The 57,671-nt window shown below is 53.2% G+C and carries 48 protein-coding genes, 1 pseudogene and 1 riboswitch (2 of these 50 cut by a window edge); of the genes and pseudogenes, 16 read left to right on the top strand and 33 right to left on the bottom strand.

The annotated features are described in order from the left end of the window. From LX87_RS16465 to LX87_RS16455, 3 genes are all read left to right on the top strand, one after another. Nucleotides 1-35, top strand: the 3' portion of a protein-coding gene (locus LX87_RS16465) for a S9 family peptidase (protein WP_111629368.1). Its footprint begins 2,182 nt before the window's first position; only the last 35 of its 2,217 coding nucleotides appear in the window; its start codon lies off the left edge, out of view; its stop codon occupies nt 33-35. A 152-nt stretch (nt 36-187) separates the two neighbouring features. Continuing rightward, entirely contained in the window at nt 188-1,504 is a 1,317-nt protein-coding gene (locus tag LX87_RS16460) for an NCS2 family permease (protein ID WP_111629367.1), read from the top strand. 64 nt (nt 1,505-1,568) lie between these two features. After that, entirely contained in the window at nt 1,569-2,387 is an 819-nt protein-coding gene (locus LX87_RS16455; protein ID WP_111629366.1) for a 5'-methylthioadenosine/adenosylhomocysteine nucleosidase, read from the top strand. Between the two features lie 213 nt (nt 2,388-2,600). Here the strand turns inward: LX87_RS16455 and tnpA are convergent. Beyond that, nucleotides 2,601-3,070, bottom strand: a pseudogene (gene tnpA, locus LX87_RS16450) (IS200/IS605 family transposase). 116 nt (nt 3,071-3,186) lie between these two features. Here tnpA and LX87_RS16445 point away from each other — a divergent pair. From LX87_RS16445 to LX87_RS16420, 6 genes are all read left to right on the top strand, one after another. Then, on the top strand, nt 3,187-4,740 hold the full coding sequence (locus LX87_RS16445; RefSeq protein ID WP_111629365.1) for a neutral/alkaline non-lysosomal ceramidase N-terminal domain-containing protein: 1,554 nt from the start codon (nt 3,187-3,189) through the stop codon (nt 4,738-4,740). A gap of 17 nt (nt 4,741-4,757) precedes the next feature. Beyond that, entirely contained in the window at nt 4,758-5,438 is a 681-nt protein-coding gene (locus tag LX87_RS16440) for a response regulator transcription factor (RefSeq protein ID WP_111629364.1), read from the top strand. Nucleotides 5,439-5,441: 3 nt separating this feature from the next. After that, the gene (locus LX87_RS16435; protein WP_111629363.1) at nt 5,442-6,818 is read left to right on the top strand and encodes a sensor histidine kinase; all 1,377 of its coding nucleotides are present in this window, start codon (nt 5,442-5,444) and stop codon (nt 6,816-6,818) included. A 114-nt stretch (nt 6,819-6,932) separates the two neighbouring features. After that, nucleotides 6,933-7,247, top strand: a complete 315-nt coding sequence (locus tag LX87_RS16430) for a hypothetical protein (protein ID WP_111629362.1) — start codon at nt 6,933-6,935, stop codon at nt 7,245-7,247. 182 nt (nt 7,248-7,429) lie between these two features. Next, a complete protein-coding gene (locus tag LX87_RS16425) occupies nt 7,430-9,070 on the top strand; it encodes a SulP family inorganic anion transporter (protein ID WP_111629361.1) in 1,641 nt (546 codons plus the stop codon). A 178-nt stretch (nt 9,071-9,248) separates the two neighbouring features. Further along, the gene (locus LX87_RS16420; protein ID WP_111629360.1) at nt 9,249-10,310 is read left to right on the top strand and encodes a DNA topoisomerase IB; all 1,062 of its coding nucleotides are present in this window, start codon (nt 9,249-9,251) and stop codon (nt 10,308-10,310) included. 13 nt (nt 10,311-10,323) lie between these two features. Here the strand turns inward: LX87_RS16420 and LX87_RS16415 are convergent, their stop codons facing one another. From LX87_RS16415 to LX87_RS16405, 3 genes are all read right to left on the bottom strand, one after another. Next, nucleotides 10,324-11,019: a DUF421 domain-containing protein gene (locus tag LX87_RS16415; RefSeq protein WP_111629359.1), complete on the bottom strand. Its 696-nt coding sequence runs from the start codon at nt 11,017-11,019 to the stop codon at nt 10,324-10,326. Nucleotides 11,020-11,036: 17 nt separating this feature from the next. Further along, entirely contained in the window at nt 11,037-11,234 is a 198-nt protein-coding gene (locus tag LX87_RS16410) for a DUF2188 domain-containing protein (protein WP_111629358.1), read from the bottom strand. A gap of 79 nt (nt 11,235-11,313) precedes the next feature. Continuing rightward, nucleotides 11,314-12,687: a TolC family protein gene (locus LX87_RS16405; RefSeq protein ID WP_111629357.1), complete on the bottom strand. Its 1,374-nt coding sequence runs from the start codon at nt 12,685-12,687 to the stop codon at nt 11,314-11,316. A 142-nt stretch (nt 12,688-12,829) separates the two neighbouring features. On the opposite strand from LX87_RS16405, the gene LX87_RS16400 reads away from it, so the two are divergent. After that, nucleotides 12,830-14,467 (top strand): amidohydrolase, encoded by a 1,638-nt coding sequence (locus tag LX87_RS16400; RefSeq protein ID WP_111629356.1) that lies wholly within the window; start codon nt 12,830-12,832, stop codon nt 14,465-14,467. A gap of 3 nt (nt 14,468-14,470) precedes the next feature. Here LX87_RS16400 and LX87_RS16395 read toward each other — a convergent pair whose 3' ends face one another. The 8 genes from LX87_RS16395 to LX87_RS16360 all read right to left on the bottom strand — a co-directional run bounded on the left by LX87_RS16395 (nt 14,471) and on the right by LX87_RS16360 (nt 25,539). Next, nucleotides 14,471-15,256: a M48 family metallopeptidase gene (locus LX87_RS16395; RefSeq protein WP_111629355.1), complete on the bottom strand. Its 786-nt coding sequence runs from the start codon at nt 15,254-15,256 to the stop codon at nt 14,471-14,473. 185 nt (nt 15,257-15,441) lie between these two features. Next, nucleotides 15,442-16,338, bottom strand: coding sequence for an SAM hydrolase/SAM-dependent halogenase family protein (locus LX87_RS16390; RefSeq protein WP_111629354.1), 897 nt, complete (start codon nt 16,336-16,338; stop codon nt 15,442-15,444). Nucleotides 16,339-16,421: 83 nt separating this feature from the next. Next, nucleotides 16,422-17,720, bottom strand: a complete 1,299-nt coding sequence (locus LX87_RS16385; protein ID WP_111629353.1) for an acetylxylan esterase — start codon at nt 17,718-17,720, stop codon at nt 16,422-16,424. Nucleotides 17,721-17,936: 216 nt separating this feature from the next. Beyond that, nucleotides 17,937-19,601, bottom strand: coding sequence for a beta-N-acetylhexosaminidase (locus tag LX87_RS16380; protein ID WP_111629352.1), 1,665 nt, complete (start codon nt 19,599-19,601; stop codon nt 17,937-17,939). A 17-nt stretch (nt 19,602-19,618) separates the two neighbouring features. Continuing rightward, a complete protein-coding gene (locus LX87_RS16375) occupies nt 19,619-20,758 on the bottom strand; it encodes an ROK family protein (RefSeq protein WP_229310696.1) in 1,140 nt (379 codons plus the stop codon). 285 nt (nt 20,759-21,043) lie between these two features. After that, nucleotides 21,044-22,090 (bottom strand): homoserine O-acetyltransferase MetX, encoded by a 1,047-nt coding sequence (gene metX, locus LX87_RS16370; protein ID WP_111629350.1) that lies wholly within the window; start codon nt 22,088-22,090, stop codon nt 21,044-21,046. A 64-nt stretch (nt 22,091-22,154) separates the two neighbouring features. Next, nucleotides 22,155-23,459, bottom strand: a complete 1,305-nt coding sequence (locus LX87_RS16365) for an O-acetylhomoserine aminocarboxypropyltransferase/cysteine synthase family protein (protein ID WP_111629349.1) — start codon at nt 23,457-23,459, stop codon at nt 22,155-22,157. A gap of 234 nt (nt 23,460-23,693) precedes the next feature. Then, a riboswitch (SAM riboswitch) is annotated at nt 23,694-23,812 on the bottom strand. A 248-nt stretch (nt 23,813-24,060) separates the two neighbouring features. Beyond that, nucleotides 24,061-25,539 (bottom strand): Gfo/Idh/MocA family protein, encoded by a 1,479-nt coding sequence (locus LX87_RS16360; protein WP_111629348.1) that lies wholly within the window; start codon nt 25,537-25,539, stop codon nt 24,061-24,063. Between the two features lie 328 nt (nt 25,540-25,867). Here LX87_RS16360 and LX87_RS16355 point away from each other — a divergent pair, with 328 nt between their 5' ends. Together LX87_RS16355 and LX87_RS16350 are read left to right on the top strand one after the other, a co-directional pair. Beyond that, nucleotides 25,868-26,194, top strand: a complete 327-nt coding sequence (locus LX87_RS16355) for a DciA family protein (protein WP_111629347.1) — start codon at nt 25,868-25,870, stop codon at nt 26,192-26,194. A 6-nt stretch (nt 26,195-26,200) separates the two neighbouring features. Then, nucleotides 26,201-27,106, top strand: coding sequence for a S66 peptidase family protein (locus LX87_RS16350; RefSeq protein ID WP_111629346.1), 906 nt, complete (start codon nt 26,201-26,203; stop codon nt 27,104-27,106). 5 nt (nt 27,107-27,111) lie between these two features. Here LX87_RS16350 and LX87_RS16345 read toward each other — a convergent pair whose 3' ends face one another. The 15 genes from LX87_RS16345 to LX87_RS16280 all read right to left on the bottom strand — a co-directional run bounded on the left by LX87_RS16345 (nt 27,112) and on the right by LX87_RS16280 (nt 42,413). Beyond that, nucleotides 27,112-28,491, bottom strand: a complete 1,380-nt coding sequence (locus LX87_RS16345; RefSeq protein ID WP_229310695.1) for a DUF4932 domain-containing protein — start codon at nt 28,489-28,491, stop codon at nt 27,112-27,114. A 97-nt stretch (nt 28,492-28,588) separates the two neighbouring features. Further along, a complete protein-coding gene (locus tag LX87_RS16340; protein WP_111629345.1) occupies nt 28,589-29,317 on the bottom strand; it encodes an esterase family protein in 729 nt (242 codons plus the stop codon). 70 nt (nt 29,318-29,387) lie between these two features. After that, on the bottom strand, nt 29,388-29,981 hold the full coding sequence (locus tag LX87_RS16335) for an SGNH/GDSL hydrolase family protein (protein WP_111629344.1): 594 nt from the start codon (nt 29,979-29,981) through the stop codon (nt 29,388-29,390). 116 nt (nt 29,982-30,097) lie between these two features. After that, nucleotides 30,098-31,837 carry a sensor histidine kinase gene (locus LX87_RS16330; RefSeq protein WP_111629343.1) on the bottom strand — a complete coding sequence of 580 codons (1,740 nt, stop codon included), beginning with the start codon at nt 31,835-31,837 and terminating at the stop codon, nt 30,098-30,100. Continuing rightward, nucleotides 31,834-32,961 carry a sensor protein KdpD gene (locus tag LX87_RS16325; protein WP_111629342.1) on the bottom strand — a complete coding sequence of 376 codons (1,128 nt, stop codon included), beginning with the start codon at nt 32,959-32,961 and terminating at the stop codon, nt 31,834-31,836. The genes LX87_RS16330 and LX87_RS16325 overlap by 4 nt, the downstream gene beginning before the upstream one ends. Before the next feature lie 93 nt (nt 32,962-33,054). Continuing rightward, nucleotides 33,055-34,224: a porin gene (locus tag LX87_RS16320; protein WP_111629341.1), complete on the bottom strand. Its 1,170-nt coding sequence runs from the start codon at nt 34,222-34,224 to the stop codon at nt 33,055-33,057. Between the two features lie 105 nt (nt 34,225-34,329). Further along, nucleotides 34,330-34,893: a K(+)-transporting ATPase subunit C gene (locus LX87_RS16315; protein WP_111629340.1), complete on the bottom strand. Its 564-nt coding sequence runs from the start codon at nt 34,891-34,893 to the stop codon at nt 34,330-34,332. A 12-nt stretch (nt 34,894-34,905) separates the two neighbouring features. Next, nucleotides 34,906-36,990, bottom strand: coding sequence for a potassium-transporting ATPase subunit KdpB (kdpB, locus tag LX87_RS16310; RefSeq protein ID WP_111629339.1), 2,085 nt, complete (start codon nt 36,988-36,990; stop codon nt 34,906-34,908). A gap of 18 nt (nt 36,991-37,008) precedes the next feature. Beyond that, on the bottom strand, nt 37,009-38,751 hold the full coding sequence (kdpA, locus tag LX87_RS16305) for a potassium-transporting ATPase subunit KdpA (RefSeq protein ID WP_111629338.1): 1,743 nt from the start codon (nt 38,749-38,751) through the stop codon (nt 37,009-37,011). Between the two features lie 11 nt (nt 38,752-38,762). After that, nucleotides 38,763-38,843 (bottom strand): potassium-transporting ATPase subunit F, encoded by an 81-nt coding sequence (locus LX87_RS29275; protein ID WP_111629337.1) that lies wholly within the window; start codon nt 38,841-38,843, stop codon nt 38,763-38,765. Nucleotides 38,844-38,854: 11 nt separating this feature from the next. Further along, complete coding sequence (locus tag LX87_RS29270; protein WP_262511082.1) at nt 38,855-38,977, bottom strand: hypothetical protein; 123 nt, start codon at nt 38,975-38,977, stop codon at nt 38,855-38,857. 247 nt (nt 38,978-39,224) lie between these two features. Beyond that, nucleotides 39,225-39,566 carry an L-rhamnose mutarotase gene (locus LX87_RS16295; protein WP_111629336.1) on the bottom strand — a complete coding sequence of 114 codons (342 nt, stop codon included), beginning with the start codon at nt 39,564-39,566 and terminating at the stop codon, nt 39,225-39,227. A 47-nt stretch (nt 39,567-39,613) separates the two neighbouring features. Then, nucleotides 39,614-40,426 (bottom strand): sugar phosphate isomerase/epimerase family protein, encoded by an 813-nt coding sequence (locus tag LX87_RS16290; RefSeq protein WP_111629335.1) that lies wholly within the window; start codon nt 40,424-40,426, stop codon nt 39,614-39,616. Continuing rightward, a complete protein-coding gene (locus tag LX87_RS16285; RefSeq protein WP_111629334.1) occupies nt 40,423-41,463 on the bottom strand; it encodes a zinc-binding alcohol dehydrogenase family protein in 1,041 nt (346 codons plus the stop codon). Before LX87_RS16285 ends, LX87_RS16290 begins: the two co-directional genes overlap by 4 nt. After that, on the bottom strand, nt 41,460-42,413 hold the full coding sequence (locus LX87_RS16280) for an aldo/keto reductase (RefSeq protein WP_111629333.1): 954 nt from the start codon (nt 42,411-42,413) through the stop codon (nt 41,460-41,462). The genes LX87_RS16285 and LX87_RS16280 overlap by 4 nt, the downstream gene beginning before the upstream one ends. 243 nt (nt 42,414-42,656) lie before the next feature. Here LX87_RS16280 and LX87_RS16275 point away from each other — a divergent pair, with 243 nt between their 5' ends. Next, nucleotides 42,657-42,905 carry a hypothetical protein gene (locus tag LX87_RS16275; protein ID WP_111629332.1) on the top strand — a complete coding sequence of 83 codons (249 nt, stop codon included), beginning with the start codon at nt 42,657-42,659 and terminating at the stop codon, nt 42,903-42,905. 14 nt (nt 42,906-42,919) lie between these two features. Here the strand turns inward: LX87_RS16275 and LX87_RS16270 are convergent, their stop codons facing one another. Beyond that, nucleotides 42,920-44,002: an NAD(P)H-dependent flavin oxidoreductase gene (locus tag LX87_RS16270; RefSeq protein ID WP_111629331.1), complete on the bottom strand. Its 1,083-nt coding sequence runs from the start codon at nt 44,000-44,002 to the stop codon at nt 42,920-42,922. A gap of 118 nt (nt 44,003-44,120) precedes the next feature. Continuing rightward, complete coding sequence (locus LX87_RS16265; protein ID WP_111629330.1) at nt 44,121-44,825, bottom strand: TetR/AcrR family transcriptional regulator; 705 nt, start codon at nt 44,823-44,825, stop codon at nt 44,121-44,123. Between the two features lie 117 nt (nt 44,826-44,942). Here LX87_RS16265 and LX87_RS16260 point away from each other — a divergent pair, with 117 nt between their 5' ends. Genes LX87_RS16260 through LX87_RS16250 form a run of 3 tightly spaced genes read left to right on the top strand, consistent with a single transcriptional unit; the run spans nt 44,943 to nt 48,770 of the window. Further along, the gene (locus tag LX87_RS16260) at nt 44,943-45,944 is read left to right on the top strand and encodes an ABC transporter transmembrane domain-containing protein (RefSeq protein ID WP_111629329.1); all 1,002 of its coding nucleotides are present in this window, start codon (nt 44,943-44,945) and stop codon (nt 45,942-45,944) included. Beyond that, nucleotides 45,937-47,292: an HlyD family secretion protein gene (locus tag LX87_RS16255; protein ID WP_111629328.1), complete on the top strand. Its 1,356-nt coding sequence runs from the start codon at nt 45,937-45,939 to the stop codon at nt 47,290-47,292. The genes LX87_RS16260 and LX87_RS16255 overlap by 8 nt, the downstream gene beginning before the upstream one ends. Continuing rightward, nucleotides 47,289-48,770: a TolC family protein gene (locus tag LX87_RS16250; RefSeq protein ID WP_111629327.1), complete on the top strand. Its 1,482-nt coding sequence runs from the start codon at nt 47,289-47,291 to the stop codon at nt 48,768-48,770. Before LX87_RS16255 ends, LX87_RS16250 begins: the two co-directional genes overlap by 4 nt. A 46-nt stretch (nt 48,771-48,816) precedes the next feature. Here the strand turns inward: LX87_RS16250 and LX87_RS16245 are convergent, their stop codons facing one another. From LX87_RS16245 to LX87_RS16230, 4 genes are all read right to left on the bottom strand, one after another. Beyond that, nucleotides 48,817-52,308, bottom strand: a complete 3,492-nt coding sequence (locus LX87_RS16245; RefSeq protein WP_111629326.1) for a VCBS repeat-containing protein — start codon at nt 52,306-52,308, stop codon at nt 48,817-48,819. A 113-nt stretch (nt 52,309-52,421) separates the two neighbouring features. Further along, entirely contained in the window at nt 52,422-53,954 is a 1,533-nt protein-coding gene (locus LX87_RS16240) for a RagB/SusD family nutrient uptake outer membrane protein (RefSeq protein ID WP_111629325.1), read from the bottom strand. A 44-nt stretch (nt 53,955-53,998) separates the two neighbouring features. After that, complete coding sequence (locus LX87_RS16235; RefSeq protein WP_229310694.1) at nt 53,999-57,520, bottom strand: SusC/RagA family TonB-linked outer membrane protein; 3,522 nt, start codon at nt 57,518-57,520, stop codon at nt 53,999-54,001. A gap of 11 nt (nt 57,521-57,531) precedes the next feature. Continuing rightward, on the bottom strand, nt 57,532-57,671 hold the final stretch of the coding sequence (locus LX87_RS16230; protein ID WP_111629324.1) for a FecR domain-containing protein. 841 nt of this gene lie beyond the right edge of the window; only the last 140 of its 981 coding nucleotides appear in the window; the start codon falls outside the window, past its right edge; its stop codon occupies nt 57,532-57,534.

The raw sequence follows: 57,671 nt of genomic DNA, 5'->3' as shown, positions 1-57,671 counted from the left end.
AAAAGCATTTGAAGAATACTACCACAGCGAATTAGCGGTTCTGATTTTCAGGCAGCGATTACTGGCTCAGGCCCCCGGTCCGGTCTTTCCGGTTCGGGGGCTTTTTGGGGAAATAATTGAACGAATGCAAGTTAGCGGTTGTGTAGCCGTCGGGAATCCGTATTTTCGGATTTAGATCCGAATCCCGATGCAAACCAGCCTGCCCACTTCTTCTACCCGCACGGAAATCCTGGCGGGAATTTCCTCATTTCTGGCAACGATGTACATCATCGTGGTGAATCCATCAATTCTAAGTCAGGCCGGGCTACCATTCAGCGGGGTTCTGACGGCTACGGTTTTGCTGTCGTTCGGATGTAGTGTGCTCATGGGTCTGTATGCCCGGAACCCGCTGGTTGTTGCGCCCGGCATGGGTCTGAATGCTTTTTTTACGTTTACCGCCGTCAAAGGCATGGGGATTCGGCCTGAAGTCGCCCTGGGGGCGGTTTTCTGGGCGGGCATTCTGTTTCTAATTTTATCGGTTTTCAACGTTCGCTCGGCCATTGTCAAAATTATCCCCAAACCGCTGCGGTACGCCATTTCGGCAGGAATCGGCCTTTTTATTACCCTGATCGGTTTCGAAAATGCACGGTTTATCGTCGGCAATCCGGCTACGCTCGTCAGCATTGCCAGCCTGAAAGATCCGGTTATCCTGACCTTTATTTTTGGACTGCTTATAACGTGCATTCTTGTCACGCGCAACTTCCCGGGTGCCATCATCATCGGTATTGCCCTAACAACATTGGCGGCTTTGCCCATTGGCCGGTGGTGGGGCGATGCCTCAGCCGTAAATTTCGGAGCAAAAACGCTGGTTAGCTTTCAGGGTATTCTGGCGACACCGGACTTTAGTCTGATCGGCAAACTCGACTTCGTCAATTCGCTGCAATGGGCACTCTGGCCGGTTATTTTTGCCTTCGTATTCACGGATTTGTTCGATAGCCTGTCCACCTTCGTAGGCGTAGCTGAAGCGGCTAATCTTTACGACGAAGACGGTAATCCGCGCAACCTGAACCGCTCGCTGACGGTCGATGCCGTGGCAACCGCCGTAGCGGGGCTCCTCGGCACCAGTCCGGGCACGTCCTACGTCGAATCGGCGGTGGGCGTTGCGCAGGGTGGACGCACCGGTCTGACGGCCATTGTTGCCGGGGCTCTGTTTCTGCCGTTCCTGTTTCTATCGCCCCTGCTGTCGGTGGTTCCGGCCATTGCCACCGCCCCGGCGTTGGTGCTGGTCGGGTCCTTCATGATGAAACCCGTCACCCGCATCAACTGGGACCAACTGGACGATGCCTTACCGGCTTTTCTGGCCCTGGTTCTGATTCCGTTCAGCTATTCCATCACGCAGGGCATCATCTGGGGCTTTCTGACCTGGACGGTGGTAAAATTGGCGCTTGGTAAATCCCACGAAGTTCCCATTGGCCTGCTCATCGTTGATGCCTTCTGCATTCTGGCCCTGTTTTCCGGTCATTAAATATGCCCCGGTTGACGGCTCTATTTTATCGTAAAATTCATTTCCAATGCAACCTGACAACTTGATGTTAAAACGCTTACTAATCTCCTTCGTTCTTTTTCTCAGTACAGTTTCAGCTTACGCCCAGCACTATAAGCCCCAGCCTATTACGGCGCTGCTCGGCGCGTTTGACGAAGAGGTAAAACTGGTCCAGCAATCACTGAAAAATCCGAAAACGCATACCCTCAACGGCATCCGGTTTATGACCGGCCAAATCAACGGACATGAAGTGGTGGTAGCCGAAACCGGCATTGGTAAAGTTAATGCGGCTATGACAACGGCTTTTGTGCTGGCCCATTTCAAACCGCAACGGGTTTTGTTTACGGGCATCGCGGGCGGTGTCAATGCCGACCTCCAGCCCGGCGACATCGTTATTGCCCGGCAAACGGCGCACCACGATTATCGTTCGATTACCTTTGAACAACAGCCAACGAATCAGACCCGCAACGCGATCACGAAACAAATGAATCCGACGTACTTTCCCGCCGATTCGGCCATGATGCTGACGGCGCAGGAAGCGATCAAAACCGTTTCTTTTGAACGTATTCCGGTGACATCGCGCCCGCCCACCGTTGTTGTCGGCACCGTCGTAACGGGCGATCAGTTTATTTCTTCGGAGGAGAAAGTAGCCAGTCTCTGGTCAGAATTCCGGGCCGATGCTACCGAGATGGAGGGAGCCGCCGTCGCACAGGTTTGCTACCAGCAGCAAGTACCCTGTCTGGTCATCCGGAGCCTGAGCGACAAAGCCAATTCAAACGCCCGGCAGGATATGCTGACGTTTTTCCGGATTGCCGCCCGGAATTCAGCCAATCTGGTGATGGCCATTGTGGGGCGGTTGAAATGAATTTGATTCAGGACGCCCCTCCGGAGCTTGATTGAATTGGCGGCCATGACTTCTATGAACAGAAAATCCCTCCGGGATTATAAACAGACACCAAAACCGGTTACGTTGTGATAAAACCTGATTTTTATCGTTTGACTTACCCCGGAGGGGTTTTCTGCTAATAGAAAAATACAAACATAAACCACTAAGCCCCGGCGGGGCGTCCTAGCAATCCTATCCTTCTTCCTCCACCCATTTAAATAGATACTTCGTTTCAAACGGTATTTCAAACTTTTCTAAAAGTGCGCGGTATTCGTCGCGAAAGGTTCGCTTATGGTGGTGTTCTTCCTGATTCAGGATATATCGAACGACGGCATCGACTTGTGATTGAGAGTAGGAAAAGCACCGTATCCCTCCTGCCAATAAAATGGTACACGAGTCCAGCGTTTATCTTTGATAAAGGTTGAGGTTGCAGTTTTTACCTCCTTCACTAAATCTGCAATTGCCAATGCAGGAGAATAGCTAACAAACAAATGTGTATGATCCGGCATACAGTGAACAGCCAGGAACTTAGCACCTCGTCTCTGTACAATACCGGTTATGTAGCGATGCAATTCTTCTTTATGCCGATGTGGAATCAGACTTTGACGGTCCTTCACTGCAAATACAACCTGTACATAAAGTTGTGTGTATGTATTAGCCATACCGAAATGATTTGATGACTTCTGTTGGACGCTTTTTTTATTATTGAAGTCACATCGCTAACTTGACCTGATCATGCAATCCACGCTTCATAGCTGGCTTTCTAACCTCCTTTCACGTGCGTAAAGTCTTTCTCGGCTTCCTGTCGGTTATCGGCCTTTTGCTCCTGCTCCTGGCGGGCTACGGTTATTACAACAGCCGCGACCGGCATCCCGGTTACGCGCTCAATCTGAACATTCAGACGCCGGCCCAGCCTCAGCCGATTAAAGCCGGGTTTGCCGCCCTGAAAATTACGCCCCACCTTCCCGACCGCTGGACGGATCAAAACCGGAATGCCGCTTATCAACCCGACGAGGGCGACACCTACACCGACGGCAACCACAACGGCCAGTTTGATGCCTACTGGATGGCGGGGTTTGGGCAAAAGCGGGCGGCTAACGGTGTGCATGACGACCTTTGGGCGAGGGCAATGGTAATCGACGATGGCAGAACGCGGCTGGCCCTTGTGGCGGTGGACCTGATCGGCTTTATGCACAAAAACGTCATCAACGTCCGTAAAGCCCTCCCCGCCAGCCTGGGTGTTACGTACACCATCGTTTGCAGCACGCACACGCACGAAGCGCCCGACTTTCTGGGGATGTGGGGTGGTAGCGTGTTGAAAAGCGGGGTCAACAAACAGTACGAACTCTTTGTCGAACAGCAGGTTACGCGAGCTATCATACGCGCCGTAGCGAACCTCCAACCGGCGCGGCTGCGGTTTGCCCAGGACCTGACAGGTGCCGATTCGCTGCTCATGGACACCCGCCAGCCAATCGTGAAAGATCCCGGCCTATATATGATGCAGGCACTGGATGCCCAAAAAGACAGCACGTTAGGAACGCTGGTGGTTTGGGGCAATCACCCCGAGACACTATGGAGCAAAAACACGCTCCTGACCTCCGATTTTCCGCATTACGTCCGGCATTATCTGGAAAAAGGCATTACAAAGGGCGACTCGGTCGTTCAGAAAGGGCTGGGCGGTACGGTAGTCTACGCTTCCGGTTGTATCGGTGGACTCATGACCACGTCCCCCAAAGTTACCATTCAGGACCCGTTGACGGGAGAACGGTTGCAGGAGCCCACATTTGAAAAAGCGGATGCGCAGGGCAAACAGCTGGCGATGCTGATTCACAAAGCATTACAGCAGGATACGGTTACGGTTCGGCGGGGCGGAATCAGTTTGCGGGCGCAAACGCTGGAGATTCCGCTGGACAATAAACTATTTCAGTTGGCGGTTGGTCTGGGCGTTTTGGATGCAGGTTATAGCCGCTGGGGGAACTTACGGACCGAAATTGCGGCTTTCCGATTAGGAGAGGCTACGTTTCTGTGTGTGCCGGGCGAATTGTATCCCGAAATTGCCAATGGCGGAATCGAAAATCCGCCAGGTGCCGATTACCGGATGAAACCGTATGAAACCCCACCCCTCCGGAGCTTGATGCGGGGTAAGTACAAATTCATTCTGGGTCTGGCAAACGACGAATTAGGATATATTATTCCAAAAAGCGAATGGGATACGGAAGCGCCTTATAACTATAACTCGAAAGACAAACCGTACGGCGAAATTAATTCTACTGGTCCGGAAACGGCCCCTCGGTTATACCGGGCGATGACAGAATTATTACGTAGGTTATAAACCATATTGTTGGTTTTATGCAGATATTAATTGTAGAAGATGAGCATGAAGTTGCCTCCTTTATTAAGAGCGGACTGGAAGATTACGGATTCAGTGCAGACATTGCCAATGATGCCTTACAAGCCCAGGTACTGCTGTCGAATAAGGAATATACAACTATTATTCTGGATGTTAACCTTCCGGTAATTAACGGGTTTGAGTTGTGCAAAATCATCCGGAGCCGGTACGAAAATGTATCCATTCTGATGCTGACGGCCCTAAGCAGTACCGACAGCAAATTAAGCGGTTTTGATGCCGGCGCCGACGATTACCTGATTAAGCCTTTCGAATTCAGGGAATTAATTGCCAGACTGCGGGCGCTCAACCGCCGACGCTCGCTGCCATCGTCTGACCCCGTACTTAAAATTGCCGATCTGGAATTCAATCTGGAGAGCAAAACCGTTAAACGGGGCAATCAGAAAATTCTGCTGACAGCCCGTGAACTGGCCCTGCTGGAGTTTTTCATGAAAAACCAGAACAAAGCCCTGTCCCGCAACGAAATTACCGAGAAAGTCTGGGATGTCAACTTTGATACGGGGACGAACGTGGTGGATGTTTACGTCAATTACCTTCGCAAAAAAATCGATAAAGACTTTTCACCTAAACTGATTCATACCATTAGTGGAATTGGTTATATCATGCAGGAATCTGACGAATAACAAATGAAGATACGAGCCCGGATTTCACTTACATTTCTGATTACGGTTGCCGCTAACCTGGTGCTTTTCTCGCTTGTCATTTATTTTATCTCGGAATATTTCCGGCAGCGCGACTTCTATAACCGGCTGGTCGATAAAGCCAAGACGACGGCTTCGCTGCTCATTGAAGAGAATGAAATCAACTCGGCACTCCTCCAATTAATTGAGCGAAAAAACCTTACCTCGCTACCCGAAGAGCACATCATTATTTATAACCAGCAAAATAAAATCATGTACGCCAGCGCCAACACATCCAGCGAAATGGCGGACCGTAATAACCTGCTGACCCGGATTCGGGAGCGGAAACAACTCTATCTGCGCCGGAACAGACGGGAAATTGTCGGGATTGCCTACACGTATCAAAATCAGGAATACATCATCATTGCGTCGGCTTACGATGAATACGGCTTGATTGAAATGGCTCATCTGCGCAAGATTCTCGGTTTTGGGCTGGCGTTTAGCCTGGCGCTGGTCGGGTTGTCGGGCTGGATTTTTGCCGGGCGGTTTCTGCGTCCGATTTCCAATGTCATCCGGCAGGTGGATCAGATTAAAGTGTCGAACCTGAACCAGCGGGTCGACGCCGGTGATAACAGCGACGAGATTGCCCAGCTGGCCCATACGTTTAATTCCATGCTCGACCGCGTGCAGGAAGCCTTTGAGGTACAACGCAATTTTGTCGCCAATGCATCCCACGAGCTGCGGACGCCCCTCACGATCATCACCGGCCAGATTGAAGTCACGCTGATCAAACAACGGACGGTGGAAGAACATGAAGCCAAGTGGAAGTCGGTGCTGGAGGTAATCAAACGGCTGAATCTGCTGGCCAATAACCTGCTCGAACTGGCACAGGTCAGCCTGGATGATGCGACGATGAAATTCAACGAAGTGTCGCTGGACGATGCCATTTACCAGGCTACCCGAATGCTGACCACCCGGCGGCCGGATTACCATGTCATTTTTTCATTTGAAAAAGAAACCGAAGCCATGCAGTCGTCGCTGACCGTTCAGGGAAGCCTTTCCCTGTTGATTTCGGCGTTTGTCAACCTGATGGAAAACGGCTGTAAATTTTCCGCCAACAACCGGGTTGAGGTGATTATGGGCGCTAACGAACAGTGGGTTACTATCCAGTTTAAAGATGAAGGAATCGGTATTGACGAAGCCGACATCAAGCATATTTATGAGCCATTTTTCCGGGCTGAGAACGCCAAGCGAATTCATGGTTACGGCATTGGTCTGCCCCTGACCTACCGAATCATCCAGCTTCACCGCGGCCAGATCAATGTTTCTTCCCGCATCAATGAAGGAACCAATTTTTTATTGAAATTTCCCAAAAAACTCTAATCGGTTTCTAATCGGATTATAACCATCCTCTCATGAACTTCTAATAGACTCTTAATTAAGCCCTTGCAAGTAAGCCATACTTTTGTAATCGTCGCACCAATCAATTACAGAACTATGGCAACGAGCACTAATTTCACCAAAAGAGGCAATGAACTCCGCAACTGGGGCATCGTATGGGGCTTGATTTTTTTCGCTATCGGGCTAGATTTCTACATTAATTATAACGAGAATAAGCTTGATAAGGAGACGTACCGCTCCCAATATGAGGCCAAAGCTTTTGAAGCAGACTCCCTGCGGGCTGTAAAAAGCCAACTTGAACGCGAGCTGTTCCAAATAAAGGCTACGCGCACGACCGAAGCTAGCAACGCAGTATCCGGACCTGCACAAACGGATAAAACGGTTCTGGTTGCGTCTGAATCTTCTAATTAACCCTCACCCAATTTCCTGATTCGGCAAAAACCGTTCTCAGCCGGACCGTTTTATGGGCAGAACCGTTTCGGTGTTTTAGCTGATCCGGTTTCATCTGCCAACGCAACGTGAACAATTGCCCTATTTTCTACGCCGGTTACTCCGGTGCTAAAACGGGGAAAATCTGGAATACAACCATGCCAATGAATCACGTAAAAACAACACATACAAGCGCCCGGACTCTTGATTTCAGCAATGTCGTAGGCGACATTCGTGGCGGGGTAGTTTCCTTTCTGGTCGCGGTGCCTTTATGCCTGGGCATTGCCTTAGCCTCCGGAGCCCCGCTTTTCTCGGGGATTATCGCCGGAATTGTCGGTGGGTTAGTCGTAGGACTATTCAGCCGGTCGGCGCTCAGTATTTCCGGGCCGGAAGCCGGTCTGATTGTGGTTACGCTGGCCGCCATCGAATCCCTCGGGTCCTTTCCGGCGTTTCTGCTGGCCACCTGCCTCGCCGGTCTGATCCAGGTCGGCCTGGGCTACCTGCGAGCGGGCAGCATCAGTAACTTCTTTCCGTCTTCGGTTATCAAAGGAATGCTGGCTGGTATTGGTGTTATCCTGATTATAAAACAGATACCGCACCTGGTAGGCTACGACGCCGACTCAGCGGAAGAAATTTCGCTGTTTCAGCCCGAAGGGTTCAATATCCTCAATCAGTTCCGGATGGCGCTGGAGCAACTGAATGGCGTAGCGGTGCTGATTGCGGCCCTTTCGCTCATCATTCTGCTGTTGTGGGAACGGCCGGTTTTCAAGCAACATGCCCTCCTGAAAAACATTCCCGGGGCTTTGGTCGTCGTTGTCCTTGGTATTGGCATCAACGGCCTGGTGAGTGCCATCGCCCCTGCGTTCGCCCTGAAGGGCAATCACCTGGTTCAACTACCGGTGGCCGAAAGCTTTAGCGGTTTTTTCGGCCTGTTTACCTGGCCCGATTTTGACCAGTGGAATAACCCGCAGGTCTATGCTTCCGCCTTATCGATTGCCCTGGTTGCCAGCCTGGAAGCACTGCTGGCCATCGAAGCGTCGGATCAACTCGACCCGCTCAAACGCAAAACGCCCACCAACGCGGAATTAAAAGCGCAGGGAATCGGCAATCTGGTTAGCGGTTTGATCGGTGGTATTCCGCTGACGTCAGTGATTGTCCGGAGTTCGGTTAGCATCAACGCCGGAGCACGGACGAAACTGGCAGCTTTACTACATGGAACGCTGTTGCTGGTTTGTGTTATTGCGCTACCCTCTGTCCTAAACCAAATTCCCTGGGCCGCTCTGGCTTCCATTCTGCTCATTACGGGCTATAAACTGGCCCGAATCAGCATCTTCAAACAATTGTACAACGAAGGCATCGATAAGTTTATTCCGTTTGTAGCTACGGTGGTGGCCATTCTGCTGACGGATCTGTTAACCGGGATTGCTCTCGGGATGCTGGTGGCGCTCTTTTTCATCCTGCGGGAAAATTACCGAAATGCCCACCGTATCCATGTTTTCCAGAATGGAGAAAAAGAGCACATCCGCATCAGCATGGGCGATTATGTGTCCTTTCTGAGCAAGGCCAGTATGGTAAAACTCCTGACTTCCATCCCGGACAACGCCGTGGTGGAGATTGACAGCAGCCAGTCGTCGTACATCGACAGTGATGTGATGAATACCATCTATAACTTTAGAGAAACGGCCCTGAAGCGGAACATTCAGCTTGTTTTTTTGCGCGAACCGATCTCCGATCATAAACCCATTCCTGAATCCATTATCGCCAAACGCAACCGGCATTTGCGTGAGATCGAGCAGATGAAATAAGTATTCTTTGTGTGACAATGTCGATGAGACTGAGCGGCTTCCGCTCAGTCTCATTTTTTTGTGGTCAGCCAGCCCCGCCCGATGCCATGAAACCGCTGCTCCCCCGGTCTAAATATCCATCCGGCGGTTTAACTATTTGCCTGCCGGATCGGTTTATGAGAGAATTGAACCCCATTCCATGAATCTCGCAACACTGGCCCAGGACCCTGTTAAAGCCGCCAGGGCCGTCAAATTAGTTTATGTTAATGACTCCGCACCCGGTATTCAGCGCCAGCGGGCGGGTGATCGTTTTCTTTATAAAGACCAAAACGGTAACGAAATCGACGACGAAGAAACCCTGAACCGCATCAAAAAACTGGCCCTGCCGCCTGCCTGGGAGAATGTCTGGATTTGCTCCAAACCCAATGGGCACTTGCAGGCCACCGGAATTGATACGAAAGGACGGAAACAATACCGCTATCATTCAAACTGGAATACCATTCGCAGTGAAACCAAGTTTTTTCGGATGGTGGCTTTCGGAGAACAGTTGCCCGCTCTCCGTGCCCGTATTGAGAACGATTTGAAAAACCGGGCGCTGACCAAAGAAAAAGTGATTGCCATTGCACTGAGTGTGATGGAACAGACGCTGATCCGAATCGGCAACGCATCGTACGAAAAAGAATACGGCCACTACGGTCTGACCACCTTGAAAGATAAGCACGTCAACGTCGTGAACACGGGGATGCGGTTCCGGTTCAAGGGAAAAAAGGGCATTTACCACGACATTACAGTTCAGGATCGGCGGCTGGCCCGGCTGGTCAAAGCCTGCCGCGATATACCGGGTAAGGAATTGTTTCAGTATTACGACGAAAACGGCGAACACCGCAGCATCGACTCCGGCATGGTGAACGAGTACCTACGGGAATGCACGGGCACGGAGTTTTCGGCCAAAGACTTCCGGACCTGGGCCGGAACCGTCAACGCCCTGCGGCTGCTGGCCGAACTCGAACCGTGTACGACGGATAAGGAAGCGAAGAAAAACATCAATACCGTGCTGGAACAGGTGGCACACCGGCTGGGCAACACCCGCACCGTCAGCCGAAAGTATTACGTCCATCCACAGGTGCTCGAAGCCTACGAATGCCAGGATCTGAACCCGTATTTCAAACGCAAAAACCAGTTTCGCCAGACCTCGAAATATGGGCTGGACCCGATTGAGAAGCTCTTGCTGAAGTTTTTAAAAGATAAAGTGAAGGTATAAAGGACTTTCGCCCTTACTTCTCCGCCCGCACCCACCGGTGATGATCGCAGCGTTGGCAGGTTTTAACCGGCTTCTGGCCATATTCGACTACCTGACCGCATTGGCAACAGGCATAACGCCCGGCTTCGGTAAGGCTTTCAATGGGCTCTTTCAGCTTATGAGGAAAGATGGGCAGACCGTATTTAACATCGTTGGGTTCAAACTGAAAAATACTGACTTCACCGGTGGGTTCCAGAATCGCCGTTTCGACCTGTCCGAGCTGTTTGACGCCCGCGAGCCGAAGCTCGGCAAATAGTTCGTCCAGCCCCAGGTCTTCGTCGTCGAAGTTCTGCACCAGAATACAGCCGTTTTGAATGACATAAACGGGTTTTCCCTCCAGAAACTCCCGAGCCGTTTTGTTTTTATCAGCCAGGCGGGTAAAAATCTTGTAGCAGGTCATCATCACCACAAAAACCACGACAGCCACCAGCAGCGGAACGTCATCGTAGAACATGGGATCACCCGCGGCAGAGCCTAAACCGATAACCAGAACCAGTTCAAAAACGGAGAGTTGCTTGACTTCGCGCTTTCCCGAAACTTTCAGCGCAAGCAGGATGATCAAAAACATCACGGCCGTCCGCAACGCCACTTCGCCCAGGTAGCCTACCGGAAAGTCATGAATAAATATGCGTTGCCAATCGAAGGGTTCAACAGGTTCTTCCTTGTTCATGTAAGGGGCGGAGTCGGTCAGGCGGCTTTGGTTTTCCGTATTTTCATATTCCGGTTTGTCGCCCACTCCTCGGCCCGGGCGGTCGCAATCGGAATGGCCCGCTCCTCTGGCATCCCCTCGTTCAACAGGGCATTGGCAATTTCAATCGCTTTATTTCGCACCGGCGCCATAAAATTTTTCAGCGACACCGGATAATTAGCTCTCGTCCAGGGCATAATGAGTTAGGAGTTAAGAGTGATGAATTAAGAGTTTATATCTTTTTTACTTCTTAACTCATCACTCTTAACTCTTAATTCATTTCGTTTGTTGCAGAATCTGGCTGCTGAGCCGGAGGAGTTCGATCTCGGCCACCTTGGCGTTAAATTCGGCGTTGATCAGACGGGTTTCGGCGGCAACGGCATTGCGCTGCACATCGCGGAATTCGACGGGTGTAGAGTTCCCGACCCGGTACCGTTCGAAGGCAATATCCACGTTCTGGTTGGCGATTTTGAAACTCTCCAGTTCCAGATTCACCAGAATGAGGTTATTACGGTATTGCGAATAGGTTTGTTCGAGGGCCTGCTGGAGTTGCAGCCGCTGGTCAGACTCCTGATACTCGGTAATCAGCGCGCTGGTCTGGGCGTTGGCAATCAACCGGCGCTGGTTGAAACCGGTAAAAATGGGCACGCTGGCCTGAACACCGTACACCAGCGCGTCGTTGCGGGCGCTCCGGACCCCAAAACCGCCCTGGTTGTTGATTGCCGTAAAGTTATAACCACCCACCACATTGACAACGGGCAGACGCGTTGAGCGGGCCAGCCGGACGTTCAGGTCGGCCACCCGACGGTTCAGGGACGCAGCAATCAACTGCGGGTTGTTGGCTCCCAGCGACTGCCGAAGCTGGTCGAGCGAAATGTCCGTCCGGACAATAATCGTATCCCGAACGGCAAACTCGGTGGCCGGGTCGCGCACCAAGAGTGTATTCAGGAAAATCTTGGAATTACGCACGTTCTGCTGCTGGGTCACCAGCGCGGAACTGTCGGCGTTGTAGTCTACCTGTGCGGTCAGAAAATCCGCCCGCGAACGCGTGCCCACTTCAAAATTGGTGCGGGCCAGTTCGAGTCGTTCGCGGGAAATGTCGAGTGCCTGCCGTAACGACAGCAATTGCTGCAACTGCCGGATCACGTCGTAATAAGCCGTAGCGACATCGGCTACCGTTGTTTCAATGCTGGCCCGGGTGTTGGCTTCGCTGATTTTGACCACTTCGCCCAGCCGGTCGTACGTGATAAAGTTACCGAAACCGTTAAATACCATCCAGTTAACACCTAAACCCACCTGCGTATTACGGTTGGTAATACCGTAGAGGTTTTGCGGAGGACGCAGCCCGTCCAGAAACTCCTGACGCAGGTTTTGCAGGTTGTTGTTATTCGTCAAGTTACCGGTTACAAACGGAAAAAACGAGGCTTTAGCGGTTTTGAAGTCGGTCCGGGCAATCTGCTCCTGCGACTTAAAAATACGAATCTGATAACTCTTGTCGAGGGCGGCTGAAATCGCTTCCTGAAGTGTCAGGGTAGAACCTTCCTGTGTGACGACCGAGTTACGACGGAGCCGTGGCGCAAGGGATTGAGTTGGTTGGGCCCAGGCGGTTAAAAATGAAAGACAAAGGCTTAGGGATAGAAAAAAGCGCATTCTGATAGTATTTTCGGGTAATAAGCTTTCAAAATTAAACTATATTCTGTCATTCTTGGTATCCCCGAATTAGATTTGGAGCGAATCTTTACGGACAACCCGTTTAAAAGCCGTCTTTTGATCGTTGACTAAAAACGCACGCATGCTATACCGTTACCTGATTACTGGCCTATTTCTCCTCTCTTTTGCGGCTTGCTCGTCGAAAAAGAACGCCGATCTGATTGTTCATAATGCCGTCGTCTACACCGCCGACTCCACTTTTACCACCGCTCAGGCGTTTGCGGTGAAAGACGGAAAATTTCTGGCGGTCGGCTCTTCAGAAGCGATTTTGGACGGGTATGAATCGGACAGCGTCACCGATTTACGGGGTCAACCGGTTTATCCCGGCTTCTATGATCCGCACGCCCATTTTCTGGGCCTGGGGCAGATGCTCGATCAGGCCGACCTGGTGGGTACGGCTTCGTTCGACGAAGTGATTCAGCGGCTCAAAGCGTTTCACGCTAAAAACCCCACCGCGATCTGGCTTATTGGTCGGGGCTGGGACCAGAACGACTGGCCCGACAAACAGTTTCCAACCAAAGAAAAGCTTGATGCGGCTTTTCCCAACATCCCTGTTTGCCTTACCCGGATTGACGGACACGCGGTGATGCTGAACTCGAAAGCACTTCGACTGGCGGGCGTTACCCGAAACACCAACGTACCCGGTGGCGAAATTATGCTGGCGAACAACGAGCCGACGGGTGTGCTGATTGATAATGCGATGGGGCTGGCCCGGCGGGTGATGCCGCAACCCGATGCCGAAGACAAGGAACGGATGCTGCTGGCGGCTCAACGGGTTTGCCTGTCGCTGGGTTTAACGACGGTTTCCGACGCCGGGCTGGACCGAAAAGACATCGAACTGGTCGAACAACTGCATAAAGACAACAAGCTGAAAATCCGCGACTACGTGATGGTGAGCCTCGGCGAACCCAATCTGGATTATTACCTCAAACGCGGACCATTCCAGACCGACCGCCTGACGGTCCGTTCGTTTAAACTTTACGCCGACGGGGCGCTGGGTTCGCGGGGTGCCTGCCTTAGAAAACCGTATACCGACCGGCCCGAAACCGGCGGTTTTCTGCTGCTCAGTCCGAAGGAACTTGAACGGGCGCTGACCCTGCTGGCCCAGAGCGAATTTCAGGCCAATACGCATTGCATCGGCGATTCGGCTAACCACCTGATTCTGGATTTGTACGGCAAATTGCTGAAAAAACAAAATGGACGCCGGTGGCGGATTGAACACGCGCAGGTGGTTTCGCCGGACGATTTCTGGAAATTTAACCGGTATTCGGTGATTCCGTCGGTGCAGCCAACCCACGCAACGTCGGATATGTACTGGGCCGCCGACCGCCTGGGGCCCGTCCGGGTGAAAGGCGCTTACGCTTTTCAGGATTTAATGAAGCAGAACGGTCTGATTGCTTTCGGCAGTGATTTTCCGGTCGAAGCCCCCAATCCGCTGTACGGTTTTCATGCCGCCGTGGCCCGGGTCGATGCCAAAGGATTTCCGGCGGGTGGTTTTCAGATGGAAAATGCCGTTGATCGGGCCTCGGCTCTGAAAGCGATGACAAGCTGGGCCGCCTACGCCAACTTTGAAGATCACCTGCGCGGCAGCATCGAATCCGGCAAGCAGGCTGACTTTGTTGTTCTGCAACAGGACATTATGAAAATACCCGCGCCCGAAATTCGGGGAGCAACGGTTCTGCAAACGTGGATAGGGGGCGAAAAATTATTCCAGAAATAGCGGCTAATTGCTACCCTTGTATTTGGCAATTGCTTCCTGAATCCGGGCAACGCGGTTTTCGGGATCGGGGTGGCTGCTCATAAATTCGGAAGGGCGATTGGGTCCACCGGCGGCTTTCAGAATCTCCATGACCTCAATCATGGCTTCGGGTTTGTAACCACTCTCGATCATCCAGCGCACGCCCAGCTGATCCGATTCGATTTCGTCGTCGCGGCCATATTTCAGGCCGATCAGGTTGGCGACGTAAGCGGCAATGGCGGCATTACGGCCCGGCGCGTCGGGGTCTGCGGTGGCGATGGCTGCGGCTCCGGCCAGCCCCTGCGTCAGTTGCTGCTTGGCCATTTGCTCCGCCGAATGCCGTCCGACCACATGCGTAATTTCGTGGCCCAGAACCCCCGCCAACTGGTCTTCATTTTTCAGTTTGTCGAGCAAAGCCGCCGTGATAAAAATCTGTCCGCCCGGCACGGCAAAGGCGTTCACCGTCCGGTTATCGGCCAGTACGTGAAAATCAAACTGATAGGGACTGTTTTTAACGCTGGTTGAGTTGACGATTTTCTGGCCGACGCGCTTGACAGCCTGCTGCACTTTTTCGTCGGGATACAGCCCGCCAAATTGCTGAGCCATTTGCGGGGCGCTTTCGATACCCAGTCGTACCTCCTGTTCAGGCGTCATGCTGACGTGCTGCTTTTCGCCCGTCACCGGGTTTTCCTGCGTATTTGTAAAATAAGTGAACAGGGCCACCAGGGCCATCACCAAACCAATAACAAGTTGTGTGACTCGAGAACGCATAGGTAGACAGCTAAAACGGTTTCTTCGTTAATCGTAATACTAAACCAATTCGGAGCAAAAAGTTCTTACGCAGCATGAATAATGATGCCATAGGGCTGAAAAGGCCCCCTTTTGATCTGTTCAGCGGCCAGCCGACTGGTAACTGAAACGACCCGGACTTCAAATCCGGGTCGTTGGTTATTCTGTCATTTCTCCACCTCAATCCGCCAGCCGGGGCCGCTGCTTACGGTGTATTTCTCGGCAAAGTTGCCCATGTTGACCGCGACGGAAAAATTCAGCAAACTGTTGAAGTAGGCCACATTTGCGCCCTCCTGCGATTCGCCAAACGTATGGACGAGCGGAACGCGACTGTCGAAAACAGTCTGGTCTTTGTTAAAAATCCGGACTCGTACGGTTTCGCCGGTTTTGACACCCAGTTGCCCAAAAAGTTGCCGGGGAATGTTGGTCCAGACGTTGCCGTACTGCACATCCAATACCGGAATGTTTCCTTTCAAAACGCCTTTCTCAAAAACGGGCCGCTGGTACGGCATTTTCGTCACCTCGGCAGGCAGTTTCTTACCAACCTGCGCAAACGTGATGACTTTTGCCGCCAGCCGGGCTCCCGTGTAGGCATACACGTCGCGGCCATGAAACGTATAGGACTCGCTGGAATTTCGCAGCCGGTTGACCGCTTCGTCAATTTCGCGCACCTCCTGAATGCCCAGCTTTTCGGCGATGAGCGTAAGGGTTCCATTGTCGGGCGTCACAAAATAATGGCCCGACTGGGTCAGCAACACCACCGATTTCCGGTCGGTACCCACACCCGGATCACAGACCGATACGAAAACCGTGCCTTTGGGGTAATACGGGGCCGTCTGCAAAAGCCGGTAGGCCGCTTCCCAGATGTTATACGGCGGTATTTCGTGGGTCAGATCAAAAATCAGGAGGTTGGGCGACACGCCAACAGCCACCCCCTTCATAGCCGAAACCGCTCCGTCTTTCAATCCAAAATCCGACTGAAAAACCAGCACGCCGTTCTGCGCAAACAGCGCCGTTGTCGTCAGCCAGCCGCAGAGCAACAGAAAAGCGGTTTTTCGATTCATAAGCGACGCGTAATCAGTGATGAGTTAAGAATGATGAGTTGGCGGACCTGACTAACTCTTCACTCTTAACTCCTAACTCTTAATTATTTACTCGTTCCTTTCAACTGCTGTACGAGCCAGGCTGTCATGAGTTCGGTTTGTTCGGGATAGGTCCAGTGGCCGGTATCCTCGTAGATTTTTAATTGCTTCGGAGCTGAAATTACGTTGTACGACGCATACATGGAAGTGGGCGGGCAGGTTTCGTCGTTGAAACCCCACGAATAATAACCGGGCACCTTCACCAGCCGCGAAAAGTTGACCACATCGTAATAACCAACGGTTTTGATTTTAGCCGGGGTGTTGTTGAACGCCAGCGACTTACCGGTAAACAAGTGCGGCCATCCGCCCGCCCGGCCTTTCAGATATCCCGTCATATCGGCCAGCGCCGGGTAATACGCACCCAGCCATTTTACGCGGTTATCGAGTCCGGCGGTAACAATAGACAATGCCCCGCCCTGGCTCCCGCCCGTAACGGCCAGATTGCTACCGTCGTACTGCGGCAAACTGACCAGAAAATCGTTGGCCCGAACGCAGCCCAGGTAAACACGTTTGTAATAATACCGGTCGCGATCATCGAGGTTAAAATTCATGTAACCGCCCAGTGCCCCGGCGCTCAGGTTTAGGTAAACCGCCGGATCGAGGTTGACCGGAATACCGTGAATCCCGATTTCCAGCGTAATAATCCCTTTTTCGGCATCAGCGATGTTGCCTCCGTACGGACGAATCCCCGCGCCGGGCACCCGCAGCAACGCCGGGTATTTGCCCTCCTGCTTCGGAACGCACAGAATACCGTACAGCCGCGAATTGGCGTAGTTCTGGATATTAACGTGGTAAACGTTGACCTTCTCGGTGCAGCGTTCGGGCAGCAGCGTCATCCGGGCGTCGAGCGGAATACGGCTGAGTTCGGATTTGGCGCTATCCCAGAACATCTGAAAATCAGCGGGATTTTCAACCGTCGGTGTAATCTGAAACGGGTTGAATCCCGCCGTAGCCAGGTTGCGGTAGGTTTTTCCGTTGATTTCGGCGGTGGCAACGCAGCGCAGGAAACCCGGCGTTTTCAGCGTACCCCCATCGACGGTGGTGGTTCCATTGGCCAGCGTTACGGTTTCCTGTTTGGTCGGGTTCATTTTTTCCGGACCGATTTCATACCGGATTTTGGCGCCTTTGACCGGATTGCCGTTTTGCAGGACAGAAATGGTAAATTTGACGGATTCGCCGGGGCGATAGAGCCAATCGACATGATCGGCGGCCACAACAATTCTAATGGGTCGTTCGGCGGGTTGAGCAAGCGCGAAGGCCGTTACAAGCAGGTAGAGGTAAACCAGCAGGGCGTATTTTTTCATAAAAGATTTGGGTATTGAAATGGATAACACGTGTTTCTAAAAGAAGTCGACCAGCCGGGCAATTCTACTAGTTGATGTGCATACGTTTTAGGAAATGGATGCTTCTGGCTGATGAAGGCGGCAACCCAGGTCGTCAATGATGAAATACGGTATCCTATAAACAGCAAAGCCCGGAGGTGAATGTCCGGGCTTTGCTGTCCTTACACGATCGGAAACTTACAACTTTGCCGTTGAACCGTCCGGTTTTACGTACTCAAAATTGGAATTGATCGGCGCACCATAATAATTAACCTGCAACGCATCCAGCCGCTTCTTGTGGACTTCGAGCCGCTTTTTGAAATCATCGAGATTTTTACGCTCCCGGGGTGTCCAGCCAATTTCAGCCATCGCAATCGCCCGCGGAAACATCATATACTCCAGGTGATGCGGAGTTTTTATGTATTCGGTCCAGACGTTAGCCTGCACCCCAATGATATGTTTCCGGGTGTCGGCCGACAGACTATCGGGAGCCGGTTCGTAGGAATACGTTTTTTCCAGCGGCAACAACCCACCGATCGAAACCGGCTGCGAAGTGGTTTTGGGGTCAGCCTGATAATAATCCAGATAAAAGTACGTGGTCGGCGTCATGATGGCGTCGTGCCCGAGTTTGGCCGCGGCAATACCGCCGTCGACACCCTGCCAGCTCATCACCGTGGCATTTGGCGACAAACCGCCTTCCAGAATTTCGTCCCAGCCAATCATTTTGCGGCCTTTTGACGTAATAAACTTGTCGATGCGACGAATGAAATAGCTTTGCAGTTCGTGCTCGTCTTTCAGCCCTTCTTTTTTGATCAGCGCCTGGCAAAAGCGGCTGGCTTTCCACTGCGTTTTCGGGCATTCGTCCCCGCCGATGTGAATGTACTGGCTCGGAAACAGGTCAATCACCTCGGTCAATACTTCTTCCAGAAATTGAAAGGTTTCTTCGCGCGGGAACAGAACATCCTCGTGAACGCCCCACTTGCCCGTAACCGGCACAATTTTATCGGGGCTGCTGCCTAATTGCGGATAAGCCGACAGAATGGCCATCGCATGGCCCGGCATTTCGATTTCCGGTATCACCGTGATAAACCGTTCCTGCGCGTATTTGATCACTTCCCGAATCTGATCCTGCGTGTAAAAACCGCCGTAGGGTGTTTTGTCGTACTTGTTGTTACGGTAATGGCCCAGCATCGTTTCCTGACGGGTTGAGCCGATTTCGGTCAGTTTCGGGTGTTTTTTGATTTCGATCCGCCAACCCTGATCGTCGGTCAGGTGCCAGTGAAAGGTGTTGAGCTTGTGCAGGGCGATCTCGTCAATGACTTTCTTGACGGCCGGTACGGGATAAAAATGCCGGGCAACGTCGAGCATAAAACCCCGATAGCCAAAACGGGGCCGGTCTTCGATGGAGCAGCACGGCACCAACCAATCGACGCCCTGAGCCGCCGTAGCGTTAAATACCTGAGTGGGCATGAGTTGCAGTAACGACTGAACCGCGTAGAAAAAGCCGTTGGGCTGCTGGGCCGTCAGGGTAATGCGCCTGGGTGCCACTGTTAAGAAGTAGCCTTCCTTCTCTAATTTAGGATTCTGTGCGGTTTCAAAAACAATGTTTCCGCCTTTGCCTGTCTTGATTTTAGGCGTTCGCCCGGTTGACTTCGCAAGCTGGTCGGCCAGCATTCCGGCTACCCGCCGTACTTCGGCGTCCTCCCTGGCGATGCTGATTACAATATCGTTTGGCAATTTAAAACTCCCCGGTTTCTCCTCCAGTCGAACCGGCTGAGGGACAAGGGCATAACGGGGAGTCTGCGCGGTGGCAAACTGAATGGTCAGACAAAAAAATACGAAGCGGACAATACAGACTCTCATTCAGTAATTGGGATTATTTAAGGGATTTCCTCGTACTCAAGCAGCGATTGAATAACGTAAGCCTGCGTACCGCAGAGCTTCGCCATTTCGCCCAAACGCGAGACGGTAATGACCAGTTTATTACGGAAATCGGCCAGGCAATATTTGTCGATAGCCTGCTCAATGGGGCGGGTTATGAGTCGTTCGGCTTTGGCGACAATACCGTTGACAATAATGAGTTCGGGGTTAAACAGGTGGACGGCAATGGATAAACCTTTGCCCAGTTCGTTGCCCACTTCGTTTAGCAGATCGATGGCCATTTCGTCGCCCGCTTTCGCCTTGTCAATGACCATTTCCGCGTCGATGTCCTCGAAATTTTCATCGGCCAGTTTCGAGACTCGCCCCTCCTTGAGGCCGTTTTTGACCCGGCGAATCAGCGACGAAGCCGAGGTCAGCGTATCCAGACAGCCCACTTTGCCACACGAGCACAGTTCGCCGTCGGCCTGAAGCTGGATATGCCCCAGTTCGCCCGCAAACCCGGCAAGTCCCTGCAAAATTTCGCCGTTGTTGATAACGCCTAATCCAACGCCCCAATCAATATTGATGGACAACACATGGTTTTTGCCCTTCGCGAGCCCGAAACGGTGTTCGCCCAGAATGGTGGCCTTGGTATCGTTGATGAGGTAAACCGGCGCGTTAAAACTGGCGGCCAGTAGTTCCTTTAACGATTCTGTCGGCCGATTGAGGTTTTTATACGTGTAGTTGGTACCCGTTTTTGGATCGACCAGGCCGGGTAAAGCACATCCTACGCCAATGATGTTCAGGTGATTTTCCTGGATTCGGAGTGATATCGTTTCCAACGGGCCTCGCAGCGCTTCCAGAAACGCCACGGAATCATCCAGGCGCAAATTAACGTCCAGCCGATCCAGTACCCGGTTGGTCAGATCAAAAACCACCAGTTTTACATCGTGTACACTGATATCGATCACGACGACGGCCTGATTACCCGCCCGTAATCCAAATAAAGCGGGTTTCCGGCCATACTGGGCGTTACCGGTTCCGATTTCCTGCACCCAATTTTCGCTGGCAAGTTCGTCAATCAGCATCGTAATCGACGGAACGCTGGCGTGAAGTGCCTTCGCCAGTTGGGCCAGCGTCTGGGCCCCCAGGCTGTACATTTCTTTCAGTATACCACGCTTTAAACGACTTTTTTTTCTATCAACAACGGATACCGTATAATGTGCCTCCATAGAAGTTAAGAATGCATGTAGGGAACTACAGGATAAAAAGGTGGTGAAAGATAAGTCTTATATTTTAAAATAATTTATTAATAGCGACAGTCTATTAAATTATTTACAAAATAATAAAGCGGGTTTCGAATGATCTCTACTGATCTGTTCGAAATAATATGAATGTAGATAAAAGCAGCAGAAAAGCCGGAATTTACTGACAATGTTTGCCAGTTACTTTATTTCACTATTAATCAGAGCCTTTTGTTCTTCCAGCCAGTTCCGGATCAGCTGAGTCAGGGGCTTGGTCTCAATCAGAAAACCGTCGTGGCCGTAGAGTGAGTCAATCTCCTCGTAACGGGCATCGGGAATAAGCCGGGCCAGCGCTTTCTGTTCGACCGGCGGAAACAGGATATCGGATTTGATGCCAACGGATAAGGTCCGCGCAACCACCTGGTCGAGCGCCCGGCTGATGCTGCCCCGATTTCGGCCCACGTTGTGGGAATCCATCACTTTTGACAAAATCCAGTACGTATAGGCGTTAAACCGGCTGGCTAACTTCTCTCCCTGGTATTGCTGATAACTGGAAGCCTTGTAGTGGTCCAGTTGTTCGTTGTTATCCAGTGCCTGGGTAAAGCCGTAGGTATCGTAATTACGGTAGGAAATCATGGCCATCGCCCGGGCCGCTTTCATGCCGTTCCGACCCGCATCATCCCGGCTTTCGGCCCAGGTTGGATCAGCGCCAATAGCCATACGCTGTGATTCATTGAAGGCAATTCCCCAGGGTGACATCACGGCGTTGGTGGCAATCAGAATCAGATTCTGAATCACGTCCGGTTGCTGAATGGCCCATTCGAGTGCCTGCTGACCTCCCAGTGAACCGCCGATGCAGGTGTGAATCTTTTCAATGCCTAACTCCTGCCGCAGCAGATCCAGCGCCCTCACAATGTCGTGAATCGTCACCAGCGGAAATTCGTGGTAAAAAGGCTGACCCGTTAACGGGTTAATCGACAAGGGGCCGGTTGATCCGTAGCAGGAGCCCAACACGTTGGCACAAATAATAAACTGATGCGCCGGATCATAGAACTTACCCGGTCCGATCATGCCGTCCCACCAGTCTCCCGGATCCGCACTACCCGTGAGGGCATGACAAACCCAGACGACGTTGGAACGATCGCTGTTCAGGGTTCCACGCGTCGTATACGCCAGCCGAAAGCCCGGTAAGGCCGCGCCCGATTCCAGGGCAAACGTGTATTTGTAGTCGAAAAATCGGGTTTCCAATCGAAAAAAGAATTTCAGGTTGCAGGCCCCGGCGCTCCGGTTCCTGCAACCCGTATACTATGTATTAAGCACCAAGGGCGGCAAAAGCCTGTTCGAGATCCGCTTTAATGTCGTCGATGTGTTCGGTACCAACCGATAACCGCAACTGACCGGGCTGCACACCGGCACTGCTCTGTTCTTCTTCCGTCAACTGCTGGTGGGTGGTAGCCGCCGGGTGAATGATCAGCGTTTTGGAGTCACCGACATTGGCTAAGTGGCTGATCATCTTCAGACTGTCAATAAACTTGTCGGCGGCTTCCTTACCGGCTTTGAGTTTGAACGTCAGGACGCCACCAAAACCCCGTTTCAGGTATTTCTGGGCCAGCGCATGATACGGACTGCTTTCCAGACCCGGATAGAAAACCTTCTCGACCTGTTCGTGCTGCTCCAGCCACTGCGCAAGGGCCAGCGCGTTCTGAACGGTCCGGTCAACACGCAGTGACAGGGTTTCGAGCCCTTGCAGGAACAGGAAGGAGTTAAACGGACTCAGGGCCGGGCCCCAGTCACGCAGCCCTTCCACACGGGCGCGGATGATGAACTGGATGTTGCCAAACGGTCCGCCAATACCGAATACGTCGTTGAATACCAGACCGTGATAGCCTTCGGAAGGTTCGGTAAACTGCGGAAACTTGCCGTTGCCCCAGTTGTACTTGCCGCTATCGACAATGACGCCCCCGATGCTCGTACCGTGGCCACCAATCCATTTCGTGGCCGACTCCACCACGACAGCCGCGCCGTGTTCAATCGGGCGGAACAGATACCCGCCCGCGCCGAAGGTGTTATCCACGATGAGGGGCAAATCGTATTTCTGGGCCAGGGCTGCAAAGGCTTCAAAATCCGGGATGTTAAACTCCGGGTTGCCGATGGTTTCCAGGTAAATCGCTTTCGTTTTCTCGTCAATCCGCTTTTCGAAGCTTTCCACCTTGTCGCCATCCGCAAAGCGAACTTCGATGCCCAGGCGTTTAAACGAAACCTTAAACTGGTTATACGTTCCTCCGTAGAGGTAAGATGTGGTTACAAAATTATCCCCAACGCTCAGGATGTTGTTCAGCGCCACGAACTGAGCCGCCTGCCCCGACGCCACGGCCAGCGCCCCTATCCCGCCTTCCAGAGCTGCAATGCGCTTCTCGAAAACGTCGGTGGTGGGGTTCATGATCCGGGTATAAATATTACCGAATTGCTGTAAGGCAAACAGTTTGGCACCGTGTTCGGCATTATCAAAAACGTAGGATGACGTTTGGTAAATAGGAACAGCCCGGGATTTGGTGGTGGGGTCCGGCTCCTGTCCCGCGTGGAGTTGCAGCGTTTCAAAATGCAATGGTGTTGACATGCTTTTTATTTGTGAAAATGTGAGGAAGTTTATAAGTGTTTAGGAATCCGCACGGACGGATGAACACGGTCCGGCAGGCGGAGAAGCAACTGACGCTGATGCCCAATTCGTAGGAATCGATCATCAGGCAGTCCATAGCCGATAGCCTCTCCCGGTTATCGGTTTGCTTGGAGTGTGTGAGATTAGTAGCCCGCCCAGGGGCATACAACACCGGATGTTGATCATATTTTTTTCGATTTATATCTCCTATCGGATTCGCTTCAGCCAATCCGTAGGCGGGATGTAGCACCTTGCCGCGCGGCAGGTTGCCAGAGGTTCGCCGAGCCCGGTCTCTTGCCTCTTCTTTATAAATCAAGCGCAGCAGGAAACTGCTGCAACGATTCGTGATTCGAACCTATTTGTACACTTGATTTGAGCCGCAAGTATAGTGAACGGAGTCCGTTGCTGCAAATTTTTTGGTACGAAACCATAAGAAGACCACAAACGGCTACTCGGCGCCGAAAACAGAAAACCTCCCGCCCTGCAACCATTGGCCACAAAACGGAAGGTTTCTTATGGAGCAAAACTTACCTGAACGTCAGGTCCGTTTCAATCGGCTTTCTTACATCGAAAGCTTCCAGCCCTCGCGGTATTGCCGGGATACAAACTGGTTGGCTTCTTCGAAGTTGGTAATTTTCATGTTTTTACCATCCCACATCAGGCGCTGACGACCGGGGTAGTTGAAGCCTTTGCCGTCGGCTTTGGGCGTCCGGAGCATGTAGCTGCGGATGGCCAGGTTACCCATCAGAACCGACTCGGTCAGCGGACCGGCAAAGTCGAACGACGATGTCAGGGCTTTGTGCTCCTTGCTGTTGAAACCGGCTTTGCAGGCTTCGGTCCACAGAATCTGGTGGCCGTTTTCCGGCCAGGGTTTGCCATCGGCAGGTTTCGGTTTCGCGGGTGCTTCCACTTTCTTACCGTCTTTGGTATACAGTTTCGGATCGTCACCGTACATACCGCAGGCAATCAGTCCTTTATCGCCAATCATGAACATTCCGTTTTCGCCACCTTCGGGGTACGCTTCACCGGCAGGCAGGAAATCGGGGCGGAACGGGCGAATACCGCCATCGGACCAAACCATTTTGACATCCGACTTATTCTTGGCCGACGCCGGGAATTTCAGTTCTACGTGCGATGCAGGCGGGCAGCCTTCGGGGTTGTACTCCGGCGTCCAGTCTTTCAGGAACACCTGGCTGATGCTGGCTTCCACTTCGGTCGGATAGCCCAGACCCAGCACCCGGAACGGAATGTCCATGATGTGGCAGCCGATGTCACCCAGCGCTCCCGCGCCGAAGTTCCACCAACCCCGCCATTTGAACGGGTGGTAAGCCGGGGTATAGCCTACTTTCTGAGCAGGTCCGAGCCACAGATCCCAGTCCAGATCGGCAGACGGTTCGCCAGCGGGCTGCGGTACCGGAATACCCTGCGGCCACACGGGGCGGTTGGTCCAGATCTGAATCTCGTTTACTTTACCAATTAGCCCTTTGTCGAACCACTCCACCATCGTTTTCTGCTGCGGATTCGACGAGCCCTGGTTTCCCATCTGCGTCACCACCTTGTATTTGCGGGCGGCTTCGGTCAGCATCCGGGCTTCGTGGATGTTGTGCGTTAACGGTTTCTGTACGTAAACGTGCTTACCGCGCTGCATGGCGGCCATCGCCACCACGGCGTGCGTATGGTCGGCGGTCGAAACCGTTACGGCATCAATGGTTTTGCCTTCTTTATCGAGCATCTCCCGGAAGTCCTTGTAACGTTTTGCGTTGGGGTGCTTCGTAAAGTTTTCTTTCACGCGCGGAATCCCCCAGTCCACGTCGCATAGCGCGACCACGTTGTTGGCTCCGTTGTTAAAAGAATTATTAATATCACTGGAACCTTTACCGCCAAAGCCTACCGCGGCCAAATTCAGTTTATCGCTTGGTGCAAGGAAGCCTTTTCCGCCCAGAACATGACGCGGCACGATGAAGAAACTACCAGCGGCCAGTGCCCCGGCCTGGATAAATTTGCGACGCGATGGTTGCGACGGTTTTTCAGAAGATTGCATAAATCAGATAAGGACTATAGGTAAACCAATACAAATAAAGCCCAAAATAGGGAAGATCTACCGGAAAAAACGAATCCTTTCATCAGCATTTTGTGATTTTTAATCTACCAACCCCGCAACGTGTTCTTTTTTCAAACAAAACGGGTTCTTTTTAACTTTAAACGGCATTGTCATTCAACACATTCCGGCAAAACAGAAGGGTCCTACAAGCTCCATCTGAGGCTCTTTACCGGTAAATAAGGCTGGCAACCGTCCGGAAAAATTTTCCCGAACCGGCTTGCCAATCCTTCGGGTGGTTCGTTACCTTTGTGTTAAGACACCGTTTCGTATGGCCCAATATTATCGTTTTGACAAAGAAAACGCGTCCCGGCGCGCCGGAGCCATTGCCCTGAAAGATGCCATCGGCCAGATGTTGAAGTCGTATCAACTTCAAACCCGGTTCAACGAAACCTACCTCGAAGCGTTCTGGGAGAAAATGATGGGCAAAGCCATTGCCTCCCGCACCAACCGGCTCTACGTCCGCGACCGCATCCTGCATATTGAGATTAATTCCGCTCCGCTCCGAAGTGAACTGGTGATTGCCAAGCAGAAAATGATTCAGCTGATCAACCGCGAAATGGGCACTGATTTGCTCGATGATGTCATTTTTATCTGATTTAGTTTGATACGTCCCCCTTTCTTACAACCGGGTCAGCAAGTTGGCCTGATGGCAATGGCCAGCCGTCTGGATTACGACACCCTCCAACCAGCCTTCCGGATTTTGCGCGAGGAATGGCAACTGGAGGTCCTGGAAGGCGAATCCCTCCAGAGCAGTCACTACCAGTTTGCGGGCGACGATTTCGTGCGTGGGCGCGACCTGCAACAGATGCTCGACAACCCCGACATCCGGGCAATCTTTTCGGCCCGTGGGGGCTACGGCAGCTACCGCCTGCTCGATCAGCTTGATTTTACCCAGTTTCTGAAAACCCCGAAATGGATTATCGGCTTCAGTGATATTACGGTATTGCACTGCCACCTGCACCGGATGGGTGTTCAGAGCCTGCACGCCATCATGCCCAAGCTCTTTGGCACGGAGGGCGCTGAAGATTCCATCGAAAGTCTGCGACGGTTGCTCTTCGGCGAACCGGTCGATCCGTATACAAGCCCCGCCGATTCGCTCAACCGCCCCGGTTCGGCCAGCGGTCAACTTGTCGGCGGCAACCTGACGCTCCTCACCCACACACTCTGTACCCCTTCCGAGGTTGATCTGCGCGGCAAAATTCTGTTTATTGAAGACATTGACGAAACGCTGTACTCCGTAGACCGCATGATGATTCAGTTCCGGCGCTCGGGTCGGCTGGCGGGTTTGGCGGGTCTGGTCGTGGGTCAGTTTAGCGAAATGCGCATCAATGAGTCGGCGCCGTTTGGCAAAACCGTCAACGAAATCATTGCTGAGCAGGTGGCTGGTTTCGACTTCCCGGTTTGCTTCAATTTTCCCGTCGGTCACGTTCCCCGCAATCTGGCGATGCCCGTTGGCCGGGTGGCGCAGCTTGAGGTAACCGAAACCGGCAGCCGTTTGATGATCTGATCAACTTACTGCCGGGCCACCCAGGCGATGATGGCCGGATACAAATCTGCAACGGTTTGGCCGGATTGACGGCTTTGGTAAAGTCGCAGCAGTTCCTGGTCAAACTCCCGGAACCGCCTGAACCCCCGATTGACCACCATGTTGTTTTCAAGTCCGGCTTTGATTTGTTCAAAGTCCTCTTTCCCGAAAATGTCGGCGTAAAACAGCGTAACCAGGCCGTAATTCATGTACTCTTCAAAGCAGGAAAGCGGATTATTGTAGTTGGACGACGGTCTCCCCGGCGTAATCCAGTCCGATAACGCTTTGAACGCCAGCACAATCTCCTTATTGTACCGATCCGCTTCCGGGTTGAGGTAAGAGTGGTTTATTTCCGTAAACACAATCATCATCCGATTGGCTTTGATCAGGGGTGCGGGCTTTTGTTTCTGGCTGTCGTTCACAAACGGAAAATTAACGTGGGCCTGCGCTTCCCGGAAACCGTTGTCTTCGAACTGGTTGGCCGACTGGTTCCAGCCAACCAGGGGCGTAAAGAGCACTTTAATGGCCGAGTAGCGCGTTCGGGGAAACTGCTTTTCCAGCCAGCCTTTCATGATGGACACATCAACATTTTTTTGATAATCAGCAATCAGGCTTGTGTAGTAACTTCCGTATTTCTGGTAAAACCGGCGGAACCCGGATATCCTCGCAAAATCTTCCAGCAACGGGATGTAGGGGCTTAATTCGTTGACTTCTCCCCAGCTTATCCGGTCATAAACGCCCCCTTTCTGAATGTTGTCGCCCGTAAACTGATACGCATAACTGTCCATTTTTAACGGCGCATACCGGTCTTCCGACTGCTTCAGCAGCGAATCGACGGTTCGAACGGCGGGGTGGTTACGGTACGGTGAAAAGTGGCCCATAACAGCCCGGTAATAATCCGTTCCCTTATAAATGGCTTCGGTTTTGCCGTAGTCGGTCAGGGCAAAAACGACGTTGACCAGTTCATAAACCTCCGGAATCTGAATAAGGGTCCTGTTCTGGTTTTCCTTTTTGTAGGCATCACTAAAAACAGCCGCTTTCACCAGCTTGTGCGCCGTAAAGGAAGCCGTCATGGTATCGCCTTTGCCTTCCCGAATGACCCAAAAAACCGTCTGTTGCCCCTGTCGCAGGGTCAGGCTAATTGAGTCCTGTTCGGAAACCAGTTGCAAAGGCACCGTTTCCTGTTCGATTCCGAAACTGTGATTGAACGCGCTGGGCAAGTCGTTGATACCGTTGAAATTCCCCTTTTCGTTGTTTACGTACAGGATCAGGCTATTCGTCTTCGTACGGATAATGGGCGGCTTGTGCTGGGCAAAGGTCTGAGTGATTCCTGACAGGAGAAGGAGCACCGCAACAAAAGGTTTCATAGGGCGTAGGTCATGAGTAACCAAGTATAGAAAAATGGCATGGTTATTCAAAACCGGGAAGCACCGGAAAACTTCCGCATGGTATGGAAGGGTAAGGCTACAAATAAATTCTGACCATTTGCTGCCAGTCGGCAGGCTGGTGGGCCCGGCCTTCCCAGATGTACAGATCGTGCGGAATCTGCTTTTCCGACAGTGTTGTGCTTAACGCCTGGTTATTTTCGAGAAACGGGTCCTCCCGACCGATGGCAAGCAGAAAATGCATCCGACGAAGCAACGTCAGCGTACATTCATCCTGCAGATTAGGCAGAAAATGAGTGGGGGTATTATAATAAATGGTTTCGTCGTAGTACGCATCAAACAGCCCGCGAAAGAATTCAACCGGCGTTGAGAGATCGTACCGGCCACTCAGGGCCACCACTTTACCAAACCACTGGGGATGTCGAAGGGCAATATTGACGGCGTGAAAAGCGCCAAAACTGCACCCTAACGCAATCATAAACGGCTGCGGGTTTTTCAGGCGGGTGAACGGTAGCACCTCCTCCAGAATATATTCTTCGTAGTGCAGGTGCCGCTGAACCCGTTCGTGCGGGGGCACTTCTTTGCTGTACAGGCTGTCCGCATCAATGCTGTCGACACAGAACAGTTGCAGGTGGCCGCTCTCCAGTTTGTCCCCGAGGGCTTCAACCAGACCGAAATTTTCAAAATCAAAAAACCGTCCCCGCCGGGTTGGAAAAACCAGCACCCGCGCACCGGCATGACCGAACACCAGCAGTTCCATGTCCCGATCCAGATGCTGACTAAACCACTTATGGTATTCCCGATGCATATAAACCCCGTTCTGTTAGCAATATGCACAGTTTTGGGGTACGGGAATAACTGACCGCTTAAAGGATTTGTTAAAAAATATGGGGGTGCTGCAACAAAATCTGCTGCCAGAGTGCGTAGCCCTTCGAACTTAGATGTAACCCGTCTTTTTCAAACAAGTCCCAGCGCGGATGGCCTTTGCTGTCAAGCATGGAGGTAAAGACATCCACATAATGATACGTGGGCAATTCGTCGATTTTTTGCCGGATCAGATCATTGGCAAGCCGGATGCGGTCGATGATATGCCAGCGGGCCGGACTCGGTTTGATGGACACAAACGTAAAAGGGACGTCGGGCAAATGCTGCTGCATTTTCCTAACTAACTCACTGAAAAACAGAAACACTTCTTCCGAAAGCCGTCCGTCGCCCAGATCGTTGTCTCCGGCGTAGAAAATGAGCGAACGGGGTTGCGTCGGGAGCACCAGCCGTTCAAAAAACCAGTCACAGGCCGCCAGTGTTGACCCTCCAAAACCGATGTTCAAGACGTTTTTATCCGGAAAATCCCGCTCCAGCGTGGTCCATAAGCGAATGGTTGAACTACCGTAAAAGACGGTGCGGCCAGCCAAATCGGGGGTGGACTGAATCTTTTTTTCGAGTTGCTGAACTTCCTCTTCGTACCAGGTCATGCGTATTAGGTGATGATTCCGACAAAGGTACGTACCCACAGAGGGTAGTATGTGTTTTAATTTTTTATTTTGAGACGCGGGAAACTAGCCAAAGCTACCACAACCAGCGCCCGCCGTTAGGCAACGCCTAGTCGGAAGTAAAAAGCCGCCCCCGGCTCAATACCGTCTTTCAGCCCAATTTCGCCCCCCATCGACTGAATAAATTCTTTCGAAATTGCCAGCCCCAGACCCGTCCCTCCCGACTGCCCGTTGGGACCCGGTGCGCGGAAATACCGTTCAAAAACCCGAACGCGGTATTCCGGACGCAGACCGGGGCCGTAATCCCGCACCGTAAACTCCACCTGATTGCCAAGCTGCCGGGCCAGAATCTCCACCGTGCTTTCTTCCGGGCTATGCCGCACGGCATTGGAGAGCAGATTGACCAGCACCCAGGTTGCTTTATCCGGGTCAGCCTTAATGGCCGGTAGCCCTTCCAGACCCGATGCCGCAAACCGCACATGCCGCTGGCTGGCCGCGACCTCCAACGCCCGGGTTGCATACTGCACCAGTTCGGCCGGGTTGACGGCTTTGATCGTTAATTGAATCTGACCGGATTCGACCTGCGCCATGTTCAGTAGCTCACCGGTGATGTTCAGCAGCCGGTCGGCATCGTTGCGAACGTGGTTGACGAGTTCCTTCTGTTCATCGTTCAACGCCCCAATCCGTTGATCGTCCAGCAGCTTCAAACTCATTTTAATGGCCGAAATGGGCGTTTTCAGTTCGTGCGAAACCGTGGCAATGAAGTTGGTTTTGGCCAGATCGCGCTCCTGATAGGCCGTAATGTTTTCCAGCACAATTACCCACCCGGCCGCTATGGGCTGTTCTTCACCGGTACGGGTCAGCGTCACCACGTGCGTCTGGCGGTTGAAGTAGCTTTCCTTGCCTTCGTCGTAAATCTTCAGCAGCTTGCGGTCGGCTTCCGGCTCTGGTCTGGTTTCGGTCAGGTTCTGAATCAGCGTCCGGAGCAGATCGTTGGTCAGCGCCACATCCGGTGCATACTGCCCCACCAGATCGGCCTCGTCAACGCCCAGTAACCGGCTGGCAACGGGATTGACAAAGCGGATGTTTTTCTTTTCATCCAGTCCGAGGATGCCGTTGTCCATCAATTGAATCAGGGTATCGATGCGTTTTTTCTCAAACAGCACGTCGGCCAGTTGCGTATGCTCATACTCATCCAGCTTGTGGGCCATCGAGTTGAAGGCCCGCGCCAGTTCCCCAAATTCGTCGTTCGACCGGAAATGCAGCCGTTCTTCAAAGTTGCGGCTGGCCACCTCCTGAATCCCGCGCGTCAGCTCCCGGAGCGGATTGGCAATGTAACCGGGAAAGTTGATGATGAACGAAAACAGAATCAGAAAGCAGACCGTACCGGTCACCACCAGCCAGACCAGCGCATCCTTGGCGGTTTGTTCGGCCACGTTGTTCTTGCGAAACATCGCCTGCTGGTTCAGCTCGCCCAGTTGCAACAGGTTCTGCTGGATACGCGCCAGCGTCAGCGAATCGTTACGGTTTCCGGCCTTTAACCGGTCAAAATCAACCCGAATGGCCTCGGCCAGCTCCTTTTCTCCTTCTTCCGTCAGGTTTGTTTCCTGCTGGCGAAGCGCCTGATCGAAGCTTTTCAGGGCGTTAGGATCGGTATGGCGCGTCAGCAACGCTTTCTGCATCCGCCCAACAAATTGCAACGAAGTGTAATTATCTTTCAGAATCGCCTGTGAATCGTCGGCAAGCTGATTCAGATAATACATTCCCGAACCGCCCATCAACAGCAGAATAGCAAACAGAAACACCAGGGCCAGCGATATTTTTAACTTGATGGTCATGACAGAATCACTAAGTCGATGTCTGATTCCGATAACTTGTTCAGCAGCCGGTTAAAGGCGTTGGTTCGCCAGATAACCTGTAGCAGGTTAAAATGCGGCTTGCCGATGCAAACGGTCGTAATCTTGCGCTTCTCACACTCCTCAACCAGGGCGTTAAAGATACTCCGGTTTTTGACCTGAATCACTTCCGCACCGAGTTCGGTGGCCAGTTTTAAGTTATTGATCAAATGCCGCTGCACTTCCAGCTTGATGCGGTTGGGGTCTTCGGCGGGTGTCTGCACGTACAGTACGCACCAACGGGCCTGGTAATAAGCCGCCAGTCGGGCCGTTTTACGGATCAACTTTCGACCCACCACATAATTACTGCTGATCGACGCCATCAGCCGTTCGTGCTTCAACTGGGTATTGACCGGCAGTAACGTTTCGACCTTGCGCTCCACCGCCGTGGCCACTTCCTTGAGCGCCAGTTCGCGCAGTTGCAGAATTTTGTCGGCCTGAAAGAAATTGCGCAGTGCCGTTTCCACCTTGGCGGGTTCGTAGATTTTCCCTTCTTTCAGCCGCGTAATCAACTCATCGGCGGGCAGATCGATGTTCACCACTTCATCGGCCGCCTGCAACACCCGGTCGGGCACCCGCTCCGTTACTTCAATTCCGGTAATGTCGTGTACTTCTTCGTACAGGCTCTCAATGTGCTGGATGTTGACGGCACTGACCACGTTAATGCCCGCGTCCAGAATTTCCAGCACATCCTGCCAGCGCTTTTCATTTTTGGAACCCGGCACGTTGGTGTGCGCCAGTTCATCGACAATCACCAGTTCGGGGTGGCCGTTTAGAATGGCCTGCACGTCCATCTCCTCCAGTTCGCGACCCCGGTAAAACAGCTGCCGGCGCGGAATAATCGGTAACCCATCGATCAGGGCGTGGGTTTCGGCCCGGTTATGCGTTTCCACAAAACCGACCTTTACGTCGATGCCGCCCCGCAGCAGCACGTGCGCTTCCTGCAACATCCGGTAGGTTTTGCCCACGCCCGCACTCATACCGATGTAAATTTTAAACTTTCCCCGGCGCGACTCCTGAATAAGTCGGAGAAAGTGTTCGGCCGATTGATCGCGGTTGGTTTCCATGTTTGAAAAGGCGAGAGGAAAGATTTGAGACGGGAGACAAAAGAGTAAAGACAAATTCGGCGGATGTCTCTTTTCTAACCTCCCTTGTCCACGTTAAAAACTAATGGCAAGGGAAATCGTCAGGGCCTGGTTGGTTCGGCGGGCCGGGCCGAACGCGGTTTCGGCAAAAATGGCGTCCCGGCTGCTGAATACCCGGTATTCAATGCGCCAGACAGCCGACACATCGGACCGATCTGAAAGAATCGCGTAATCGTAGTTGACCGAATATCCCCACGTCTGAAAACCGTTGGTGCGGTCCGTCGTTCCGGTTCCGGTGCTGATGATGACACCGTTTTTGTCGTCGTAATATTCAACCCGACCAGCCACGTAGCTTCTGGAACTGGTGGCATACCGGGCAATGACCACCGGTGTATACCAGACATAGCTCCCGCTGCCCACACGCTGCCCCTGGCTGGTCAGCGGTTTTCGGTCGGCACCGATGTCGAAGCCAGCCATCAGGCCCAACTTTCCGGTTGGGTTGATAATGGCGTAGATGTTATTGTAAAACCGGGTCTGCTTCAGCGAATCGGGCCGGTCGGCGCCCATGAAGGTGCTCCAGTTGAACGTAACGGCTGAATTTGGCCGGTACTGCACCTGCGTACTAAACGACGGTTTGGTATAACCCGGCAGGCGGTTGATACGCTGCCAGCCGTTCAATACCGACCCTAACAGAGTCCATTTCCCGTTGGGCGAGTTGTAGGTCAGCTTGGCCCCGGCCAGATAATACGGCGAATTCTCGGCCACCAGGCTGCGGGTCAGCGTCCAGCAGTCTTTCGAGATGGCGCTTTCAAAACCGATGTGGGAGGAGAAAATCCCGGCATCCAGCCACAGATCGCGGTTTTTAGCCAGTTTTACCCCGGCATTGGCTTCGAAGATATTTCGCAGCAACGGTTGTTCGGCGGCATAGTTGTACTGGGCATACGTACCAACCTGTAGGGCCAGATTGCCGCGCAGCCGTTCGCCGGCATAAGCCGCTTTGATAAACGCCAGATTCACATTGACTTCGCGGTTGCGCTTGTGGTTATAGAGAAAACCGGGCCGCTCGTGCGCCCTGGGCTGGTCAAAATCCTGCACGTAATAAATTTCGGCGTAACCGGAAAAAGTTAACCGGGAAGCGGGCGAAGCCGTTGAATCAGTCGATGGAGCGGGTGTGGTCAGTTGGGCTAACAAATTGCCCATACTCAAAAGTAAGGCGACAAGCGTATTTAATACCGATTTTTTCATGATGATGGACGGCTTTTTCAGTGAGCCGAAGTCTTGTTATACTCTGAGACACTACGACAATTAACCTGTAAGAGACTCATAGTAAAACTATTACATTGATACGATTTACTTCAATTCATCCAGCGCAATGTTGAGCGCCAGTACATTCACGTTGGCCGGACCAAAAAGGCCAAGCAGCGGCCCTTCGGTGTGTTCGTCAACCAGCTGATTCAGTCGCCCGGCTGAAATACCACGAATTCTGGCAATGCGGGCCACCTGCACTTTGGCCCCGGCCGGCGACAAATCGGGGTCAAGTCCGGAACCGGAAGCCGTCACGAGTTCCGCCGGAATGTCGGCTTTCTGAACGCCGGGATTATGCACCAGAAACGTGTCGATCCGCGCCTGAACGGTTTTCAGGTAATCCGGGTTGCCCGGCCCTTTGTTAGAGCCCGCCGACCCGGCCGCGTTGTAATCCACCGCCGACGGGCGGCCGTTGAAATACCGGTCTTCCGTAAACGCCTGACCAATCCGGGCATAACCGACCACTTTGCCGTTTACCAGGACGGTTTCGCCTTTACCCTCTCCCGGCGCAAACCGGGCAAACCCGGCGACCACCAGCGGATAAATGACCGCTAATAAAACCAGCATAACGAGGGTCAATCGGATAGCTGGAGCAAGATGAGATTTCATGATGATAAGGAATTAAACAAAGAGTCCGACGACTAAATCCAGTAATTTGATGCCGATGAAAGGGGCCACCAACCCACCAAAACCGTAGATAAACAGGTTCCGGCGCAGCAGGGCGCTGGCCCCAATCGGTTTGTATTCCACCCCCCTCAGGGCCAGCGGAATCAGCAGCGGAATGATGATCGCGTTGAAAATTACCGCCGACAGGATGGCCGATTCCGGACTGTGCAGCCGCATGATGTTCAGGCTTTGCAGCGCCGGGATGGACACCGTAAACAGGGCCGGAACAATGGCGAAGTATTTGGCCACGTCGTTGGCAATCGAAAAGGTCGTCAGCGTGCCGCGCGTGATCAGGAGTTGTTTACCAATTTCCACCACTTCGATCAGCTTGGTCGGATCATTGTCCAGGTCCACCATATTCCCGGCTTCTTTGGCAGCCTGCGTGCCGCTGTTCATGGCCACGCCCACGTCGGCCTGCGCCAGCGCCGGGGCGTCGTTGGTTCCGTCGCCCATCATCGCTACGAGTTTGCCGCCGGTTTGCTCATGCCGGATGTAATTCATTTTATCCTCCGGTTTAGCTTCGGCAATAAAATCATCCACCCCGGCCTTCTGCGCAATAAACCTGGCTGTCAGCGGGTTGTCGCCCGTTACCATCACGGTCTTGACGCCCATTTTCCGCAGCCGCTCAAACCGTTCGGCAATACCGAGTTTGATGATATCCTGCAACTCGATAACGCCCATCACCTGCTCATTCTGGGCCACAATCAGGGGCGTTCCACCGTTGCCGGCAATCTGCCGGGCCTGTTCTTCGGTTTCTTTCGGGAACACGTTGCCCGCCCGCAAGACCAGATTGCGGATGGAATCCGTAGCGCCTTTCCGAATCCGCAGCCGTTCGCTTGCCTGACCATTTTGCGGCAGATCAATGCCCGATGAGCGGGTTTCGGCCGTAAACTTGATCAGCGTCGCACCTGCTGTGCTGAGGTTGCGTGTCACGTCGGTTCCAGAGTCTCCGCTCCGGGCCAGTTCCACAATCGACTTGCCTTCCGGCGTTTCGTCGGCCAGTGAACTCAGGGCGCTGGCCCGGATCATGTCCTCTTTCAAAATCCCCGGAGCCGGGTAAAAATGGGTGGCTTTGCGATTCCCGATGGTAATGGTTCCGGTTTTATCCAGCAACAGCGTGTCTACGTCGCCCGCCGTTTCGACGGCCCGGCCCGATTTGGCAATCACATTGGCCCGCAAAGCCCGGTCCATCCCGGCAATACCGATGGCCGACAGTAGCCCGCCGATGGTGGTCGGAATCAGGCAGACGAAAAGCGAGATCAGGGCCGCGATGGTGATGGGGGTGTTGGCGTAATCGGCGAACGGTTTGAGGGCCACGCAGACAATGATGAAAATAAGCGTAAAACCGGCCAGCAGAATCGTCAGGGCAATTTCGTTCGGTGTTTTCTGGCGGCTGGCCCCCTCCACCAGCGCAATCATTTTGTCGAGAAACGACTCGCCGGGCTGGGTCGTCACCTGCACTTTGATTTTGTCCGAAAGTACTTTGGTGCCACCCGTGACCGAGGAACGGTCACCCCCGGCTTCGCGAATAACCGGAGCCGATTCGCCGGTGATGGCCGACTCGTCGATGGTGGCTAATCCTTCGATGATTTCCCCATCGGAGGGAATGATGTCGCCCGCTTCGCAGACAAATACATCGCCTTTGACGAGTTGCGAGGAAGGAATGGTCTGAACTTCGTTGACTTTCAGAGTACCCACCGCGCGAATCACTTTGGCGGGCGTTTCCTGACGAGTTCTGCGCAGCGATTCGGCCTGGGCTTTCCCGCGGGCTTCGGCGATGGCTTCGGCAAAGTTGGCAAATAAAACCGTTACGAGCAGGATAACCGTTACCACCAGATTATAGCCCAGGGTGCCCTGCGACTCATCGCCCGAAAGGGCAACGTAAGCCGTTACCAGCACCATAATCAGCGTGCCGACTTCGACGGTAAACATAACCGGGTTTTTGATCAGAACGGCCGGATTTAACTTCACGAATGACTCCCGGATAGCTTTTCCAACCAGCTCACGCTGGAAGAGGGAGGTCTGTTTTGGCTGTGCCATTTTAGTAGTAATTTCTTATTATAAGCTGAAAAACTCCGCCAGCGGCCCCAGCGCCAGCGCCGGGAAAAACGACAGGGCGGTGATGATGAAGATGACCGCGAAAATCATCAAACCAAACGTCGGCGTATCGACCGGCAAGGTCCCTGCGGATTCGGGGACATACTTCTTTTTCGCCAGCAGGCCGGCAATGGCAACGGGGCCAATGATGGGAATAAACCGCCCCAAAATCAGGACGATACCGATGGCATAGTTCCAGAAAAAACTATTGTCGCCCAGCCCTTCAAACCCCGATCCGTTGTTGGCGTTGGCTGACGTAAACTCGTAGAGCATCTCCGAAAAACCGTGAAAACCGGGGTTGTTCAGCCAGGCCGACGGTTTTACGGCCCAGCCGATCGCGGCCCCGGTCGCGTCACCGTATTTCAGGAACACCCAGGCGCCCAGCGCCGTACCGCCTTTCACCAGCAGGGCGCTAAGCAGGGCCACAATGGAGGCAATCTTGATTTCCCGCGCTTCGACTTTGCGGCCAAATAGCTCGGGCGTGCGGCCCACCATCAAACCGGCCACAAACACCGAGATAATCAGGAAGTAGTAGAAGTTGAGCAGCCCCGCACCCACCCCGCCGTAGAAGGCATTGACCATCATGCCCAGCAGTTGCATGGCCCCCGAAAGCGGCATCGAACTGTCGTGCATCGAGTTGACCGAACCCGTTGAGATGATGGTGGTAACAATGCTCCAATAGGCCGATGCCAGTGGCCCGAAACGGACCTCCTTGCCTTCCATCGCCCCGGTTGGCTGCGAAACACCCAGTTGAGTGATGGCCGGGTTTCCGCCCAGTTCCGAAAGAATGGTGGGCACCAGCAGGCACAGCATCCCAACGGTCATGACTCCGTAAACTACCCAGGCAAACCGCTTCCGGTTGACAAAGAATCCCAGTGCAAAAATCATCGCAATCGGAATGATCATCTGGGCAATCATGACTACCATGTTGGTCAGGTAATTGGGGTTTTCCAGCGGATGCGCTGAGTTGGTCCCGAAAAAGCCCCCGCCGTTGGTTCCCAGGTGTTTAATGGCCACAAAACCAGCCGCCGGACCGCGCGATACATCAACGGTATCGCCCTGCATTGTCACGATGGTGTCTTTACCGTCAAACGAAGCCGGGGTTCCGTTAAAGGCCAAAATCAGGGCCACGATCAGCGAACCGGGCAGCAACAGCCGGGTGATCGAACGAACGAACAAGACGTAAAAATTACCCACGCTCTCGACGGTTTTGGGCAGAAACGAGCGAAACAGTAGCACCGCAGCGGCAATGCCGGTGGCCGCCGAAACAAACATCAGAAAGGTCATAACGCCCAACTGGGTCAGGTACGTCGCTCCCGATTCGCCGGAATAATGCTGGATGTCGCAATTGACCAGAAAACTAATCGCCGTATTAAAGGCCAGATCCGGCGTTTGCGACGGGTTGCCATCGGGGTTGAGCGGCAGGCTGCCCTGCGTCAGCAGCATGACAAAGGCGTAGACCAGCCAGACGGCATTGATCGTCAGCAGAGCCACCAGATTTTCCTTCCAGTGCATGTCCCGGTCGGGGTTGATGCCGCCCAACCGGTAAATCAGTCGCTCCAGTGGAGCCATACAATCAAAAGCCGTTCCGCCGTTGCGGTTGGGTTCGCTCCTGAAGACTTTTGCAAGATACTTGCCGAGCGGGATTGCCAGCAGGACCGTTAGTCCATACATCGCCATCACGCCAATCCATTCGGTATTCATAGTGGGTTGTATTAAAATTTTTCCGGTTTAATCAGCACGTACAGCATGTAGGCAAAAACCAGGAGTGCAATGCAGAAAATGAGCGTAATCATGATAGCGTGAATTAGATTTTCTCAAACCAGTCGATGGCTTTGTAGAAGAAGCCGAAGCAGAGCAAGGCGGTAATGATCAGCAGAAAGTAGATTTCCATTTTTAAGTTGGTTAGTACTGTTTTGCCAATTGACAAAAAGGATTCCGGTTATAGACAGAATCAAACAATAAGAAACAACCAACTCATTTACAGACCACTAACTAGGAAGATAAGAAATCAGAGGCAACCAGAGGAATAGCTAAACCATACCAAAATGGCACGGTGTTTCTCCATAATGGAAGAGAATGTGTTGAAAGGAACTACGAAACCGTAGTCATTGGGTCACGCATAAAAAAAGCCGACACGCAGGCCGGCAGTACACACGAAAACGAAAAGAAGAAAGCTACTTTTCAAACTGGAAAATCTGATCCATCAGCACCCACTTCTGGCCTTCTTTGGCCCAGGGCAAGGGCTGCTGAAACTTCCACATGAGTTCCTCCCACTTTTGCACGTGCGGATTCGTGGCATCCTGCGCGGCTTTCTTCTCAAACGTAAAGTCATCGTCCGTCTCCAGAATCATCACCATCCGGTTACCCGTGCGGTAAATCTGCAAATCCTGAATACCAGCGGCCAGATCAGCCGCCCGGACTTCCGGCCAGCCGCTGCCGGGTGCGTGCCACTGTTCGTATTCAGCAATCAATTCGGGGTCGTCGATCAGGTCAAGTGCAAGGCAAAATCGTTGCATGGTGTTAAGGTTTTCGGTTTACAGTTTTCGGAAACCGCCCGGACGGGCTACCTGAAATACTGGTTAAAAGATGCCATCGTCTGCCGGGCGGCCTCATCGGGATCGGGCCAGGGGAAGGCTTCGGCGGAGATAAAACCGGCATAGTTGATTTCCTGCAAAGCCGTTACGATGTCGGCCATCGCGGTATGTCCCCCGCCAACCGGTCGGCGGTTGCTGTCGGCAAAATGCACATGGCCAATAGACGAACCCGCCTGTCGGATGCTGTCGGCCAGCGAGGTTTCCTCAATATTCATATGAAACAGGTCAGCCAGCAGCTTAACCCCCGGCGTCTCCAGCGATTGGAGCAACGTGACGCCATCCTCCAGCCGGTTGATCAGGTTGGTTTCATAACGGTTCAGGGGTTCATAAATCAGCGTAACACCCTGGTCTTCGGCCTGTTTTCCCAGAATATTCAGGCCCTCAGCCAGCCAGTCCAGCGCCTGTTCATATTCCACACCCGGCACCGCGTTTCCCTGCATCGAACCAATAATGGCCGGCGCACCAAACCCGGCGCCAAACGCAATCATGTCGGCAATAAACGAAACGGCTTTGGATCGTACATGCGCATCCGGATCGGTCAGGGTTAAACCGTGGATTACTTTCCCGGCTCCGGTTCCGACGGCGGCAATTTTAACCCCAAACCGCCTACTCAAAGCCGCCAGCCGGTCGGGGGCCACGGCATCCGCCGAAGCCGTAAAGAGTTCGACGGCATCAAAGCCCAGCGAAGCCGCTTTCGCCATGCTCGTTTCCAGATCATGCCAGAAAATCCAGGGGCCGGTTTTAATGTCGGGAACCAGGGCAATTGTTACTGCGGATTTCATTGCGTAACGCTATTATCAAAATCAACCATAATTTTTGTGATCGGGCCGGGATTTTCGGACCATTCCGCTAACGCCATACCGGCTTCATCCAGCGAAACAACCCGGCTCACCACGGCGTCAACCGGAAACCGTCCCGATTCCAGGTAGCTGATCACATCGGGAAAATCGCCCAGACAATTGCGCGACCCCAGGATTTCGATTTCTTTCCGGACAAACGTTCCGGTGCTGTAATCGACCGGTTTTTTAGCGTAACCGATGTACACCACCCGCCCGGTATAAGCCACTTCCTCCACTGCCGCCCGGTAGGTGGCCGGATTGCCCACGGCTTCGATGATCACGTCCGGACCGTCGCCGTCGGTAATTTCCATCAGTGCTTCGTGCAGATCAACTTTTGTCGTATTAATGGCGTGAGCCGCGCCCGCCAGTTTGGCAATCCGCATTTTAGCATCGTCGATATCAACGGCAATCACTTCCGCGCCCCGGTTGACGGAAGCCGCGATGGCTCCCATTCCGACGATACCGCAGCCAATCACGGCCACTTTTTCGCCAGCCGCCACCCGCCCCCGCGCAGCCGCGTGGAAGCCTACCGTCAAGGGTTCGACCAGCGCCAGCTCGCGAACGGTCAGCCGGGACGATGAATGCAGCTTTTGCCAGGGAACGCTAATGAATTTCGTCATCGCGCCCGGACGACGCACGCCCATTGTTTTGTTATCCTGACAGGCATTCGGGCGGCCTTTCCGGCACGAAACGCAGTGGCCGCAGTTCAGATACGGATTCAGCGTGACCCGCATCCCCGGTTTGAACGCATCCGGAACCTCGTTGCCAACCTCCCGAATCGTAGCGCCGACTTCATGACCCAGCACGTTCGGGTATTCCTGCAACTCAAACAACCCGCGAAAACCGTTCAGATCGCCCCCGCAGAAACCAACCATGTTTACTTCCAGCAACGCTTCGTCGGGTTTCAGCGACGGAATGTCAATTTCGCGAACCTCGGTTTTTCCGGGTTCGACCAGCACCAGGGCACGTTGTTTATTCATGATAAAAAAGTCGGCTTGGGAAGGTTATTCTCCGGTTTTCCTTCAAACCAGAGTTGATTTTTAACCGGTGCCACCAGCGTTTCGATCCGTTGCAGCAATTCGTCGGGAATTTGAATATCGAGCGCCCGAATGTTCTGTTCCAGACGGTGCTGCTCGGAAATGCCGACGATGGTGGTGGCAATGACAGGATGGCTGACGGCATACTTCAAGGCCACATCGCTCAGTGCCAGACCGTATTCGCGGCACAGGGCCAGCAGTTTGGGCTGCATGTCTTTCACGGCCTGCGGAGAACTCTGCCAGACCGGTATGGGCGCATCCGACAGAATCCGCTGCATCAGCGGGGCAGCATTCAATAGCCCAAATCCTTTTTCGAGCGAAAGGGGCACCAGTTCGTCGTTGATTTCGTCGGCCAGCAGCGTGTAATGGCCCCACGACAACACCGTATCGACCTCCACCTCACGCGCCACCTTTGCCAGATACCGAACGGGCAGTCCCGAGAAACCCACGTAGCGGGCCTTCCCCATTTGTTTGATTTTCAGAGCCGCCGGAATGGCTTCGTTCACCACCTGATCGTGGTCGCCAAATTCAATGTCGTGTACCGTGAGCAGATCCACGTAGTCGGTTTGCAGACGCTCCAGCGATTCGTCGATGCTGCGCAGGATGCGGTCCTGCGAAAAGTCAAACACGCCGTTGCCGTACCGCCCGCATTTGGTGGCCAGATAAACCGAATCCCGCTTTGTTTTCAGAGCTTTTCCCAGCCGGGTTTCGGCCAGCGTGTCACCGTAAAACGGGGCTACATCAAAGAAATTAATCCCGTGATCAATGGCCGCATGAACCGCCCGTCGGCCTTCATCCTCATCCGTTTCGTCAAACACATTGCCCAGGGGCGAGGCTCCAAAACTCAGGAGCGAAACGTTCAGGTCTGTTTTTCCTAATTTGCGATACTCCATTAGCTGCTTTTCGAAACCGCAGGAAGGCACTTTGCTGATCCTATCCGGTTGCCCTTAGTAAGCTTCTTTCGCGGTTTTTCTACTAGCGTCCGGGGCAATGATTTGTCTAATCGCTGCCACTCTACCCGCAGTTTTTGGATTAATTAAAGCAGAATTTGGGACTGTCAGCAACTTTTCTATATTTGCACAAGCAATATAAATCCGTTATTTGGTGCCGAGATGTATCCTTAATCGATTGTAACCATGACGAACTTTTTCAATAAGCCGAAAGAAACCGTTATAACGGGAGCCTTCAAAACCCAGACCACCATATTTTCCGTTACGCCAACAACGCGTTTTGAGCGGAGATGCCATATCCTGTACGAGTCCTATAACCGACTGGTGGAAGACGGCGAAAAAATGCTGGCGGCTGACGTGCTGACGATCATGAAATCGGTGCTCGACGATGAAATAAAATCACTCCAGGCTTCCTGCGTTACCAACAGGGAATAACGACACCAGCGGTTTTAGGCACGCTGATTAATTGAATCCATCAATCGGAAGGTTTCTTCGGCCAGCAACCGGGTTAGTTCGCCGGCGGGAAGTTCGCGCCCCAGGCGCGCGGCCTGTCCTGACCACAAGGACATAAAATCGGATGATCCGGACGGTTCGGCTTTAGACCGGAGTGGAATCAGAGCGCCACCCGCCAGCGGAAACCCCGGTGCGGCATCTGAAATGGGGCCAACCTCCCGAACCAACCGGTTGACGATGCTGCGCGCGGGTCGGCCGGTAAAAACATTGGTGATGGCAGTAGTGTTGTCTTTGGCATTCCGCAGAGCCGCCCGGTACAGCGGTGAAATCTGGGCTTCCGGGCAAAACAGATAAGCAGTTCCGAGCTGGACCGCCGACGCCCCGAGCGCAAAAGCGGCAACAATTCCGCGTGCATCGGCAATTCCACCAGCCGCAATAACCGGTATTTTTACGGCATCGACCACCTGCGGCACCAGCGCCATCGTTCCCACCTGCGTTGTTGTGTCTTCACTCAGGAAAATACCACGATGCCCACCCGCTTCGGCTCCCTGCGCAATGATCGCATCACAACCCTGATCTTCAAGCCATTTGGCTTCATCCACGGTTGTTGCCGACGACAGCACCCTGGTCCCGCTGGCCTTCACCCGCGCCAGCAGTTGCGGCTCCGGCAGTCCAAAATGGAAGCTGACCACTTGGGGCCGGAGTTCCTCGACCAGTTCACAGAGCGCGCTGTCAAACGGCGCACGGTTCGAAACCGGAATTGGGGCCTGTGGGTCAATACCAAATTCCCGGTAGTAGCTTTCCAGCCGTTTTCGCCAGCGGTTTTCCCAGTCCGGGTCCGCGTTGGGCGTTTGATGGCAGAAAAAGTTAAGATTAACCGGCTTATCGGTTCGCTGCCGAATGGCACTGTATTCCTTCCGGATCTGCTCCGCGCTGAGCAGGGCGCAGGGCAGCGAACCTAGCCCACCGGCTTCGGAAACCGCAATTACCATTTCCGACAAAACCGATCCGGCCATCGGCGCCTGAATAATGGGCCACTCGATACCCAGTAAGTCCTGAATCCGCTTATCCGGCCACATAGTTTCCTACGATTTAAGTGAATAGCCGTACTTCTCCAATGAAATCCGACGGCTTTCGTTTTTCACCCGATGGAAATCGTCCCGTTGGGCCACCAAAAATAAGAAGCGTTACCCGTCCTCAGAAATTTTCGGCATCGAGCGACGAAAATAACAGATGGCGCAGAAAACCCAGCAACCGTTCGTCGTTCCCGACTGGCAGGTTCGAGTCGGTGCCTAAATCCGTCAGCGAAGGCAGGTACTTCATAAAAAACGCCTGATAATGAGCCGTTTCAATAAGCGAACTGGCCCGGGACTGAGCGTAGGGATAGTTGGGCTGGTATTCGCGAATAATCCCGGCAATGCGTCGACAGAGGTCTTTATAAGGCTTAAAAAGCTGTTCCTTATTATCCTGCGTAACGTGGTGAGTCAGATATGCCTTGCTCGACTCCTGGATAACGATGCTGTACAACGCCCGAATGTCGATGGCGTCCATCGAAGTCTCCGATTCGGGAAAATCTTTTAGCAACAAAAGCCGCAGAACGCGTTCCAGCTTTTCGCGGGTGTCCGCCAGATTATTGGTCTGGAATAAAACCTGGTATTCCAGCCACTGCCAGTACCAGGCTACCAGATAGATCAGCAGACGATGTTTATTTTCAAAATACCGGTAAATACTGGCTTCGGTCGTACCGATGCGGTCGGCCAGTTTGCGGAACGTCATTTCTTCGAAACCAATATCCGCAATCAGACGAATGCTATGCCTAACAATCCGACGGCCTAAATCTGAGCTTTCCGGGTCGCGGAGAAAGAGCTTTTCGTTCATCCGTACCCGAACCGTATATTCCATGTCTATCTTCTTTGTGTTGCAAGTGAAATTATTTTTACAAAGAAACAAACTTTCAGATATAAAAGTTATGTTTGCAATAAAGATAGTAATACTATCAATTGAGAAAGCAAATAAACAATGAATTCCGATATTCAAAACCAACCACCACCATCACCCTTACGCCGGTTACTTCGTCTGCTAAGAACTGAAAAAAAAGACATTGGCTACGTCTATCTGTATGCCATTGTCACGGGTTTAATCAGCCTCTCGCTTCCCCTGGGCATTCAGGCAGTGTTTAACCTGGTATCCAGCGGGTTAGTATTCAGTTCTGTTTACGTCCTGATTGGTCTAGTGGTTCTGGGTGTGCTGGTGACGGGGTTTCTGATGGTCGCCCAGATGACGCTGGTCGAGATCATGCAACAGCGCATTTTTGCCAAAGCGGCTTTTGAATATACCTACCGACTTCCGCGGATTCGGCCCGAAGCACTGTCGGCATACTACCCGCCGGAGTTGATGAACCGTTTTTTCGATGTGCTAACGGTCCAGAAGGGGTTGCCCAAATTGCTGATTGACCTGACTGCGGCCGCCATGCAGATTCTGTTCGGGATTATCCTGCTGTCGTTTTATCATCCTGTTTTTCTGGTCTTCGGCTTGTTTACCCTCATAACCATTGCGGTCATCTGCTGGGTTTACGGTTCTCAGGGTATCCAAACGAGCCTTAACGAGTCGAAGTACAAATACCGGGTGGTGAGTTTTCTGGAAGAATTTGCGCGGGACATTGCCCGTTTTCGCCACCAGAGCACCCGCGAACCCATCGACCGCATGGATGAACTGGTCGCCGGGTACGTTTCCTACCGCAATGCCCACTTTCGGGTGCTAAAGCGGTTTTTCTACAGCGCCATCGGTTTCAAGACCATTACGACGGGTGGCCTGCTCATTCTGGGGACCTCGCTGGTGGTGGCTCGCCAGATGACCCTCGGCCAGTTTGTGGCGGCTGAACTCATTATCGTATTGATATCCGGTTCGGTCGAGAAACTGATTTCGGGCATTGACACCGTATTCGACATGCTGACCGCCGTCGAGAAAATTGCGAACGTAACCGATTTACCCCTGGAAACCGAATCGACCGACCATGCTTAACTTATCCAATCAGCGGGTAGACGAAGCGCTTATGACGCACTACTCGCTCAAAACCTTACGAACATTACCAGAACCCAACAGCGGTCGGCGGCTGGGGCGCTGGCTGATCTTTTTGCTGCTGGTTGTACTGGTTACCCTGTTTCTGCCGTGGCGGCAAAATATCAGCGGTGAAGGCAGCGTTACGGCCCTGACCCCCCGCGACCGCCCGCAAACCGTGCAGAACGCCATTGCGGGCCGGATTGAAAGCTGGAAGATTCAGGAAGGGCAATTTGTTAAAAAAGGGGATACACTGCTGGTGATCTCCGAGATCAAGGACGAATATTTTGACCCCAATCTGCCCCAGCGACTTGACGAACAACTCGGCGCCAAACAAGGCAGCCTGGAAGCCACCAACGCCAAAATTTCCGCCCTCGACGGACAGATTCAGGCGCTGAAAACCGGTTTGCAGGTAAAACTGGCATCGGCCCGCAACAAGGTGCGGCAGGCGGCTTTCAAAGTCACCAGCGACAGCACGGACCTGGTGGCCGAGCGCAACAACTACCAGATTTCCCTCAACCGGCTGGATCGCTACGAGAAAGGCTACAAAAACGGCCTGTTCTCCCTAACAGACCTCGAATCCCGGCGCCTGAAAGTGCAGCAGGATTATGCCAAGGTCATTGCCATAGAAAACAAACTCAACGTCTCGCGGCAGGAACTGGTGAATGCCCGGCTTGATTTGAACACCATTCAGGCGGATTTTCAGGAAAAACTGGCCAAGGCCCTCTCCGACCGCAGTTCGGCGGTTTCGTACCGGGCCGAAGCCGACGGAGAAATTTCCAAGATTCAGAATAAAATCAGCAGCGTTGATGTCCGGCGGGGCTTATACGTCGTGCGCGCTCCGCAGGATGGCTATGTGGTTCGGTCGTACAAATTCGGGATCGGTGAAACCATCAAGGAGGGCGAATCCATTGCCACGCTCCAGCCCGCAAATCCCGCTATCGCGGTTGAACTTTACGTCCGGGCAATGGACGTACCCCTCATTCAAAGCGGACGGCATGTGCGGCTTCAGTTCGACGGCTGGCCCGCCATTCAGTTTTCGGGCTGGCCATCGGTGGCCGTCGGTACGTTTGGGGGTGAGGTGGCCGTTATCGACGCCGTAAGCAGTGTGAATGGCAAATACCGGCTGCTGGTCAAACCCCAACCCCGCAAAGGCGACCAGTCCTGGCCCCAGCAGTTGCGGGTTGGGTCCGGCGTTTACGGATGGGTCATGCTCGACGATGTCCCGATCTGGTACGAAATCTGGCGTCAGTTGAACGGTTTCCCGCCTAGTTTGCAGGAGGAGCCCAAAGAATCGGAAAAGAAAAAATGAAAACCATACTGGTTAGTATCTGGCTTTTGATCAGTGGTACCGTTGTCAGTCAGGCAATCGGACAATCTGCCAGTACGCAACACGCCGATACCATTTCAACGGCAGAAACCGTCTTTTCGGCGGCTGATTTTTACGAAGCCGTTCTCCAGCACCATCCCATCGTCCGGCAGGCGGCCCTGCTGAGTCAGGAAGCCCGGCAGGAAATCCGTCAGGCGCGGGGTGCTTTTGACCCGAAACTGTTTTCGGTGTATGACCGGAAGGAATTTGGCAAAACGTTGTATTACGACAAATGGCAGTCCGGGTTGTCGATTCCGGTTTTACCGGGCGGTATTGATGTCAAGATGACCTACGACCGCAACGGCGGGCAGTATCTGAACCCCGAAGACCGCGTCCCTTCGTCGGGGCTGGCCGCCGTAGGCGTAAGCGTACCGATCGGTCAGGGCTTGCTGATCGACGCCCGGCGGAATGCGTTGCGGCAGGCCGAACAGGCCATTAATCTGGCCGAAGCCGACCGGTTGAAATTAATCAATAAAACGCTGTACGACGCGGCCAAGACCTACTGGGACTGGTATACGGCCTATCAGCAAGTCCGGCTGATTCGTCAGGGTTATCAACTGGCGGATACACGGTTTCAGGGTATTCGTGAACGGGCGTTGCTGGGCGATGCGGCACCAATCGACACCACCGAAGCACTCATTACCGTTCAGGACCGGCTGGTGCAGTTGCGGCAGGCCGAAGTAGATTGGCAGAATGCCCGGTTACGGCTGACGGCTTTTCTGTGGCATTCGGATGATACGGAAGGCGCCCCCCGCCCGGTTGACTTGCCCGCGCTCGTAATTCCGCAAACCAATCCCATTCTGCCCGTCAGCGAGGAACAGTTTCAGAATCTGCTCAGCCGGGCCACCGAGCAACACCCCGAGCTGGTGAAGCTGACGGCCAAACGGGAACAACTGGTGATCGAAGAACGGTTTCGGCGGTCGTTGCTGCAACCCCAGATCAGCGTGAGCGCCAATCTGCTGAGCCGGACTCCATCGGCCAATGAACGGTACGACTGGGCAAGCTACTACGCATTTCGGGCCGACAACCACAAAATTGGCGTTGACTTTACGCTGCCGCTTTTTCTGCGGAAAGAACGGGGCAAGCTCCGGCAGGTGCAGTTAAAATCCCAGCAACTGGCACTCGAACGGCAACAAACGGGTCGCGACATTGTCAACGGGGTTCAATCGGCCTGGAATGAACTGAAAGCACTGGAGAGCCAGCTCACCCTTCAACGGCAAACCGTTGTCAACCAGCAGACGCTTTTACAGGCTGAACAGCAAAAATTTGACATGGGAGAAAGTTCGCTGTTTCTGATCAACAGCCGCGAAACCAAGTTGATTGACTTGCAGGTAAAACAGGCAGAATTACAGGCCAAATACCAGAAAGCCATTGCCAACCTCTGGTATGCCGCCGGAACCTACACCCAGGCGTCAGACTAACGCCCGGGTGATACGGTATGATCGGGAGCCGCCAGACGAACGCTTGTCAACGCCGGTGTCTGCCTTGACCGGAATAGCGCGCTATTTTCTCCGGTTTACCGCCGGTTTGCGGACGCCCCGGAGCGCGGTACCGGTTAAACTGCAATCCCTGCCCGTTGACCGCCGTAACCAGCAAGGTGTCCAGCCCTTTTCCCGTTAATAAAACCGACCGCCGGGCATCGCCGGTTACCAGTAAACCACTTTCGCGGGGCAGCAAGGGCCTGAAATTTCCGCGTCCGTCGCCCAGCAACACCAGCCCGAACGAAGCGTCCTGTCGGCCCATGTTCACCTCGTTGGGGTAGAAATTACCGGTCAGAACCGCATCAAGCTTGCCGTCCCGATTAAAGTCCTGCACAACAATACCAAAAACCGGCGATTGCTGCGCGATTCGCGGCAAGGGCATCACCTTAAATTCGCCGTTTCCGAGGTTTTCGATGTAGGCGCTTTGCAGGTAGGTGGCTTCGGTCTGGTAAGCACCGTCGAGATCGTCTTTGCTCAACAAATCGTCAAACGTCACCCGGGCGTAATCGGCGTACCGCTGGTATTTCCGCCGAAACTGGATGACCTGCTGGTTCAGGGCGTCGCGCGGAATGGCCGGATACCGGACGCCTTTGATGAAGTAACCCATCAGCGGGTCAAATGTGCCGTCGTTGTTGAAGTCTTTGGCAACAATCTTGATTGGTTCCTGCTCCGACGCCCGGTATAGCGTGTTCAAACCCTCGTTTCCGGCGATGTAATCCAGATCACCATCCCTGTCAAAATCGCCCTGCGCCAGACAGTTCCACCAGCCTTGATAATGAGTGAGGGAAGGAATGGGTGAATGCGTGAATGTTTTCCCTCGATCATTTTTTATCAACGTGATCGGCATCCATTCGCCGGAAATTAACAGATCGGGAAAACCATCTTTATCAGGGTCGGTCCAGAGAGCGGAGCAGACCAGACCAACTTTGAGCAACGATGGCGACAGTTGGGCTGTTACGTCCGTAAACCGGCAAGCACCGTTCCGTCCGTCATTGCGCAGCAGGTAACTACGGGCCGGAAGCGGATACTGACCGGGTATCTGCCGCCCGCCGACAAACAAATCCAGATCACCGTCCCGGTCAAAATCGGCGGCTGTGACGCAGGACCCACTGCCCGACACATCCGGCAGCGCACGGGCCGGAGCCGGACTGAAATCGCCCTTCCCGTTGTTCAGATACAAACCGTCCTGATAAAACGCCCGGTCTGACGCGGGCCGCTCGACGCCCCCCGCCACCACATACAAATCCAGGTCGTTGTCGCCATCGGCATCAAACAGCAAAGCCGCCGTATCGTCGTGATTGCGGTGAATCGGAAACGGCTTTTTGGTAAAACCGCCCGACGGCGTTCGCAGCAGAAAACAGGCGTCGCTGCCCCGGTAAGTGCCGCCCACAAAGCAGTCGTCCAGGCCGTCGCCGTTGACATCACCGGTTGCCAGCGCAAACCCCGTGCGCGACAGCATTTTGTGCAGGGCCGCCGTTTGCTTAAAGTCTACAAAGTCAGAGGTACGGTGTTGGACATCCAGCGAAAGCTCCCCGGTTACCTGGGCGAATAGCGGCTCTGCAGGTTTTGTCGCGCGTTTCGGCTCACTCATTTTAGCCTGCTCGAAACGGGCCGTAAGCCGTTGATTCGCCTTAACCCGGTATTTTGTTTCCGACTTCCCGCCCGGCCACTCGATCCGCAATGAATCCACGACCGTTGAGTTGCCCAATCCAAAATGCAGGACCGGTTCGACCGACGACTGAAAACCGCGCACCACCGACAGTTCGGCGTACTGCATTTGACCGCCCGCCCAGAGAGTTACTTTTGTCCCAAGCCCCTGCCGGTTGCCGGTATCGCCTTTAACATTGACGGACAAATAGTGCGCCGGACGGTTTTGCTGCGCCCGGTTCTGGTACACCAGTGCTTCAGAATCGACGGTATTGACCACTAGGTCCAGGTCGCCGTCGCCGTCCAGATCGGCATAGGCCGCCCCGTTGGAATACGACAGATCGGCCAGTCCCCAGGTTTTTGAAACGTCGGTAAACGCCAGGTCGCCGTCGTTGCGAAAGGCATAATTCGGCACCTTTACCTCCGGCACTTTCTGGATCAGTTCTTCGCGCTTGTCTTTCTGAAATTCCGCCGTACCGAAGCCGGAAAACTCTTCGGTAAACGAAATAAAATCCCGGTCCGTCACGTCGCGCCGGTAGCCGTTGGTGATGTAAATATCCTTACGTCCGTCGTTGTCATAATCCGCCAGCAGCGCGGCCCAACTCCAGTCGGTCTTGGCCACACCGGCCAGCAACCCGATTTCGCTAAAAAGTGGCAGTGGCGCAGGGTTAGCAACGGTATTCAATTTGCCGCCCTGTTCAACGCCCAGATTCAACTGCAATGAGTTGCGCATATACTGCATCTGGTAGCGATACGGTTCGGCAATGCTGAGTTCCTTGCGGTCGTAATCCTGTCCGGCCAGCATCTTTTTCTGGCGGGCATTTTCCTCGGGCAGCATGTCGAGCTGGAAAATATCGGGCAACCCGTCGTTGTTAAAGTCGGCAATATCGACTCCCATGCCGTACAGGCTTGTGTGGGCCGTCGCCTGCCGGATGACATTGGTAAACGTGGGATTACCGGGCGAAGCCTTCCCGTTGTTCAGATACAGGACATCGCTGCTGATGAAGTCATTGGAGCCGTAAATATCCGGAAAACCGTCTTTGTTCAGATCGCTGATGGCCAGACCAAGCCCCAGCCCTTCGTAGACAATTCCTGCCTGTTTGGAAACGTCTTTGAACACCGGATGCCCCTGCGGACCGACGCCTTCGTTGCGGTACAGCTTGCCGGTGCTCGGGTACGAACCGTCGTTGATGGTCACCCGCAGATAATTCGGATTTTGCAGGTCCGGACCGGTATTGAGCAGGTATGCGTCCAGATCACCGTCGAGGTCGTAATCGAAAAAAGCCGTCTGCGTGGTAAATGATGCGTCGGCCAGACCGTATTCGGTAGCCATTTCCCGGAAAACCGGCTTGCCGTTTTTAAGGCCCTGATTGATAAACAGCAGGTTTTCGGAATGCGGCAAAGCCGTGTGTCTGGCCACACTCACATACAGATCCAGCCAGCCATCGCCGTTGATGTCGGCCATCGAAATACCGGTACACCAGCGGTTGGTGGTCAGTCCGGCGGCTTCGGTTACATCCTCAAACTTCCACTCGTGCGTGGTGGTATCGATACGGTTGAGGTATAACCGGCAACTTACCTGATTGCCGCCCAAAAACACGTCGGGTCGTCCGTCGTTATCCACATCGCCGACGCCCACGCCCCCGCCGTTGTAGAAATTGGTGAACGTAAAAGCGTTGAGGGAATCGGTGGGTTTGAGGGTATTGGCAAATATGATCCCGGTCTGGCTGGACGGCATTTGCTTAAACAGCGGCTCATCCGACTTCCGGCAAGCCGTACAAACCACCATCAGCAGCGAAACGATCCCGAATGTTAGAGAGAAAAAACGCATGGAACTGGCTGGCAATTACCGCATTCTAAAAATCAGTAAAGCGAGGAACAAGCGGTGATTTACCGTTGCCCTCGCCCACTATTTCCTATTTCATCATTTGGGAATCCGGAGAATTAATACCCCGGGTTCTGGTCAGTCGGTTCAATTTTCGGGTTGTTGTCTACTTCCTGCTGCGGAATGGGCAGGAATTCGTGTTTGCCTTTCTGAAAATACGTGAACGGTTCGGCCTTTAGTTTACCGGCCTTCCGCCAGCGCAGCAGGTCGCGGTTGCGGATTTGCTCCCCGCTCAACTCCACACGCCGTTCGTGCACAATGGCGTTAAACACCTGATCTTTGTTACTAACCGGATAGGCCGCCGTTGGATAGGGCGGCATGTTAACGCTCTTCCGGGCCCGTACCATGTTGAGGTACTTGACGGCTTCGGCGCTGTTGCCCAGTTCGTTTTCCACCTCGGCCATCGCCAGCAGGGTTTCGGCGTAACGCATGATTCGCTGGTTAATGCCGCCCGTCAGGTACGACTGATCGGTTTTGTACATCAGCGAAAATTTCCGCCAGCTTACTTTCATGGTTTGTCCATCAACCGTGGAGGAGTTTCCGTTCTGGGCGGCATCGGTCAGTGTGTTGTTCCCATTATTGTACTTATCGCCGGTTACGTAAAATGATTTGGCAAACCGCGGGTCGCGGCCGGTGGCAGTTTTCTCAAACTCATTCAGCAGGCTGTTGGAAGGAATCACGTTTCGCCAGCCAATGGCCGAATACTCCTGCGTCCGCACGGTTTCGGTTCCGGCCGTCGCGCCGTTGCCGTCCGCATCCCAGTTGTAGTTACCGCCCGACGGGAAAAAGTTAATTTCAAAGATCGACTCTTTGTTAAACTCGGTTTCTTCCAGAAAGTTGTCCAGGTACTCATCAACCAGCCCGTAAACGCCCGAGCTGATGATTTTCTGCAATTCGGTTTTGGCGTTGGCATAATCCGTCTGTTGCAGATAAACCCGGGCCAGCAGCATCTGGGCAGCGCCTTTGGTAGCCCGGCCTAGGTTTTTGGCGTCATAGGTGGCGGGTAATGCTTCCTGAGCGGCTTTCAGATCGGCGATGATAAAATCATACACTTCCTTCTCGGGCGAACGCGGCAACGAACCTTCCACGCTGGTAACATAGTTTTTATACAAAGGCACACTGCCCCACATCGTGACCAGATCAAAATAGGCCCAGGCACGTAGGAACCGGGTTTCCGCCAGCATCCGGGCTTTATCAGCCGCCGGAATATCCGAGACTTTTTCGGACAGATCGAGGGTTGCATTGGCCCGGTGAATCAACCGGTAAAATCCGGCCCAGACGTTTCCTAACACCCCGTTGTCTGTTGTATAGCTTCCCAGTAAAATCTGGTTGCGGGGTGTTTCGAGCTGACCACCTCCGGCGGCTACGTCGTCACTGCGTAAGTCGTGCAGAAAAAACCACTCCCGTGAGGTTAGAAAATTGGATTTGGCCACGGCGTAGACGGCATTGACCGCACTGCTCAACTCCGCTCCGTTTTTATAAAAGTTTTCGACGGCTACCCCGTTCGGGTTCAGCTTGTCCAGATCACTTTCCTGACAGCCTACCACCAGGCCCAGAAAAAGGATACCGGATAAAAGAAGTTTATTTTTCATTGAAATCGTTCGTTAATACCGTTTAATGAACTTCCTGCAACGCATTAGAAACCGATGTTCAGCCCAATCAGCAGCGTGCGTGGCTGCGGATACTGCCCGTAGTCAATTCCGTTGACCAGTAACTTGGTCTGGTCTGCCGCATTACCATTTATGCCGACTTCCGGATCCAATCCCGTGTATTTCGTAAACGTCAGGAGGTTTTGCGACGAGACATAAATACGCGCTTTGGTGAGGGTATTGGCCGTAAGCCTGCTCAGAACCGGGGCCGGGATGGAATAGCCAATACTCAGGTTTTTCACGCGCATATACGAACCGCTTTCGATAAACCGGTCGGAGGTACGGCTGTTGTTGTTCGGGTCACCGCTGATGGCCCGGGGTACGTCCGTATTCGTATTGGTGGGGGTCCAGGCATTCAGCACGTCTTTTCCGGCATTAAACAACCGCAACATTCCCTGCTCGATGACCTTTGTTCCGTTGTACAGCTTGTTGCCGTAAACACCCTGTAAATAAAGCGTCAGATCAAAGTTTTTGTAGTTGGCGCTGAAATTGACGCCGTAGCTGAATTTGGGAATGTAGCTGCCCAGATACACCCGGTCGCTGGCATTGATTACGCCATCGCCGTTGATATCTTTGAAACGAATATCGCCGGGCGAGGTGTGCTTGATCGGGTCATAATCTTCGCGGTTGTCGGGCCGGATTTGCAGGGGTGCGTTAAACACTTCGTCCACCGTCTGGAATATTCCTGCCACCTGATAACCGTAGAACGACTGAATGGACTGACCCGCTTCGGTTTTTGTTATGTCGTTGCCACCAAAATCATCATTTCTGCCCGAATAAATGGTGGCGCTCGGCGTTGCCAGACTCAAAACTTTGTTGCGGGTAATATCCAGATTACCGGATACGTTCCAGCGGAAAGCGCCTTCGTTCTGGCTGTAACCGACCTGGAATTCATACCCCCAGTTTTTCATGCTGCCGATGTTGGCCAGCGGTGAAGCGGAATACCCCAGCGAATTCGGGAGAGGCACACTCAATATCAGATCATCCGTCCGCCGGTTATAGACTTCGCCCGTGAACGTCAGTTTGTTACTGAACAGACCTACATCGATGCCAAGATTGGTCATCTTAGTCGTTTCCCATTTCAGGTTTGTATTTCCGAGTGAGCTAAAGTAAGAACCTAACACTTTCTCGGCGCCAAAGACATAATTGGTATTGTCCGCTAAAATCTGCGACTGCCAGGCGTAATTTCCGATGTTGTTGTTTCCCGTCTGACCATAACTGGCCCGGATTTTTAGTTCTGAAATGGCCGGTACGGATTTCATGAACTCTTCTTCACTGACCCGCCAGCCCACGGATGCCGATGGAAATGTACCCCATTTGTTGCCCGGTGCAAACCGCGACGAACCATCCCGGCGTACGGACCCACTGACCAGGTACTTCCCGGCAAACTCGTAATTAACCCGGCCGATGTACGAAATCAAACTATTTTCTTCCAGACTGCTCGTAACACCGGGGTTTGAAATACCCTGTAGAACATTGATGTCGTTGTTGGGGCGATACCCGTTTCCATTCAGGGTTGAGCCGCGGAAATTCTGTTTTTCAGCAACTGCGGTAGCGGTCAGGTAATGCTTGCCAAAGGTTTTCTCGAACGTCAGTTGGTTGGTCAGGATGGGCGAATAATAAGATCCCCGATTGTCCTGAATATTGTTCTGAACCCGGCTTTTGTAACCGTCGTTATAAATCGGATAGATGTTTTTTTCCAGACCGGTTACAACATCCGCTCCGAAGCTAAAGCGGTATTTCAGGAAGTTCGTAAATCGGACTTCGGCAAACAGCGTTCCCAGCAATTTAATCCGCTGGTTGTAGCTCTGATCCTGCAAGGCAATCCGTACCGGGTTGTCGGGGTCAGAACCGTCGGCGGCCGTTGGAGAGCTGTAACCGCCCACTTTCGTAGGGTCCGAAACCGGCCAGTACGGTAGATTCCGGATGGCCTGCATCACCGCCGTCCGGCCACCACCAAAGCCCTGCTCACCCCGCATTTTGTCGTACGAAATCATCAGCGTCTGCCCGAACGAAAGAAACTTGTTGATCTGGTGGTCGGAGTTCAGCCGGACGTTCCCCCGCTTGTAGTTTGTCCCGATCAGAATTCCTTCCTGATCGAAATACCCCGCCGAAGCAAAAAACCGTGACAGGCTGTTACCGCCCGATACCGAAACCTGATGCTGCTGAATCGGTGCTGTACGGAGCATGACGTCCTGCCAGTCGGTTGCGGTTTGGGCAAATGTCTGCGAAGCGCCTTCGTAGATGGGCGTGTTCAGGTTGCCCAACCGGGCGGGCATGGCAATACCGGCATTTCCCAGCAACGTCGTTGCGTACTGAATGTATTCCTGTGTGTTGAGCAAATCCAGCTTATTCCAGGCGCTCTGCGTCCCGAAATAGGTATCCAGACTAACGTGTATTTTCCCGTCTTTCGAACCGCGCTTGGTGGTAATGATCACGACCCCATTCGAGGCCCTGGACCCGTAGATAGCCGCCGAACTGGCGTCTTTCAGAACCTCCAGCGATTCGATATCTCTGGGGTCGAGGTTGTTGAGGTCGCCCGAGGGGACGCCGTCGATCACATACAGCGGCCCTGATGCGTAGTTGATCGAACCGACACCCCGGATGCGGACAATGGGTGCCTGGCCCGGACTTCCGTTGTTGACCACCCGCACACCCGGAACCCGTCCCTGTAGGGCCGACTCCGCACTAATAACCGGCAAAGCCGTCAGTTCCTTCGGCGTTACGGACGAAACAGCCCCCGTTACCGACGCCCGTTTCTGCGTACCGTATCCCACAACGACCACTTCTTCCAGTGCCTTCTCGTCCTGCGCCAGTGATACATTCAGCGTGGTCCGGCCGTTGATCGGAATTTCCTGCGAAACATAGCCGACGAAGCTGAAAACCAGCGTCGAATTGCCGGGAACGTTGAGCGTATACTCGCCCTCGCTGTTGGTTGTCGTTCCCCGGGTTGTTCCTTTGATGACCACACTTACCCCCGGCATGGCATCACCGTTGGCGTCCGACACTTTGCCCTTAATGTCTTCCAGAGGCCGCTCCGCCGAGCTGACCGAATAACCGATACGCTCCAGTTTAGTCAGGTTCAGGTCGGCCAGGCCGATGGGCTCGTTTCCCACTGGTGCGTCGAAGGCTTTCTTTTCGATCTGATTTATTTTACGAAAAAGACGGGTTCCCTTTTCCTTACTGGCGACAATAATGTAGAAGTTCGCCTGAATCTTCTCGAATGTCAACCCTTTATCAACCAGCAGGTTCGTCAACGCTTCTTCCAGGGTGCGCGCCCGATTGGCGTTCAACGCGACTTTCGTATCCACCAGATCCGTCCGGTAGATAAACGATACACGGTACTGTTTTTCCAGTTCCGATAACGCAGTCCGCAGCGTTACCATGGGCGCGGCTACATCCTTCTCCTGCGACCACATTCGATGCCCGTTTGATGCAATCATCTGCGCGCGGGTCGGCAGGGCCCCGGCCAGCAACGCTCCTCCCAAGAGTAAAACTATTTTTTTCATGCGTAGAGAGTTTATTCTATGAGTATGTGGTTGGCTTCGCGGGTAACTTTCAAGTCAAACAAGCCAGAAAGGCCCTTCAGGATGGTGTTGGCATTGCGGGCAGGCACGGTGCCGGTTACTTTCTGCTCCCTCAGGTTTTGGTCGGGGATTT

The sequence above is a fragment of the Larkinella arboricola genome (genome assembly GCF_003259745.1).
Taxonomy (GTDB): Bacteria; Bacteroidota; Bacteroidia; order Cytophagales; family Spirosomataceae; genus Larkinella; species Larkinella arboricola.
Note: the sequence above shows the minus strand (reverse complement) of the source record. Positions and strands in the feature narration are given on the sequence as shown.

What these genes read in the sequence shown, in the direction of transcription:
- LX87_RS16295 (WP_111629336.1), bottom strand. Translation starts at nt 39,566, where the DNA reads ATGCAACGATTTTGCCTTGCACTTGACCTGATCGACGACCCCGAATTG.
- LX87_RS16270 (WP_111629331.1), bottom strand. Translation starts at nt 44,002, where the DNA reads ATGTGGCCGGATAAGCGGATTCAGGACTTACTGGGTATCGAGTGGCCC.
- LX87_RS16325 (WP_111629342.1), bottom strand. Translation starts at nt 32,961, where the DNA reads ATGGAAACCAACCGCGATCAATCGGCCGAACACTTTCTCCGACTTATT.
- LX87_RS16240 (WP_111629325.1), bottom strand. Translation starts at nt 53,954, where the DNA reads ATGAAAAATAAACTTCTTTTATCCGGTATCCTTTTTCTGGGCCTGGTG.
- kdpA (WP_111629338.1), bottom strand. Translation starts at nt 38,751, where the DNA reads ATGAATACCGAATGGATTGGCGTGATGGCGATGTATGGACTAACGGTC.
- LX87_RS16335 (WP_111629344.1), bottom strand. Translation starts at nt 29,981, where the DNA reads ATGACCTGGTACGAAGAGGAAGTTCAGCAACTCGAAAAAAAGATTCAG.
- LX87_RS16340 (WP_111629345.1), bottom strand. Translation starts at nt 29,317, where the DNA reads ATGCATCGGGAATACCATAAGTGGTTTAGTCAGCATCTGGATCGGGAC.
- LX87_RS16255 (WP_111629328.1), top strand. Translation starts at nt 45,937, where the DNA reads ATGCTTAACTTATCCAATCAGCGGGTAGACGAAGCGCTTATGACGCAC.
- LX87_RS16345 (WP_229310695.1), bottom strand. Translation starts at nt 28,491, where the DNA reads ATGAAACCTTTTGTTGCGGTGCTCCTTCTCCTGTCAGGAATCACTCAG.
- LX87_RS16320 (WP_111629341.1), bottom strand. Translation starts at nt 34,224, where the DNA reads ATGAAAAAATCGGTATTAAATACGCTTGTCGCCTTACTTTTGAGTATG.
- kdpB (WP_111629339.1), bottom strand. Translation starts at nt 36,990, where the DNA reads ATGGCACAGCCAAAACAGACCTCCCTCTTCCAGCGTGAGCTGGTTGGA.
- LX87_RS16285 (WP_111629334.1), bottom strand. Translation starts at nt 41,463, where the DNA reads ATGAATAAACAACGTGCCCTGGTGCTGGTCGAACCCGGAAAAACCGAG.
- LX87_RS16365 (WP_111629349.1), bottom strand. Translation starts at nt 23,459, where the DNA reads ATGTCAACACCATTGCATTTTGAAACGCTGCAACTCCACGCGGGACAG.
- LX87_RS16395 (WP_111629355.1), bottom strand. Translation starts at nt 15,256, where the DNA reads ATGCGTTCTCGAGTCACACAACTTGTTATTGGTTTGGTGATGGCCCTG.
- LX87_RS16400 (WP_111629356.1), top strand. Translation starts at nt 12,830, where the DNA reads ATGCTATACCGTTACCTGATTACTGGCCTATTTCTCCTCTCTTTTGCG.
- LX87_RS16355 (WP_111629347.1), top strand. Translation starts at nt 25,868, where the DNA reads ATGGCCCAATATTATCGTTTTGACAAAGAAAACGCGTCCCGGCGCGCC.
- LX87_RS16455 (WP_111629366.1), top strand. Translation starts at nt 1,569, where the DNA reads ATGTTAAAACGCTTACTAATCTCCTTCGTTCTTTTTCTCAGTACAGTT.
- LX87_RS16440 (WP_111629364.1), top strand. Translation starts at nt 4,758, where the DNA reads ATGCAGATATTAATTGTAGAAGATGAGCATGAAGTTGCCTCCTTTATT.
- LX87_RS16330 (WP_111629343.1), bottom strand. Translation starts at nt 31,837, where the DNA reads ATGACCATCAAGTTAAAAATATCGCTGGCCCTGGTGTTTCTGTTTGCT.
- LX87_RS16380 (WP_111629352.1), bottom strand. Translation starts at nt 19,601, where the DNA reads ATGAGAGTCTGTATTGTCCGCTTCGTATTTTTTTGTCTGACCATTCAG.
- LX87_RS16460 (WP_111629367.1), top strand. Translation starts at nt 188, where the DNA reads ATGCAAACCAGCCTGCCCACTTCTTCTACCCGCACGGAAATCCTGGCG.
- LX87_RS16410 (WP_111629358.1), bottom strand. Translation starts at nt 11,234, where the DNA reads ATGCCCTGGACGAGAGCTAATTATCCGGTGTCGCTGAAAAATTTTATG.
- LX87_RS16385 (WP_111629353.1), bottom strand. Translation starts at nt 17,720, where the DNA reads ATGAAAAAATACGCCCTGCTGGTTTACCTCTACCTGCTTGTAACGGCC.
- LX87_RS16245 (WP_111629326.1), bottom strand. Translation starts at nt 52,308, where the DNA reads ATGCGTTTTTTCTCTCTAACATTCGGGATCGTTTCGCTGCTGATGGTG.
- LX87_RS16235 (WP_229310694.1), bottom strand. Translation starts at nt 57,520, where the DNA reads ATGAAAAAAATAGTTTTACTCTTGGGAGGAGCGTTGCTGGCCGGGGCC.
- LX87_RS29275 (WP_111629337.1), bottom strand. Translation starts at nt 38,843, where the DNA reads ATGATTACGCTCATTTTCTGCATTGCACTCCTGGTTTTTGCCTACATG.
- LX87_RS16280 (WP_111629333.1), bottom strand. Translation starts at nt 42,413, where the DNA reads ATGGAGTATCGCAAATTAGGAAAAACAGACCTGAACGTTTCGCTCCTG.
- LX87_RS16360 (WP_111629348.1), bottom strand. Translation starts at nt 25,539, where the DNA reads ATGCAATCTTCTGAAAAACCGTCGCAACCATCGCGTCGCAAATTTATC.
- LX87_RS16260 (WP_111629329.1), top strand. Translation starts at nt 44,943, where the DNA reads ATGAATTCCGATATTCAAAACCAACCACCACCATCACCCTTACGCCGG.
- LX87_RS16415 (WP_111629359.1), bottom strand. Translation starts at nt 11,019, where the DNA reads ATGAACAAGGAAGAACCTGTTGAACCCTTCGATTGGCAACGCATATTT.
- LX87_RS16250 (WP_111629327.1), top strand. Translation starts at nt 47,289, where the DNA reads ATGAAAACCATACTGGTTAGTATCTGGCTTTTGATCAGTGGTACCGTT.
- LX87_RS16265 (WP_111629330.1), bottom strand. Translation starts at nt 44,825, where the DNA reads ATGGAATATACGGTTCGGGTACGGATGAACGAAAAGCTCTTTCTCCGC.
- LX87_RS16405 (WP_111629357.1), bottom strand. Translation starts at nt 12,687, where the DNA reads ATGCGCTTTTTTCTATCCCTAAGCCTTTGTCTTTCATTTTTAACCGCC.
- LX87_RS16390 (WP_111629354.1), bottom strand. Translation starts at nt 16,338, where the DNA reads ATGAATCGAAAAACCGCTTTTCTGTTGCTCTGCGGCTGGCTGACGACA.
- LX87_RS16275 (WP_111629332.1), top strand. Translation starts at nt 42,657, where the DNA reads ATGACGAACTTTTTCAATAAGCCGAAAGAAACCGTTATAACGGGAGCC.
- LX87_RS16375 (WP_229310696.1), bottom strand. Translation starts at nt 20,758, where the DNA reads ATGTACAGCCTGGGGGCCCAGACGCTGGCCCAACTGGCGAAGGCACTT.
- LX87_RS16290 (WP_111629335.1), bottom strand. Translation starts at nt 40,426, where the DNA reads ATGAAATCCGCAGTAACAATTGCCCTGGTTCCCGACATTAAAACCGGC.
- LX87_RS16425 (WP_111629361.1), top strand. Translation starts at nt 7,430, where the DNA reads ATGAATCACGTAAAAACAACACATACAAGCGCCCGGACTCTTGATTTC.
- LX87_RS16315 (WP_111629340.1), bottom strand. Translation starts at nt 34,893, where the DNA reads ATGAAATCTCATCTTGCTCCAGCTATCCGATTGACCCTCGTTATGCTG.
- LX87_RS16435 (WP_111629363.1), top strand. Translation starts at nt 5,442, where the DNA reads ATGAAGATACGAGCCCGGATTTCACTTACATTTCTGATTACGGTTGCC.
- LX87_RS16420 (WP_111629360.1), top strand. Translation starts at nt 9,249, where the DNA reads ATGAATCTCGCAACACTGGCCCAGGACCCTGTTAAAGCCGCCAGGGCC.
- LX87_RS16430 (WP_111629362.1), top strand. Translation starts at nt 6,933, where the DNA reads ATGGCAACGAGCACTAATTTCACCAAAAGAGGCAATGAACTCCGCAAC.